Origin of the sequence: Pseudomonas syringae pv. cilantro (genome assembly GCF_001293775.1) — a bacterium.
Taxonomy (GTDB): Bacteria; Pseudomonadota; Gammaproteobacteria; order Pseudomonadales; family Pseudomonadaceae; genus Aquipseudomonas; species Aquipseudomonas syringae_P.
On the sequence record NZ_LGLN01000069.1, the window covers coordinates 1 to 48,413 of the forward strand.

The following is a 48,413-nucleotide window of genomic DNA, read 5'->3' on the forward strand; positions in this document are numbered from 1 at the left end:
CGGTTGTAGGTGATCGCCTTGTACTTTTCGCGCAGCGCTTGCGTGATCTCAAGCGTTTGAGCAGCGGTCAGACCAAATCGCTTGTTCATGTGCTGTTGCAGCTTAATCAAGTTAAACGGCAGCGGAGGTGTGGTTTGTTTTTCCTTGACGGCACAATCACGCACGGTGGCCGCTTGTCCCTTGCAGCGATCACCTACCCGGTCAATAGCGGCCTTATCAATCACTCGGCCTTTTTCATCCTTCAATAGGTCCTCTGAGGGTTTGAGACGCGCCGTGAAGGTGTTGCCGCCCACCGTGAACGTGCCGTCCAGGGTGTAGAAAAATGAGGACGTATGCGCCTGATTCGCGAGCCAGCGTCGGACAATCAGTCCCAGGATAGGCGTTTGCACCCGGCCAACGCTCAACACGCCCTGATAGCCTTTGGCTTGGGCTGCGATGGTATAAGCACGTGACATACTCAGGCCGTACAACAAATCACCGGCAGTACGGGCATAGGTCTTCTGATAGATGCCAAAAAAGTCGCTATTGTCTTTCAGATTGGCTAAGGACTTTTTGACCGCATTAGGGGTGTTGTCACTGATTAATACCCGTTTTACCGTTTTGGTGTACCCCGCAAAAAGAATCAGCTCGTCTACCAGCAGTTGCCCTTCATCGTCGGGGTCGCCGCCATGCACAATTTCATCCGCCTCCTTGATTAGATTAATGACGTTGCGCGTGTGATCTGCTTTGTCGGGGATGACTTCATACTGCAAGGGAAACAGATTCAACGGCAAGTCGTCTTGTTTCCACTGCTTATAGCTGGGATTGTAAGCCTCCGGATCGACAGATTTAAGCAAGTGGCCAATGCACCACGTGACTTTATCTTCTCCGCACTCAAAGTAACCGTTCTTTTTTGAAGGCTTTCCGTCTGTCAAGGCGTTTGCGATGTCCAGGGCAAGAGCGGGTTTTTCAGCGATATACAGTTTCATGATTCAACCTATATATTCATTCGATTTGTCGCCACAAATAGGGCGGAATTTTATCAAAGGAGCGACCGGTTGCTATTTCGACGCCGCGATGGTCAGCAGCCGCCAACACGGACAGCGCCTCATCAGCGGTCACTTTTTTAAGCAGCCGCTCGACCATAAAGTCGAGGGTTTCTTGTTTGCTACAACGTCGAAACTTCAACAAGTACGCTTGTTTGTTCAATGGACTAGCCCCGGACCTTACCGAATGTGTCCAGTATCATATCAGAGTAGGCCGGATCGGAACCTTCACAGCGTCCTAAAAATGCTTTCCGAGCATCAAACGTTGGTTGCGGTCTGAACTTGCCGCGTTTCTTGACTTCGATGCTGAAAAACTTCTTCTCGGCGGATTGGCAATCCGCACCACCACTATTGCCTGTCAACTTGCCGTACATGCACAGCGTGACGGTGCAAGCGTCCGTCTCACCGGCATGTGCGTAAGCGATTACGCCAAGCCAAAGGAGCAGACCCGCAAAAGCGATTCTCTGTGTCCTATTGAAGGTATTCATTTTTCAGCCCCTCATGAGGTGGTAGGGTTAAAACCTGATACAGGCTGCCCCGCAATATTTCGTTGATTTCCGTTAGGGTTACTCGCTCAGACATAAGCTCGGTATTGGACGTATCCAGCAGGCGTGCAATCTGCTGAATAGCCTCACAAAACTCACGGTCCGTCATCGTAAAGCGCTCAAACAAGGGCTGTGGCAACATGCGTTGAACTTCATACATGCGTTCATACAGCACGAGTGCATTGAGCATTAGATTTCTCCGTGTCGGTGTGCTGTAGCCTTCTCCGGAATGAAGGGTTTTAAAGTTCATTTTTGCACCTCGCCGTTTTTATGAAGCGTGATAGAGACGTTTTCACAGCCAACACAGAGCGTTGTTGCCCGGTACGTGAGACTGGAACTGGTGGTTTCGTGCTTCCACGTTCGGCTGACTGGCTGCACAGGCGTTGCCTTATGGTTGACCCTGATCGGTGCTGTAGCCCCGTGCTGTAGCAGCCATTGCTGGGTGCGTGCAGCATCCGCCAGGTTGTGGGTGTCCAGCTCGATCAGGTCCGCGTGAGCCAGTGCGTAATAGAACGCCGTGTCGTATGAGCGCTGATCGCCCTGGAAGTCGGCTAACGTCAAGCTCCAGGGGCCATTAGCCTGTGCAGACTTGATCACTTCATGGGTTACCACCAGGCGCGGCAGGCCGGTATTAACCACTTCTGGCTTCTGATCAAAATCAACGGCGACGGGTTGAGGGGGTGAAGAACATCCTCCCGCCATCCAACCGGCCACGGATAAAAAGCAAAACGCTATTTTTTTCATGGGGTGTTCCTCAAAAGTTAACATGCGCTTCTAGTTCATGCCGGGATAAGGTCAATGCCAAGTCATCCTTTGTCGGAAATTCGCCTTGACCTAATGTCGCTTTAACAGCTTGCAGCGTGGGGGAAAGTGCAATCAGTTTGTCCATAAAAAAATCATCGTTGAAGTAGTAAGCCTTTTTACAATAAATCGGGTGTTCTCCTTTGAGCAAAATGACTTCATCGTCCACAGGCAGCAATTTAAGCTCCTGCGCTAACATGAGGGGGCGCTTCTCGTCTTTTTCTGACTCACCGCGCTGTGTTTTTCCACCTATGGTTTTGCTGGTAGACTTCCATTTGGGTGACGTAAAACCCAACTCATTGGATATCTTTTCCGCGTGTTCCTGTTCACTCAACGAGAAATTGATCTTGCATGAATGGTTGGCAATCAGCGTTTTCGTACCGTTCAGACCATAAATATCGTTCAGTTGTGACAAGTCCTGAAAGATTGTTAACAGTTGCAGTTTGTAGCCTGCAATGTAGCCCGCCGCGTCCTTAACGTAGCTGATTCGCCCAATGGAAGGGAATTCATCCATCAGAAACAAAGCGTTCAATTTGAGGGATGGATCAAAATCAGGATTTTCACTCAGGTTTACTTTGAGTGCGCAGTTGAAGAATAGATTGAGGATAACGGGAGCGATTTTCACATCCTCCGGCAAGACGCCTAAATACACCGTCATTTTTTCGCGGCGCAACTGCCTAAAGTCAAAGTCGTTTTTGTCTGTCGCCTTTCTGACATTAGGCAAGGTGAAAAGGCGCAACTCTTTCTCAAACGTTCCCGTCACACTGCCTTTCACATCATCGCCCAGCAGGGAAAAGCTTTTTAGCTTGTCGTGCGCGCCCTGGACGACATGCACGATGGATTCAGGACAGGTCGTAGGCGAGGGTGCGTCCACAAGTGCTTCCGACAGAGCCTCAATAATGTCATCCACGGTCACTTGATAGTAAACATCCAGTGCCGTCCCTATAGAGAACAGAGGCTTGATGTTAAAAGTCCGCAATTGACCCGGCTGGTAGGTCAATAAATACCAAAGCGCCGAGACATAAGCCACAAACAGACTTTGAGCAGCGGTGTTGAAGTGCTTTTCAGCGCCCGTTGTACTGTCGGTGTTGTAGAAGATTTCGGCGATGCCGAGTAAATCCGACAGCCCCTTGCTGTGGCTCAGGTCTACGTACACCAATGGGTTCATGCCGTGCGACTTCTCATCAAACGGGTTAAACAGAAAAATCTTGTTTCCCAACACCTTTTGCCGATAGCGGCTGGTGAGTTGTAGCACCCTGTTTTAAATCCAGGATGATTGCAGAACCCAACCACAGCATCAGGTTAGCGATCACCACGGCGGCCCCCTTGCCAGAGCGACTCCCTGCACCGAGGGATACAAAGTCAGGCTGGACATAACGCAGCAGCTTACCTTTGTACTTACCGATCACAATGCCCTTTCCGTTGTCATCCCCCCAGGTGACTGACTTTGACTGACGGATATCGCGCTCAGTGGCGAAGCGCGCATCACCGTGCAGCGTTTGCTTGGGAGTTCCGTTGAGCTTTATCAGCGCAAGCACAGGCAATGTCAAAGAGGCCACAAAGCCGATGCCCAAGGCTGCGAATGCACTGACCCTTATTTCGGTGTTAGACGTGCTTGAAAATATGGCTTCCCACAGTTTTCCATATTGCCACAGCGAAACGATTTTCAGCGGCGGCACACCGTTTAGCCAATAGACCACAACGCTCGCAATCAAGGTGCTAAGGCCCAGGCACACCAGCAAAAGGAAAAGGGTCTGCGTTTTATTAAAGCGTTTCATGGCGATCTACCCTCAAGCCAGGACTGAACTTGACCAATGCGTCGAGGCGTAAAGCAACTGCCGCCGCCATGGCTAGCGCCTCAGACATATCGGGTACCCAGGGGGTGATGTCGTTCAATTCATAAGGTTGACCCGCCATGAAGGTAAGTGAAAAACTTCCCTCTGCGCCGTCCAAATCAAAGGCCAGATACTCGTCTCCCTTGAACCGGTACGGATGAAGGCAAGCGGTGATCTGTCCCTTGATCGCCAACCGCGCTTGATTTGAAATGTCTTCGATCCACATTTCAACATGCTCTAGATATGAGTTGTTGCCATTCATATCCAAGCGGCTCACCTCCATGCTATCTGCACAACAGGATTGCTCGATGTGTATGGCTTCCCCAATGTGGTCGCCAAAAGCGAGTTCCAGCCACGAATCATTGGCGCTTTCCAGCGTTACGATATCGTAGTCCCTTTTTAAGGCATTGATGATCCATCGCGTCCAGGGTTGACACACCTCGCTCAAAGGCTGCACTGCTTTGAGATGGGCCAGCGCTTCATACGCTTCATCCATCAACGGTCGATAACCTGGCAAGGCATCGAAGCGATAGCCTAAAGGAGCGCCTTCGAACTCAGCGAAACAGGTCAGACTTAACCCTAGCCCGCTTAACGGTCCAGAATACGGTTCATTCGTCTCAAAGACCCCCTCTACCATCCAATCACCCAACGCATCATCATGTTCGGGCGCTGCCACTGGGACGATCTGACACGCCAAGCGCTGCTTTAATGCGTAGACCTCGCTGTGTAAGAAGTCTCGAATTTCGTTTTCGGTTCTTCTGAAAAATTCCTTTTCTGCTGCCTGCATCGCCTCTTCCACCGAGAAAAAGACTCTCCTCCCTTCCTCGCGGCAAATACTAAAAACCCACCTCTCAGCCGATGGAAATCGTTCATCTGCCGCACTGTCGGATTCTTCTAGGGGCCGAACAAAAATCCACGGCTTAGTCGGGTGAACAAGAATCGCCGGGTTAGTCGGGTGCCTGATAGCATCCATCATGTCTATTCTCCTCGTTCAGCTGCTGTTATGCAGCCAGGTAGCGTTCTTGATCGAACGCCTTGAAATAAATCTCACCCATTCTCCGTACGTCACCCGACACGTCCACATGACAGATAATGTCAGTGCTGTTCAGAATTTTTCGTCTCAGCACTGCATAGGGTAGCATTTGACATTCTGTATTTTGGTAGCAGCGTTCAATCAAGCCATCAATGGCTTCCTCCACTGAACCTGAGTGAATGGACGTCATACTGCCCCCATGACCGGAACTGACCACCTTGTAAAAGTCCCATGTTTCACCGCCACGCACTTCGGCCAGAAAAATACGGTCTGGATTCATGCGAAAACACGACTTCAACAGGCTCGCCGAGGTCACAATGGCCCCCGGTTTGTTGCTGGCCTCTGAGGGGTAGAACAGGTGCACGTAATTTTTATGTGTCCAGAATTTAATCTCCGGTGTGTCTTCGATCGTGATGATGCGAACGTAGCCTGGAACAAAGGCCATCAACGTTTTCATGTACGTGGTTTTTCCGGATCCTGTCGCACCCGCAAACACGATGGTTTTACCCATTTTCACAGCCAGCTCCATGAATTCATCAATGCGCTTGTGTTTGTACAGATTGCGCAAACGTTGCTCATCCACGCTTTCCTTTTTCTCCAGTGCAATCTGGCTGTAGAACCCGCCATCAATGTATTTCTGATGCGGTATCTGCTGATCAGTGGGCACCCTAATCGTAATCGAGTATGTGCCCCTTTCGCAGGCTGGGTAACACACTGCCTGGACCCGTTCGCCAGACTCCAGCGTGGCTGAAAGCACAGGCTTGGTATCGCTGATATCGTCATCATTGTATTTAGCTAACGTCTTGCCAAACCGCTCACACGCCGCCAGGGTAATTTTGGGGTTTTCTACAAAGCTCCATTCGCCATGTATTTTTAGAAAAGCACCGCCAGGGCGATTCACTGCAATTTCCGTCAGGCCAGTTATACCCAGATAATCACCAAACATACCCTTTTTGTAAAAATCCAGAGAGCGATTAGTCACTGCGCTATCGCTATTAACCGTTACTGCCGTGTTCATTTTTTAAGCCTCACCGTGTAAACGCCAGAAAAATCGATATCTCGGCCGACCATGATGCCAATGATATCGCCTTGATTCTTGTAGATCGTCGGGGGAATGTTGATCGAGTTTTCTAACGCAGTGTTCGACATCTCGGCAATGGCTTCCCGCGAATTGGCGGTGTAATCGGTATTTTGATCTTTTTTCAGGCCGTTATTCGAAACGACATCACCTGATGTTTGCACCAATGCCAGCATCAACGCGCCTTTGAAGCGATCCCAAAAGTGTTCATCAACCCAGCCGCTAATACCGGATTCACCCAGTTGGCCGGTTGCCTGCGTATCAATCAGCGAAACCTTTTTAAAGTCTCGGGTCCGCAGCTCCGAAAAGAGGACCGCCATGTGTGCCTGCCCCTGATTCAGCGTTCCGGTTTTGTACCAACCAAAAGCCTTGGTGCCCTTTTCAATCAGCTTGACCTTGCCGTTCGCGCTGTAAACGTCCTCGGAAATGATGCATGAAATACGACCGGCCACGTCAGAGACAAACCGATATAGCAAGGAGCAAGGGATGTACGTATTTTCCTCGATGTACAGGTTAGGGTCCATGGCGATGGACTCGACCTTCATGCTTTTCACGGCGTCGGCACCTGAGTCTGCATGAGCGCCCTTGTCAGTGCTTGGCACTTCACTTGTCTGCGTAGGCACGCTACTCGACGCGCTGTCCGTAGGCAAGCTTGTGGAGCTGCTACCGTCGTGCGCAGCAATAGACAGGTACTTCTGAAAGTGCAACGGTGCTGCCGGTGTTTGGGCCGTACCACCCTTGCCAGCCGTCATCCCCTCTGCCGTCTTGCCGTCAGCCGTAGTCGCGACCACTTCTTTCTCAAAAAACTGCGTGTTCTGGCCCAGGTCTGCACGACGCTTTGCAGAGGTCACGCTGCTTTCGGGGGCCTTGGCAACAGGCTCATCCGCCGTTTCGTCCTTATACAGTCCGTAGAGCTTGAACCCGAAATAGCCCAGCAAGATCAGCACGACGCAGCCACCCAGCAGCTTATAAATCATGGGCAAACGGTGGGTGCGCTTGTGTGTGTTGATTTCCGGCTCCGGCGATCCCTGGACAACACTGACTGTTTCGTTCGCTTGTTCGGCTTCACCGTCCGTAACGCTGTTATTGGCCATTGTTCACCTCGACGCGCTCGACCTCGGTAGAGCTGGTACTTTTGTAGGGCGTCATCACCTTGCCAAACGACTGATTGACCACGCCTATCACCTGTTCACCATGACGCAACACAAAGTCTTTTTTCAGGTCATGAATGACCATGACTTTGTAATTACCTTTTTGGTAAACGGAAAAATTAACCACCTGCTCTTTGCCGTTCAGGTACAAAAAGGCACTCGGAAATATCTTGCCTGGTGCAAACCCGATATAAGTCATCACTCCATCGTCATAGGCAAAATCAGGCGTGATGTTCTGGCTGTCCTTCCCGGCGCGCATAAAATAATCCCAATTTCGCGGCGCTTGGCCGTTTTCGAGCTTTTGCGCAATCACTTTCTTTTCTTGCGCAGCCTGAAACGCTTTTTCACGTGCCCGCTCTTCTTGGTCGGCTTTCAAGCGTGCATCGTCAGGGTAGGTGTAGTTCACCACCAAAGACGGTTCACGCTTGCTGCCTTCTTCCAACAGCATCAATTCAAGGCTGTAGTTTTTTTTGTTGGTGGATACGAACAGATTGGTACGCCAATCAGAAGAAACGGGCGAAAACACTTTTTTGACTTTGGTCACTTCACCGTTTTCACCTTCAACGTCCTGTTCCTGTATCACAGGCCGCGGACTGATCGAAATTTTGTTCCCGTCAGCCGTGATCGACCATCCTGGGTCAAATCCCGTTTTTGGAACCCCGACAACCACTTCATCATCGCCAAAAATAACCGTACTCACAAACCCCAACCGGGTATACACCACCGTAATATTGGCTGGGTTATAGGCTACCTTCTGCATACGAAAATCGTATGCACTGGATTGCGGAATCGAGGCGGCGTGACTTAAAGCAGGGAAAATCAATAACGCCAATAAACAGACATGTTTCATTGCCCACCTCGCATTTCCTTCTCGACCCGATACTCGACCACTGTAAACCCTAGCGGATTGGTGGTTCTGACTTCCTCAGTCATGACTTTAGGCGGCACCATGCGAAACGTCACCCGTGCGGTGTAGTATTCCGTGGTGATCATTCCGCTTCTCAGGTTTTTAATGTGCTTGGCAAAACGGATGGTGGCGACCTTGTCCGGGAAATTGGCCTCCACCACCGGATTGGAAATAATGTCGATGGTCACCACATTGGCTGCATCCTGATAAACCTTGTCAGGGGCGTTCGGACCGGCAAAATACTCAATGTAGTCCGCTGTCACGGCTTCAGAGCTGTACAGCGGCACCATGTCGTAATCGGTTTGCGAGGAATAATAATTGTATCGCTCACGCAATGTGACGTAGAGCGAAGCAAAATATTTGTCCTGAGCGGCTTCCTGGCTGATGTTGTTCACGACCACGCTGTTATACGTCTCCGACCGCCCAGTGGATTTATCGATCACCACCGGCACCACCACAGTTTTATTCAACAGCAATGCCACGTACAGAGCGCCGACGCTCAAGACTGCCACTAGAATGGCCGTCCATGCCACTTGCCAAGCGGTTTTCTTGGACTGCTCATTTTCGAGCGAAAGCTGGCTTTCAAATGTCTTGGCGGTTTCCAATAAGTCCTGTTTAACGCTCATAATCAATCACCTGGCTTTTGTTGATGGGCACAAGGTCACCGGTCACGTCAGCGGGAAGCTGTTGTTTTTGTGTGCAACCGACAGCACATGAAAAACACACAATCATTAAAAATACTCTCATGGGTTGTTGTTCCTCGCTTTCATGTTTTCAACTGCCTGCTTGGACATTTTCTGCAATGCTTTATAACCCTCACCTCCATATTTGTAGGCTCCAGCTGCAAAATCATCGGCCCTGCCCAATTGCTTACCCGCCCACTCGGACCCTCCTTTTGTTTTGGCATCGCCGCCTTGCGCGATTCCCTTGCCTACTCCTTTGCCGAACTTCATGCCCTCACCTAGCGTCTTAGAAGCACCCCACCCGGCAGCTCCCAACCCCATAGCAGCCATACCCTGCACCGCCCCTTCCATGCCGACCCCGGCAATTTGCATTGCGAATTTAGCGGACAACAACACCATCCCACCGGTTAACAACCCAGCAACACAAGCTAAAGCGCCCATAGTTATTAAATTTGACTCAGTTGCTTGAGCAGTAACCTGAGTTAAGATTTTTACCATGAAATTAACACCTATATTAATCACCAGCGAAGCAAACATAACCGTCAAAATGCTTGAAAATATTAATTGCAGCCAGTTATTAAACATAGTCCTCAAAAAACCAAACATAAGACAAAATATAAACAATGGTGCTGTCATACCCAAAAGTAGCATTGTTACATCAGCAGCAAAAAAAACGAACCCGGCGACCAACATCAACGTAATGGAGCCGATCCAAACAAGCAAAGCACCAACCCCCCCATCAATTTTTACATACTTTGAGGTATCTAGGTTCTTAATCGCAGACGCTAATGCTTGAGTTTGCGACCAAATACTATCCAATTTAGCCCATACGCCGCCTGCCTGATTTCCTGATAATCCGTCTTTCAAACCTTGCATGGCATCTAGTGTGGCCGTGAGATAGCCATTGGTATTTTCGATAAAAGCCAAAATAATTCCAATCTTAGCTAGATTCCACACCACATCTTGTAGAGGGGTTTGTATTTTCCCCGCAAGCGTCTGATATCCCATCCACAACACGTAAAATGTAATCGCGCCGGAAATAAAAACAGCAACGGCTTGTACGTATACATTTGAGGTGGCTTGACCAGCCACCTTGATAGCATCCATTATTTCTGAATTAAACCTTACAAAAAATCCGTCGCCCGACATGGCATGTACCTTTATTTTAAAATGCCGCGCCGCTAGATCGCGGCACTACGCCATAATGGATTATTTTTTCTGTAGAAGGCCTTTTAAGGCCTTAGAAGCCTCTGATGAGGCATGCGCCCTTCTTGAGCTTTCGCAATTCTCACTTGCTGAGCCAGACTTTTCGCAATCGGCATATACTTCGGCTAATTCTTTGGGATGATCCAAAAACCATTTTGGTGTTTTCACCTCTTCGGAACATCCAGAAAGAAACACGACGCCCAGTACACAATACACCACCATTACCTTTTTCATGCTTTACCCTTTTTCAATTGAATGTAGGAATAAGCGCATTTGATTGTTGCTTTTCATACGCGGCCTTTCTTTTTTCCTCCCATACAATATTAGCCGCTTTAGCCTGTTCTGTCGCCATGCTCCACTCTAATTGAAGGGCATTAAGTTCAACGGCCTTGAGGTTCACGGCGTTGGCCAAGTCCTGCGACTCTTTAGAATCCTTGGCATTCTGCGCCCGGTCGGCAAGCTTTTGTATGGAGCTTACCTTTCTTGAAAATGAATCACTCACGCTCTCGGCTCGCTCGATCAGGTTCAATTTACTGGCAATCGCCCCTTGGCAAGAGTCAATCATTTGCACGCTCAGCCCCTTGCAGGAGTCCATCAGCCCGTACTTGTTTGCCAGCGCCGCATATTCACCTTGCAGCAGGCCGCCAACAGAGATTAAGGCGTCTTTAGCATCCTTAACGTCGTTATAAACGGTTACACCCTCGTTTTTCAGTGCTTTGGCCTCTTCCAGAAACTCACCAATGTGACGAACGCCAGTGGCAGTCGCCAACTGATCCTTGTACGCGGTCAGTTCGCTTTTATACTGTTTGACCGTCTCTCCCCACTGTTTCAACAACTGCGCCCATTCGACCGCCCGCTTGGCCGCCGCTGGGTTGTCGGCAACGGGGATGCCTATCACGGCAAAAGCAGAGCTTGTGAACAATACAGCGCACAACGCGATAATGTTTTTCATGATCCAATCACTCAAATCGCGAGTTTCAGGTAAGCATCAAGCCACTCATCAGGCTTCATACCGTCTTTAAACAGGCTGTCGAATATCTCAAGGTTGGGCGCACTGGAACTCAACACTTTTGTGTAGACGCCCAGACCTGAGAGGTCCAACGTCACCAGCGCATAAAAATCCGTGTTATCGCCTTCTTTGAGGCTGCTTTTTCTCACGACCATCTGGCGCGAACCGGGGTCTAGCTTTTTGATAATCCAGTACGCTTCTGGCGTCACCCCCAGCTCATCCACATAATCGGCGTATACGGCATTAGGGTTAGCCAGGTAAAAAGCAGTGCTGCACACCTCGATGACCGCTCGCGCAATGTCGCTTTTAATCACCTCGTCCGGCGATTGCGTAGCGGGTACTACAAACCCGTTGAGCTTACGAATGGTCTTGAGCTTGTTGTAGACAAAGTCTTTGAAGGCTACGTCACCGAGCCATTTCCAGAACTCATCGAGAAAAATCACCATTCGCCGCCCATCGAGTAACTGTGTTACCCGATACAGCAGGTAAAAGGAAATCGGCGTACAGGTGTCGTTGTCGTCCAAAAACTCCGTACCGTCGATACCAAAGGTCGAGCTGATGTCCGGGTTAAACGTGTCCACGGCATTGTCGAACACCCAGCCAAACGGACCACCCTGCGCCCAAAGACTCAGACGAGCCACCAGGCCGTTGTTCCTGACCGCCTCTGTGGCTGCTTCGCTCATATGCTCCAGCATCCGGGTGATCCCGTACTGGCGGTTCTCGATGGGCTCCATGTCAAACACCGCGTTCACGCTTTCGCTGATCGTCTTTTCGTCGAGGCTGGTGATGGTTTCACTGTTACGTGTCACCAGCAGCTTGATCAGCGATTTGACCATGGCCAGATTGCGCTTGTTCTTAGGCAGGTAAAACGGGTTCCAGCCTGTAGGTTCGCCTGTCTTAACGGCGTAGTACTCTCCCCCCAATGCCCGAATATTGATTTCTGCACCACGGTCCTTGTCGAAAAATACGGTCGTGAGCTTTTTGGTCTTGGCACTGGGCGAAAAACTCTCGGGTTTTGCGTACTTTTGCAGCATGTTCAAGACAAAGCTCAGTGTCATGGTTTTACCCACACCGGCGGTGCCCAGCACCAGCAAGTTTGCCAGTGTTTTCTCGTCGAAATCGTCCGCGAAGAAATCAACGTTATGCGCGTTCAGGTAATACGCCTGTTTGCTCGGGGTCTTGAGGATGGCAATCGCCTCTCCCCAGGGGGTTTTATTGCGTTTACCGGTGTAGAAATTGTGGAACGAGGCCAGCTCCGCAAAATTGGCACTGCTGATCGGCGCAAGGCGCGGACGCAGGTGGTAGATACCCGGAAGCTGTGCACAGAACGCCGGGATCAGTGAGGCGCTGGAAAGCGTCATGATCAGGCCAATGTCGGTAAACCCGGTGATCAGCTTGTTGGTATCGCGCACCAGTTTCTCAACCGAATCGGCGTACACAAACAACGTAAAGTGATACTTGCCGAAGGACACAACGCCAGAAGTGACATCATCTTTGGCATGGACGAGTTCTGCCTGCTGTGACAGCGCGTCGTCGTCCACACTTTTCAGCTTCTTGGCCACCGCTGATATGTGTTTCAGAGCCTCAGCCTTCGACATCAGCGTGAACGATTGCGTCATCACGTATTCAACATCGGCATACAGCAGTACGTTTAAAATGCCATTCACGATACCACGACTCGAGAAGTCTTTAATCTCCAGCGAGCGAAAAAATCGTGTGTGCTGGTGACTACTCATTTGCCCCGTCTCAGGGCCAAAAAACACGTCCTTGCTGCCCAGCACCTCGTACAGCGGCGTTTTCGTCGTGCGTATTTTCTGCCGTACGCCACTGATCAGGAAGTTGTAAAACGACACCTGACTGGAGTAAACCACGCCATTTTCCTCAAAGCAGCCCAGCGGGTAGGCCGTGTAACGGCTCAATGCCGAACCCAGACGCCCCCTGAATTCCTCCATTTCTGCAATCGAGTTATCCAACACCTGTCTTTTCTGTGCCAAATCCAGACGCTTGTTGTCTGCCCGGTCAAGTTTTCCGAAGGGCTTATAGGCCATCGTCAGATAGAGCGTGTTGGCCTTGAACGTGTCCTTTTCGATCCCTTCGTAGTACAAGCGGCTCACCGTGTCGGCAAACGCATTGCCCGAATCGCTTGTAAAGCCGTCATAGAAGCTCTCACGGGCATTATGCACATAGAATGTCACCGGGTAGCCCGCAAACGACTTGATCAGCGTGTTGACGGTTTCCGTTGTTCTGGCCAGTGAGTCATCCGACTCGAACTCGAATGCAGTGCCCAGCACCTGCCACGTGGCGACCAAGTCGCCGTCTTTGGTTTTTACGATATGGTCCGACACAGGTGACGAATAGGGAATGATGTTCTCAAACGGGGTTCTTTCGTTCAGTTTCATTTGGGTCATAAACTCCTGTACGTCCACGGCATCGTATTGGTTTGCCAAGATGGCCGGGGTTTTGAAAAATTCTCCGGAGAGGCTGTCCATGGTCGGAAGTTTCAAACGACCTGCCGTATGCTTGTTAAATCGCGACCTTAATTTCAGGTACAACAGGTTGTAGTAAAACTCATCCTTTTTCGTCGGCACACCAAGCGCATAGACGGCAATGGGTATCATCAACCAAAAAATCTTGGTCGTGTACATCCCAAGCAAAAACAAAAAGGCAACAACCACGAAAAACAGGCCGACAGGAACCCCGCAATACAGCGCAGGTCGCCTCAGTGCTTTGTAAAAATGACTCATTTCGTCACCTTGGCTTCTCTGCCATTAACCGACCATCATCCGTGCCACTTCCGAAGCTGATGCAATGATGATGGCGCCAATAATGATGGGCGCACACTCGCGCAAGGTGTTGCCTGCAAACAGGACCTTGTAGCCCACCCAGAGCACGGCAATGGTGACGGTCACAAGCGACAATCCCAGCAGCCCCGCTGATACTTTATCGAGTAACGTACTCGCCTTGGTAAAGCCATCGGCCATGGCAGGTACAGAGGCGACCAGCCCCCCAGCAGGCAAGCACCGCTTAATCAAGCGTTTGATATTTTTCATTTCCATCAGTCAACACCTCGCAAAATTTTGGTAGGTTTATCATCAACAATCAATGTGCTTTTCAACACACCCTCCGGATACACAATCCTCACCCGCGCCGACTTCGTGCTGTTCTTGGCGCGGTCAGAATCGTGTCTTTGACCCAATGCAAATTTTTCTTTATCTGCTTTTGTGCTGGGCACCACGTATCTATTTTCGGCGTCATACCCAATCCGCTGAACATAGCTGGAATCCGAGAATGCCTTTTCTTCTCTGGCACCTGCCTCAAAATTACCCGAGTAGTAACAACTCAAAGCGCGTGGCAAGGTCTTTCCACGGACATAGCAATCGGTCATGACCTTTTCGAATACGGACAGATTCGTACAGGGATCGAGCAACCTTTCAGGCGTTACGCCATATTTTAAAAAATTGGACCGATTAATCTGCATCAACCCCACCGAATAGTTTCTCCCTTCACGCTCAAGCTGATTAATCTTGAGCAATGCGTCCTCTTTGGTATTCGGCATCAACCCGTTACTGCCCACGACGCCGATGGCATAGGGGTTCATGCTGCTTTCCACCTTTGCCACGTCCCTCACCGTATCCGGGTGCACCGTAGCCGCACAGGACAATAGCAAAGGGATAAGCTCGATCATGGTTGTTGCTCTGCCCCTATGTGCTGTGAATCTGAGGCCGAAGCTCTCCCCATCCTGAACACAAGCAAACCTACGCCAATAAACCCTGCCATCAAAAAAATAAGCCAGTGCACTGCCTTGTCCTGAAAAAACGTCAAAAACTCAGAAAACGTTGCTGTGGCTGGATCAGCCGATAGTAGGAAAGCCAGCGCCATGCCCGCTATCGAAAAGGCAAGTCCCCTATAAAAGCAAACGATTACCCAGGCTAAATAGATCATTCCCCACTCTCCTTGCATTACGGCGACGGCGATGTCGCGATCATTGTTCAGTTTCACTTCCAAAATGGAGTCATAGGCACACGCTGGGTCATGAGCTTGTCGCTACCATGCTCAGCATTGAAAGCCTCATACTTCTCGATGTTCTCCTTGCAGAACGCCTCTAGCGCATCGGCTTCCAGGCATGGCGAGTAAGCGAGCCACGGCTCTTCCGAATCATCCAAAAATTGCTCAGTGCCATCCGCATAAATCACGATGGGCACCCCTCCCAAAAGCATTTCCACATCAGTAGTGAAGGGCGCGGTTTCGGAGCCGAACGGGTCAAAAACAATTTCGGCCCCGGCTTGCATGGCCTTGAACAGTAAGTTACGTCGATTTTTAGGCCGTTCATACTCAATCAACGCTACTCGGCCATCGGCGTATACTTCAAAATCCTGACTGCACCTGTCGCACGTCTCTGACCTGCACGGCACATCCATCTGCCGCACTACGGTGATTTGGGTAGTAACCGTGTGCTGGCAGGCCGGGCAAGCTACGTCAAGTGCGCCGCCTTGTGGCCAAGGGTTCGAAGCACCCTTATCACTGCCAACGTGGAACTCGGTTCGTAAGCACTGCGGGAGGGGCGGCAGCTGATCGGTTTTATCAGTCATTGGCTCGGTCCTTTGTTAAAGGGGTATCCGGATTTAGCTGTGGGCAACCACAGAAGCAAAAATCGGGTGCCGTTCCAAAATGGGCGCAATCTGCATCAAGACTTTCTTGGCCTCGGAAAATGCTTTCTCCCAACGTTCCAGATCGTGCACCGTCACAGCAGTAGATCCGCTACATAGCTTGCGGCTAATGCTGTCTCGCCGTGCCTGCGCTCCCTCGCAATCGAAAAGCGCGGCCTTTACGTCAGGCGCTTGTAGGGCAACCGTCGCACTGTCGTACTGACGGTCTTCGATGCTTGGCAACCTTAAAACCGCCCGTACCTCATTGCTCGCGTCCATACGTTTCCGACCTCTTCGTGGTGCAGGTGATTTTTCAGTTTTCACGATTTCATTTGTCATCGTTCATTTTCCAGAAAGCGGATTTAGTTGTGGGCAAACACAGCCAAATCTGGATAGCCTATCTCTCTTAATGGGTTTCGGTGTCAGAGCAACCACCCCTGCATGAGCCCTCTTTGAGCTGGATAGTTGTCGTGAAATTAGCCATGACGGCATCGCCGAATGCCTTCGCTTGCGCCGGGGAGAGCCGGGTAAGGTCGGACGTGTCGCGCTTTACGATTTGCCTGACCTGTGAACGATCCAAGAGCACGGCGATTCCGGCATCTTTTTCCACGTCAGCACTCTTCATGGGAAGCCTCTCACTCGCCGCCAATCATCGGCGCATAGTCGATGCCGTAATTTTTCAGCAGTACTTCCTGGATCACCTTGCGCTTCGGGATATTGCGCTCAAAGGCTTCCTTGGCCACGTGGTAATGCACATCGGCATCGAGCATGACGCGCACCTCTGCCGAGCGCCACTTGGCCTTTCCGTCTTCGGTTTTGAACTCATTCAACATGCCATTTCCTCATCCCAGTGAATTTAGTTAGCGGGCTGTGCCTCGCTGGTATCCATTAGGACACAGGGGAAATAGGTTGTATGTCCCCAAAATTGGGGAAACGTGTTTTTAATAAAATCAATAGGTTAAGCCGATTCGCATAAATAATCCTCAAATCTGCCACTCGATCAATTTCAAATTTCTCCTTCATGCGCTTCAAATTTGTATTAACTGTGCTGGTTGCTACATTCAATTCAGTAGCGATTTTCCGCGCCTCACACCCCAGTGAATACATCATCAACACACCGGCCTCCCCCTTCGATAGCTCCGGAAAAACTTCAAGCAAGCCAGTTATATATTTTTCTTCATAGACAGCCATTCCGTAAGCCCTCACGTACCACAATATTTTTTACGCACACACCCTACAAGAGCCTCCGGCAGCGGGGAGACAGCCCAAATTGAGCCACGCAGTGGCGTCAATTTGGGCCAATTTCCCTATCCTGCATCCGCTCCGCATCCGCATCCGCATCCATCTCTTATGTTGAGTGCTTTTGTCGAGTGGATTAGTCGCCCTAGAGGCCGAAGAGCCGAAAGGCTATACGTTTTTCAGATAACCACTCAGCCAGCGCCTTGCCAGAATGTGCAAGCACCACCAGCACCATGCACGTTACAAACGTGTAGACGGTCGGGGCACCCACCTTCGTGGTATGCACATAGGTCAGGCCATCATGCCAATACAAAATGGCAGAGGTGACGACGCCGAAAAATGTGATCAACCCTTTGAAGCTGTGCAGCACACCCAATGGCACAGCGACCGCCATAAAAAGCACAAAGGCAGCGGCATATCGGACCGCTTTGAACAATACCTTTACCACCGACCAACACAACGTCCCGAACGACCGGTTTTTTCGAGGGTTGCCTTTGCCACGTCGAACTGGCGTGCAGACCTTCCGCTGTTTGGCATCAGGAAAACTCACCACGCTATCGGGGACGGGGTCGTCTTCCTGGCCCGGGAATTTCACGACATTACTCATGACGCACCGCCTTGGTTTTCACCACATGCACTAGATCTGTTTTCTCATCAATCCAGCAGGTCCAGCCTGTAACTACGCTAAGGTCAGACAGCGCTTTCTTTAAAGTCTGCCGAAATTTGAAAAGCTCACCTGTTTCACTACCACAAATCTCTTTAAGTGTTTCGACCTTATAGGCAAAGGGTGCATCTTGAGTGCTGTAAGTACCATGCAGCCATAAAGCAAGCTGTTTACCTCTAAGCGCTCTGCGCTCCTCGACCAAAAGCCCAGTCCAAGTTCCATCTACAAAGAATACGCCAATATCAGGATCGAAAACGATTATGTATTCGTGCGTATCCTCATCACGATAGGTTTTCGCAATCAGCGGCCCTTGAAAATATCGACGCCCATCACTCAACTCGATTGAGGTGGTTGCTAGGCGATGCAGTACCCCATCCAACCACTTATAATCACTACTCCCTTGACTACGACCAATGGCACTTAGAAAATTTCCGCCTTTAAACTTAATCAACGAGCCAAGAGCCAAACCTTTATGTCGGTGGAGACACTCTAAAAATACGTCGAGGTCAGTTTGGTCTCGCTGCTCGCCAGTAACCATCAAGGTAAGACCTCTCACGGTGGCCTTGACTACTTTCTTTTCATACTTTCGTACTTCTTGTTGGCCATTGGATTTTTTTTTGCTCAATACTCCAAACAGCGAGCCGCGCAAAATGGCGTTTGCCATGGCGCGCTGGCCTTCGGCTACTGGCGGTAAGACTGATGCCACTGGCGACAAACTCTTTGCGCTCAATGCAGTAGGCTCATGCACGATGCCATCTAACGTGCGTTCACCTCCTTCGCTTACTCGAGGCTGCCCGCCATGCATATGGATGGCCTTTATCCTTTTCTCCAGGGTATTAGCCACGGGGCACCCCCTTTGAAACAAACGATGCAACCGCTATACTCTCCGGTGCTAACATAGACATTTCCTCATAGCGCTGTGTTGGTATTTCAGCCCTGAACTTTTGTCGGTGAGGGGCTGAAATTATTGATTCTTTCGAACAAATCTACTGACCGTCATCGACGTAACCGTTATCTTTTTCTTATCAGCTAGCCAGTTAGCAATCTGCTCAAACGAATATCCGGCTTCTCGCAATCTCAAAACCTCCTCACGAAAGGCGTCTAATTGGTTGTGCTTGCGGCCTCTAGGCTTTCCAAGCAAATCTTCATCCACAGTCATTTCCTTTCTCAGCAGTTCATAATGTACATCAAACATTTCAACATTTCAACATTTCAACACTACTGCCTTATTAAGGGTACGGNGATAGCAGGTAGAAGAGCGCGGGATACACATGGCTGTACGCCTCTAGAAATAAGGCTTTCAGCTTTAGTGGCACTTTGACCTAGAAGCTTTTTAGAAAACAGATATAGAAAACAGATATAGAAAAAAGACGCGCGTGCGACCCCTCGCCTCTGTGGATAACTTTTTTGGCCCTCGAAGCAAAATCACAAGCAACGGCCAGAGCATTCGTGCTGCGCACTCACCCGCCTCAACCCCGCAAGCGGGGACCCCTTTCGGCGGAGAAAATCCAAAGCGGATGCTTTCGCACTCAGGGCAGAGCCAAAGCAAGAGCGCTAGAAGCTAGTGAGCGCGCCAAGAAGGCGAAAACTCAAAAAATCCTCACACAGGGGTGGCCTGACCACTGATCGCGCCTTAGGCGGGATCGTGGAGGCTTGCTTATTTTCGAGATCGCACTGAGAATAGTACGTTATACGCATAACGCATAAAGAGGTTGTAGCCATGCACAAGCGAATGACAATTACGCTGGATGAAGATGTTTACGATGGGCTGTACAGAACGGTCGGTAAACGCAAGATGAGCCAATTCATTGAGGACTTACTGAGACCCCACGTTGTGGGTAAGTCCCTCGATCTTGGCTATCAAGCTATGGCGGCAGACACGGCACGCGAAAACGCTGCAATCAACTGGTGCAATGCCCTGTCCGAGGATATGCGCGATGCTTCGCGGTGAAGTCTGGTGGGTTGAATTCGACCCTTCTGTTGGCAGTGAGATTAAAAAAACACGGCCAGCAGTGATCGTGAGCAACGATTCAGCGAACCGCCATTTGGCACGGGTCGTTGTTGTACCGTTAACCAGCAGTACCGAGAGAACGTATCCCGGTGAAGCGCTCGTAACGCTTGAAGGGCAAAGCAGTAAAGCGATGGCCGACCAGATAATGGCAGCGGACAAGAAGCGTCTAAAAAACCGGTTAGGTAAACTGTCCAAGATTGATATGTTAGCCATTGAAAATGCTATCAGTGTTCATTTGGCGATGCCGCTTTGATCGAACACTAGGTTAGCGGGCAACGAGCTTTAGGAGATATCGCATGATGACTCATGATGAGTTGATAAATGACCTATATGAAATTGTTGATGTTTGTTCGCGTATTCGTGGCGAGTTTAGAACATTGATGACCAGCGCGATAAATGAATTTTTGATGGAGCTTTTGGCAGAAAAAACCATTGACCAAACCCTTCACACCGAGCTGGTCAAAACATTAGAGTCAAGCTGTTTTACATTCGATTGTAATTGGGCTGTCAGCTTGTCACCGGGCGGCGAGGTTAGAGGACCCTTGGCGGCAGGGGCGCGTCATTTTTTGGATATGGCCGTAGAAGTCGCTATTTTTGAGTCAATGCTCGATGAGTTGGATGAGGATATGAACTCAGTGACGATTTCGAATGTTGAAGCCGAAATAGACGCGTTCGTTGGCAAAATAGGCCTAGACTTTGCAGATGGGCGTTTAAAGGGAATTCACTATGATTTTCTTTTATATTGGATTGAAACCATCTCATTGATATTTTGAATTCAGGGCGCAATTGGGGGCGGGGTTTAATGGAACAGCGCACCGACTTAGGGTGGATAGCCAGTGGCCATATATTTTCATGCCCTGAACCCAGGCGGCGGTCAGAAAGGGATAGATAACTGATAGAGGCACTACCTATGGAACAGATGATTGATTACGCGCCGTTGGCAGCACTGGTGATGTTGGGGCTAGGCTACATGGCGGCATTTTTTTACCTGCCAAAGGGTAGCCGGGAAGTCTTGAGATACACCGGAGCAACATTGGTGATTGCTCTGAGCATCTTGGCCGTCTATCACATGCGTAAGTAGGGAGGCTTTCTGGCTTTACGCTCGGCGTCAATTGTTTCGACCATTGCAAGGCCTGCATGCTGGTCGAAAACCCTCTCGGTCTTTTTTCCGTGATGCCTTGAGTGTAAGCCGCCCCAGCGACGAACGATCAGCCAGTCACCAAACAGGTCTTGGGTGAGTTCGACCTCATACCAGCGTGTTTCATTCTCCCATCGCCAGGGCTGCATTACAATTTTTGGTTCATGTTCAGGCCAGCGTTCCGGTTATGTTCGATGGATGCTTTGATATCGATGCACGCATTCTCTGTAACAACCCACACAGGCAATTCCATTAGTGCTTGCAGACCAGTTGAGGCTTCTTTAACCCAAGCCAAAATTTCCTCAACCGTTTGAAGATGACCATTTTCAATGGCCATTTGTAGATCGCAAGCCTCGTACATGCGGCCTGCCATTTCGCTCTTATCGTCCGCTTCTGGCGTTTTCAGTTTCATGGCTACGTTCTCGTGATTAATTGAGTTCATAGGTGATGGTCGCTTATGACCGGCTCGCATTCAAGGTACTCCCATGCCTTTTCATCGGAATCCTCAGCGCCGCCGAAACTCGTTTCGGCTGGTGATGTGGATTGAACAACCGAAGCGCAGCGCAGGGCGTTAGGCATGAGGCTTTTCACCAGAATAGGCCGTTGGCTACACGCCGTGTTCACGGCTAAGCCCCTGTCCAGCTTGCTTTTCAGCTCTCCGTGCGTTAAAGATAGTGTGATGGAAATACGCAAATTTTAAGATCGGATGCAGGATAGGGAGAGTGGCCCAAATTGACGCCTCTGCGTGACTCAATTTGGGCTGTCTCCCCGCTGCCGGAGGCTCTTGAATGAGTGCAAAAACTGAAAAAAAGGTGTGCTTTAGAATCAGTTCGGAAGCGCATGAGCGGGCAGTCGCTAAAATATCAAAGAGCGGTACAACGATCAGTGCGTTGGCGAAGCTGTTTGTGCTAAGAATTGCAGAAGAAGACAGCGTCGAAGAATTCAATTTAAGTGAAAATAGCGAACGGCTTAGATTTTCGTTATCAACGGAAGAAAAGGAAGCGATTGCCTATCATGCACAGTTGAATGACTGGTCCATGTCCAGGGAATGCCGGTTCAGGATTGTTTCATCGCTGTCGGCTTCGTCGAAATTATTGCCTGATGAAATCAAGAAAATAAGAGGACTCAGGGCGGCTATTGATGCGGTCGGTCGTAACATTCGCCATATGATGTTCCAATCGAAAAAGCTAGACATGAACGACACGGCGTTTCTTAAAGAAATTGAAACATTGAACAGCTATATGGCCATGGCGATTAAGAAAATAGATGAGTTGCAGGAGGTCTCTGTAGATCGCTGGAGCTTTAACCGTAAGGGCATGAAGGGCTAGTTATGGGCGTGCATGTCGAAAAAGAATGGCGAGTCAAAAGGGCGCGTGCCGATAAGGCGTCAAAGAGCGCGTTTGCATTCAAAGTCAACCAACACAAAAAGAATAATGGCAAGTCAACCGGAGCTATTCGGCAATTACCCAGTAAGGAAATGATGGTAAAAATCACTGGCTCAGCTTCCACCGCTAGCGGTATTAAAAACGCCATAGACTACATGTCTCATGATGGGGAACTCAGTCTCTATGACGATGAAGGTAATGAATGGAATGGATCGGAAGGGCTTTCCGAATTGAAGGACAACATGATTCACTCAGGAACCATTGCTCCTACTGCAAAGGCAAATGAAGACGCGGACAAGCTTATAAAGCAAACACATAATATTGTGTTCTCGCCGCCACCCTCAGAAAAGGTGTCGCGTGAGGAACTGTTTGATACAGTGAGGGAAACACTTAAAGAAAAATACCCTGACAATGCGTTTGTCATGGCGTACCACGACAATACGGAAAAACCACATGTCCATGTGGTTTTGAAAATATCGGACAAAAACGGTCAACGGATGGACATCAAGAAACAAGACCTGCGGCAATTGCGCACCACCATGAGCCTAAAGTTGCAAGGGCTTGGCTACAATGTGAAAGCAACCCATAAGCGTGATTTTGCGTTGAAAGACCACCTTAAACATGGTCCTGAGCGGACACGTAACCTGTACGAAGTGGTTGAGTTTGGATCAGCCAGTTATCAGTTCGACAAAAAAAACAAACGTTCGAACTACATCACCTACAAGACCCTAAATGGAAAAAAAGAGGTGACCGTATGGGGTAAGACGCTGCTTGAGGAAATCGAACGGGAGAAAGTCGAGGTGGGTCATGTCATCAAGCTTAAAAAGGAAGGCGCTGTAGCCGTTGAGGTACCATCGTATGATAAAAATGGCGAAGTCCAGGGCTACAAGACAGTCAAGCGCAACGAATGGAAAATTGAAAATACCAGTATTGAAGGGCCGGATAGAACAGTCACAATGGCAGAAAAGTTAGAAAAAGCAGACAAAAAAATTAACCTTCATACCCCTGAGCGTCAGAAAAAGCAGATGAAAGAGAAACTCCAATTCACTGAGGTGAAGGAACAGGTGTTGCGGCCCAAGATTAAACTCGGGCCTAGGTTGAAATTCTGAGCGGTGTTCAGTAAGTGTCAACCTTGACCAAAACGAAGTGGTCATACGGGACGGTCACACCGGCGCTGAATTTCCATGTATCTTTGGGTGCCAGATTACTGGCAGTGGCAATGGCGTTCCCTACCAGAGCGTTATTGGCGTCGTACAAATTGAAATGTACGAAAACGTTCCCTAGTGCTTGATCCTTGGTGTTGGTCGCTGTACCTGTAATGTATGAAATCGACGGCGTTTGGCCTGGAACTGCTTGCAGGTGGCCTACTGTTACGGGTGATGGCTCACTGGCGATAGCCGCCGCTGAAAACACCATGCAGGCCGCAAGGGCGTAAATTGCTTTCATAGGTTCATCCTTTGTTTTATTGAGGTCCAGCGATTTTTTACCTCATAATTACTTGATACGCAACGAGTTTCACAAGACCCAGCCTGACAGGCTGGGTTCATCTTTGGTGCCGTAAATGAATCTACGAAAACAGTTAGCTTTCAGGTTTCAGCCTGACCCGGCTAGCTGTAACATAGCGGATGCGACTCAGATGGTCCTGTCCTTTCCAGTGTCTATCTCCGAACACCAACAATTTATACCGACCGTCTGGCATCGTCTTGATGACATGGCACGGCATTACGTAGGTCTTCGTCCACCGGCAAACGTGCTGGCAGATCAATTGATGCGTGGCATTCGCTGCGGTCGGTACGTCCATCGTGCTTACTCCGTCGAAAACAAATCGAGTTGTTTGGCTTTCTGGTATCCCTTGCTGCGGCGGTCAAAGGCGGGGACTTTAGACAAAACACATGCCTGAGTCACACCTACCTGTAAAGAGGTCGTCTCCGGAGGAGAAATCAGCCTCATCTAGAGGCTGCGCGGTATCCACCAGCCAAAGGTCTTCGTCAATCAGGCGAATGTCTTTGTCGAACTGGACGGCCTTTGCGAAGTCAGCGGGGGCATTCTTTTTCTGCCACTGGCGATCATGCTTGTTCATGTTGGGGCACATCCAGCAGGCAGAACGAGGTGGCTCGGGCCAGCCCATGCGCTTAACAAGTGCTATGCAGTCGCCGCGCGTCATGCGCCGCTCAATCAGCGGGTAGTGGTTCTGCCACTTACCCACTGGCTGGGTGACACGACGCATCTCATCAATCGTGAAACCGATCCACACATCGGCCTTGAGGACGCCTTGTTCAGATGCCCAGCGCCGCATTACTCGCTGTTTCCACTCATTACTGCAATAGGTGGGGAGCTTGCCTATAGACCCGCTTTCTGTGGTGAAGGCGGGAATCAGAAGGTCTTCATTGCGCATCAGGTCAACCGTTGCGTAGCGGCTCTTGGCAACCCTATGCAACTGAATCCCTGCCGCTTGCAAGGCTGGCAACACCCAACGATCCATGTAATCCCAGGTGGTGCTCATCTCGCGTTCGGTATCGACGATGATCGAAAGGTCTGGGCTCAGCTCTCCTTGGCAAATGAGCGCAGCAATCGCACTGCTTTGGGTTCCACCACCACTACTCCAAATCTGGGTTCGCTTAGTCATTTTCGTGTTGTCCTTTCGCTTATCCATGGTCTGTCCTCTAAAGGCTGCTAAGCCACTTCATCAGCGCTTCTGCCACGCATGGCGGGGCCATGTGACCGGCGAACTCTCGCAGCAAGTACAGATACTTCGGGTCTGAAAGCTGGCATAGGGGTAGGTTACGGACTGTGTTATAGTCTCGCTCGGACATAATATTTCCCTCTAAGGATGCGTTGTGTTCCACGCTGGGGATGGTTCCCGCCATGCCCCGGCATCTATTACGGTGTCACATAAAATCTACGTCATTACCTGTATTAAGAAGCGCGCTTTTTCGCTGTCGGATAGTGATTCAAAGGCGAGCAAAGATGCTCGTATGATTGTAATGCGCGTCTTCCCTGTTTCTGTTGTTAATTTGTTCAAGCCATTCAGGGTGTTTTCATCAAACCGGAATCCTACCATCGTGGATTTTTGTTTTTGATTGGGCCGCGCATCGCCCTTCACAATGAATTCAGCAACGGACTTCGATTCAGTCGTTGCTGTTGAATTGTTGTGTTTTTTGATTTTACTCAAATCCATATTGAACCACCGAAGTCCGCCAGTTAATGATTAATCATTTATGATTTATCTTTGATTAATCATATAAGCTATTCAATGATTAATCAAGCTTGGTTTGTATCTCGGTGAACAGCAGCTCGAGCTGGCCCTTCGCCTTGGAGGCGTTTTTTGCCCGTACCTCATGAACGCCCAACCCTTGGTTTATGGCCTTCTCGTAAGGCCTCAAATCAGAAACACATGAGCGTAATGGGGGTAGCATCTCAGGATTGGTTTTAAGGTACTCAGCGAGGTCTTTAGCATCAGTGTTGAATGATGATGTTGGGCATCGGTTGAAGAGGGTGAAGCCTTGCACACTGGAATTTTTTTTCTGTGCTTCTCGGACGATGGAAGACAAGCCATCAAGCGTAGCGATTTCAAGCAGTGAGGATGGTTTGACGGGTGTGAGAAATATGTCAGCTACGGTAAGTGCACTACGCAGCTCCATGCTGTCATGGCCCGCAGTGTCTACAAAAACCACATCAGTGACAGTCTCTAGCTTCCGAATGTCTTTGCTTATGTCGCCATAGCACGTCATGACCGGGATATCGGGAACGTCTTTTTCTGCGCGAAATCTCGTCCATACCTCCAGGTCCTGATTTTTATCAGCCCTCACTATGGCAACAGAGGCTGTTTTTTTTTGGAGCATTACCGCGAGATTGGCAATGAGAGTGGTCTTGCCTACACCCCCTTTGTGGGAGCCGAAAAGGATAATCATGGTGCTGGGTACCTAGATAATCAATGAATAATCAAATGAGATTCATCTGTGAATAATCTATGATTAGTCACGCATGAATAATCATAGATCATACTTTGATTAATCGCAACAGATTATTCTTTGATTAATCATTGATGATTGGCTGCTGTCCTAAGCGAGGTAGCCAATGCCATATGGCTCAAATGGGTAGTTCTTTCATTGGTGGCTCTTTAGGGTTGCGTTTAGGTAAATTGGGCCATGGCTGATAAGCCCGGCCTACTTGGGTATACCTAAATGAGACATAAGCGGCGCGCGCTCACTCGCAATTAATTCCGGTTTGCTGGCTCGGATAGACGCAATCAATCCATCAGGAAATTGCGCTTAACTGACTTCCCTGTTCCATTGCTCCCGGACCCCTCTCCGCCTTCGCTACGAACAGGGGCTAGCCCCTGAAGCCCCGAGGTGCTGCAAGGAAATTGCCTCCGGGACCTGACAACCTCAGTGCTGCTCGATGTGGGTCCGTTGCGGTAAAGCTGGGTAATCATGGCGCGAAGTGATCTTGCGGAGGACCTGATAACGTCGAACGCGATCTATAAATGCGGCTGCTCTCCCATTTCACGCATTGATTTCGCGCTCATGACTGCGCGGCTAGCTAATAGATGGTTGCCAGCCGATGACGAAAAAGGTTCCCGCCGCCATGCCCAATCCGACTAGAGCAGCCCACAGGGGGACAACACCCCGAACAGTCAGAAAGCCAAGCACTAGGCAATAAACCATCATCACCAAAACTGAAATTTGGTCGATCAATCCTACTTTCCTATTTCCTACGGCCAATACGCATGACGACGTACACAGCGCCGAGGACCACAATGGTGATAGCGAGCCACAACATGAGCGCTAACATATCGCCGCGTACATAATCCATAAATTGGCTGAACGAAGTCAGATCGTGTTGGGCCGAATAAACGACAATGGCAGCAACGGCTATGATAATGAACACATACTGCATAGGCTTTCCTCCCTTTTCGCGGTTGCGAAAATCGGCCGGCCTCTACAGCTCCGGCCTTGGTCTATACGCCTTCCGAAAGACCGATTAAACGTCTAGGCTCTGCTGTTCCTCGGCTTTGATGAGGAAGTCACTCAGAGAAGCGCCATTTTCTATGGCCTGTGCGATCGGACGAGGCTTTCTGCCAACGCCTGCCCAGTACTTAGTCACCCCATCTTCGACGAACACATACTTCGGCTCGCGCTTCTGGGTCGAGGTGCGGCTTTTTTTCCGGGCTTTAGGCTCAAAGTCACCACCTGCCAACTGGCCGAGGTCAAAACCTTCACTTTCAATCAGTGCCAGCAGCTCTTGACGCTTGACCTCACGGGCTTCGCGCTCAAGCTTTTCAGCGGCGTATTCTTCTTTACGCTCGTCAAGGGCTACCCCTAGTTTTTCATGTGCTTCCAGCAATAATTCATAATCATTTTCACGGACAAAAGCACGGATGCTGCGCACGTTGGACAACACACGCATGACGTCTTCGTAGGCATTAGCAGCCATAAATAAACCTCTCATAGCACTCAGTAAAAATGGGCGTTACTTCTTTTTAGCAAACTCAAAGCTGACAGCGCCAGTGGTTTTATCCTGCAAAACTAGCATGGCAGAAAACGATTTTCCTGTTTTTTTACTGACAAAGCCCTTGATTTCAACTGTCTTGCCCTTCTTGATCAGCGTTTCGACCTGACTGGCGGTGATCTTCTTGTCAGCGATGGTGGCCCATACCTTGAAGGTACAACCGGTGCAGGCGTACGTCTTGGCGCTGGCGACGATTTCTTTACCGCAGTTGGGGCAAGGAGACTCTAGACGCGGTAAGCCACCCTCACGAGGCTTGTGCTCGCCTTTAATTTCTCCGACATCGACCTGGCTAACCTGCTCGGTCAAAAAGGTCATCAGTTTTGAAATAAAGTCGTCAACGCTTAACGAACCTTGTTCGATCAGCGTTTGCTGTTCGGACCAGAGTGCCGTCATGTCGGGCTGCGTGGCAATATCGGGCAGTGCATTGAAGAAGGCAATCCCCGTTTCAGTGGGGATTATTTTGGATTTATCCAAGGTGATGAAATTACGTGTTTTGAGCGTTTCAATGATTGCTGAACGGGTCGCTGACGTGCCAATACCGCCGTGTTCAGCCTCGTTGTCCCGATCCTTGTCTTTGAGCAACTTCTTGATCACCGGATCGCTGACAAAATCAGCAATGCGTACCAAGGCAGCAAGCAAGGTTGCTTCGGTGAACAAAGCAGGCGGGGTTGTCTTCTTCTCGGTCACACTGGTTTCACGGCATGAACCCGAATCCCCTGCTTTCAACTCGCTGACGGATTCGAAGGCGGTGCCCACCTCATCATCAGACGATTCATCGTTCTCTTCCTTGTTCTCGCTGCTCGATCCCTTGAGCAATGTTTCAAAGCCCGGATCAACCGTTGTCATGGCTTTGTAGGAAAATACCTCGCCTGCCACGTCAACGGAGCCGGAGGCCTCAAGGTACTTTTTGTTGCGCATGAACTGCACCAGGTACTGACGCGCAATGGCCTGATAGACCTTGGCTTCAAGGTCAGACAACGCCGAAATATCAGGCACATTGATGGTCGGAATGATGGCCGTGTGCGCTGAAATCTTGCTGTCATCGAACGCTTTGCTTTTGATACCCGGCTCTGTGGCCACGTGCATGAACTCGGGCTTTTCTTTGAGCGCAGCAAGGATATTTGTAGCGGCTCGCAATCGAAAACGACCGTGCTCGCAATCAGCGCCTTTTTAGCGCTCAGATTATTTGCGTGTATCCGGTGCAGTTGGCTCAGATTAACTGCATCCCAGCTCACGATATTTGCGACCAGCTCAAATTGCAGGTTGCTCGGCTCACGCTTTTTGCAACTGATTGTGCGTGCAGAAACTCGTGGTGATACGCCTTTTCTGGACATTTAAATATGTACAGATTTGCTGGACTCGGTAACCCCAGCCCTACCATGCCTGCGCCTAGAGCGCGGTTTTTGTCCAAAAAACCCTCGTTTGTTGGACGTGCTAACCGGCGCGGGTTCAGTTGCAGCTAATGTGAGCCGGAAACGATGGNCGGTTGTAGGTGATCGCCTTGTACTTTTCGCGCAGCGCTTGCGTGATCTCAAGCGTTTGAGCAGCGGTCAGACCAAATCGCTTGTTCATGTGCTGTTGCAGCTTAATCAAGTTAAACGGCAGCGGAGGTGTGGTTTGTTTTTCCTTGACGGCACAATCACGCACGGTGGCCGCTTGTCCCTTGCAGCGATCACCTACCCGGTCAATAGCGGCCTTATCAATCACTCGGCCTTTTTCATCCTTCAATAGGTCCTCTGAGGGTTTGAGACGCGCCGTGAAGGTGTTGCCGCCCACCGTGAACGTGCCGTCCAGGGTGTAGAAAAATGAGGACGTATGCGCCTGATTCGCGAGCCAGCGTCGGACAATCAGTCCCAGGATAGGCGTTTGCACCCGGCCAACGCTCAACACGCCCTGATAGCCTTTGGCTTGGGCTGCGATGGTATAAGCACGTGACATACTCAGGCCGTACAACAAATCACCGGCAGTACGGGCATAGGTCTTCTGATAGATGCCAAAAAAGTCGCTATTGTCTTTCAGATTGGCTAAGGACTTTTTGACCGCATTAGGGGTGTTGTCACTGATTAATACCCGTTTTACCGTTTTGGTGTACCCCGCAAAAAGAATCAGCTCGTCTACCAGCAGTTGCCCTTCATCGTCGGGGTCGCCGCCATGCACAATTTCATCCGCCTCCTTGATTAGATTAATGACGTTGCGCGTGTGATCTGCTTTGTCGGGGATGACTTCATACTGCAAGGGAAACAGATTCAACGGCAAGTCGTCTTGTTTCCACTGCTTATAGCTGGGATTGTAAGCCTCCGGATCGACAGATTTAAGCAAGTGGCCAATGCACCACGTGACTTTATCTTCTCCGCACTCAAAGTAACCGTTCTTTTTTGAAGGCTTTCCGTCTGTCAAGGCGTTTGCGATGTCCAGGGCAAGAGCGGGTTTTTCAGCGATATACAGTTTCATGATTCAACCTATATATTCATTCGATTTGTCGCCACAAATAGGGCGGAATTTTATCAAAGGAGCGACCGGTTGCTATTTCGACGCCGCGATGGTCAGCAGCCGCCAACACGGACAGCGCCTCATCAGCGGTCACTTTTTTAAGCAGCCGCTCGACCATAAAGTCGAGGGTTTCTTGTTTGCTACAACGTCGAAACTTCAACAAGTACGCTTGTTTGTTCAATGGACTAGCCCCGGACCTTACCGAATGTGTCCAGTATCATATCAGAGTAGGCCGGATCGGAACCTTCACAGCGTCCTAAAAATGCTTTCCGAGCATCAAACGTTGGTTGCGGTCTGAACTTGCCGCGTTTCTTGACTTCGATGCTGAAAAACTTCTTCTCGGCGGATTGGCAATCCGCACCACCACTATTGCCTGTCAACTTGCCGTACATGCACAGCGTGACGGTGCAAGCGTCCGTCTCACCGGCATGTGCGTAAGCGATTACGCCAAGCCAAAGGAGCAGACCCGCAAAAGCGATTCTCTGTGTCCTATTGAAGGTATTCATTTTTCAGCCCCTCATGAGGTGGTAGGGTTAAAACCTGATACAGGCTGCCCCGCAATATTTCGTTGATTTCCGTTAGGGTTACTCGCTCAGACATAAGCTCGGTATTGGACGTATCCAGCAGGCGTGCAATCTGCTGAATAGCCTCACAAAACTCACGGTCCGTCATCGTAAAGCGCTCAAACAAGGGCTGTGGCAACATGCGTTGAACTTCATACATGCGTTCATACAGCACGAGTGCATTGAGCATTAGATTTCTCCGTGTCGGTGTGCTGTAGCCTTCTCCGGAATGAAGGGTTTTAAAGTTCATTTTTGCACCTCGCCGTTTTTATGAAGCGTGATAGAGACGTTTTCACAGCCAACACAGAGCGTTGTTGCCCGGTACGTGAGACTGGAACTGGTGGTTTCGTGCTTCCACGTTCGGCTGACTGGCTGCACAGGCGTTGCCTTATGGTTGACCCTGATCGGTGCTGTAGCCCCGTGCTGTAGCAGCCATTGCTGGGTGCGTGCAGCATCCGCCAGGTTGTGGGTGTCCAGCTCGATCAGGTCCGCGTGAGCCAGTGCGTAATAGAACGCCGTGTCGTATGAGCGCTGATCGCCCTGGAAGTCGGCTAACGTCAAGCTCCAGGGGCCATTAGCCTGTGCAGACTTGATCACTTCATGGGTTACCACCAGGCGCGGCAGGCCGGTATTAACCACTTCTGGCTTCTGATCAAAATCAACGGCGACGGGTTGAGGGGGTGAAGAACATCCTCCCGCCATCCAACCGGCCACGGATAAAAAGCAAAACGCTATTTTTTTCATGGGGTGTTCCTCAAAAGTTAACATGCGCTTCTAGTTCATGCCGGGATAAGGTCAATGCCAAGTCATCCTTTGTCGGAAATTCGCCTTGACCTAATGTCGCTTTAACAGCTTGCAGCGTGGGGGAAAGTGCAATCAGTTTGTCCATAAAAAAATCATCGTTGAAGTAGTAAGCCTTTTTACAATAAATCGGGTGTTCTCCTTTGAGCAAAATGACTTCATCGTCCACAGGCAGCAATTTAAGCTCCTGCGCTAACATGAGGGGGCGCTTCTCGTCTTTTTCTGACTCACCGCGCTGTGTTTTTCCACCTATGGTTTTGCTGGTAGACTTCCATTTGGGTGACGTAAAACCCAACTCATTGGATATCTTTTCCGCGTGTTCCTGTTCACTCAACGAGAAATTGATCTTGCATGAATGGTTGGCAATCAGCGTTTTCGTACCGTTCAGACCATAAATATCGTTCAGTTGTGACAAGTCCTGAAAGATTGTTAACAGTTGCAGTTTGTAGCCTGCAATGTAGCCCGCCGCGTCCTTAACGTAGCTGATTCGCCCAATGGAAGGGAATTCATCCATCAGAAACAAAGCGTTCAATTTGAGGGATGGATCAAAATCAGGATTTTCACTCAGGTTTACTTTGAGTGCGCAGTTGAAGAATAGATTGAGGATAACGGGAGCGATTTTCACATCCTCCGGCAAGACGCCTAAATACACCGTCATTTTTTCGCGGCGCAACTGCCTAAAGTCAAAGTCGTTTTTGTCTGTCGCCTTTCTGACATTAGGCAAGGTGAAAAGGCGCAACTCTTTCTCAAACGTTCCCGTCACACTGCCTTTCACATCATCGCCCAGCAGGGAAAAGCTTTTTAGCTTGTCGTGCGCGCCCTGGACGACATGCACGATGGATTCAGGACAGGTCGTAGGCGAGGGTGCGTCCACAAGTGCTTCCGACAGAGCCTCAATAATGTCATCCACGGTCACTTGATAGTAAACATCCAGTGCCGTCCCTATAGAGAACAGAGGCTTGATGTTAAAAGTCCGCAATTGACCCGGCTGGTAGGTCAATAAATACCAAAGCGCCGAGACATAAGCCACAAACAGACTTTGAGCAGCGGTGTTGAAGTGCTTTTCAGCGCCCGTTGTACTGTCGGTGTTGTAGAAGATTTCGGCGATGCCGAGTAAATCCGACAGCCCCTTGCTGTGGCTCAGGTCTACGTACACCAATGGGTTCATGCCGTGCGACTTCTCATCAAACGGGTTAAACAGAAAAATCTTGTTTCCCAACACCTTTTGCCGATAGCGGCTGGTGAGTTGTAGCACCCTGTTTTAAATCCAGGATGATTGCAGAACCCAACCACAGCATCAGGTTAGCGATCACCACGGCGGCCCCCTTGCCAGAGCGACTCCCTGCACCGAGGGATACAAAGTCAGGCTGGACATAACGCAGCAGCTTACCTTTGTACTTACCGATCACAATGCCCTTTCCGTTGTCATCCCCCCAGGTGACTGACTTTGACTGACGGATATCGCGCTCAGTGGCGAAGCGCGCATCACCGTGCAGCGTTTGCTTGGGAGTTCCGTTGAGCTTTATCAGCGCAAGCACAGGCAATGTCAAAGAGGCCACAAAGCCGATGCCCAAGGCTGCGAATGCACTGACCCTTATTTCGGTGTTAGACGTGCTTGAAAATATGGCTTCCCACAGTTTTCCATATTGCCACAGCGAAACGATTTTCAGCGGCGGCACACCGTTTAGCCAATAGACCACAACGCTCGCAATCAAGGTGCTAAGGCCCAGGCACACCAGCAAAAGGAAAAGGGTCTGCGTTTTATTAAAGCGTTTCATGGCGATCTACCCTCAAGCCAGGACTGAACTTGACCAATGCGTCGAGGCGTAAAGCAACTGCCGCCGCCATGGCTAGCGCCTCAGACATATCGGGTACCCAGGGGGTGATGTCGTTCAATTCATAAGGTTGACCCGCCATGAAGGTAAGTGAAAAACTTCCCTCTGCGCCGTCCAAATCAAAGGCCAGATACTCGTCTCCCTTGAACCGGTACGGATGAAGGCAAGCGGTGATCTGTCCCTTGATCGCCAACCGCGCTTGATTTGAAATGTCTTCGATCCACATTTCAACATGCTCTAGATATGAGTTGTTGCCATTCATATCCAAGCGGCTCACCTCCATGCTATCTGCACAACAGGATTGCTCGATGTGTATGGCTTCCCCAATGTGGTCGCCAAAAGCGAGTTCCAGCCACGAATCATTGGCGCTTTCCAGCGTTACGATATCGTAGTCCCTTTTTAAGGCATTGATGATCCATCGCGTCCAGGGTTGACACACCTCGCTCAAAGGCTGCACTGCTTTGAGATGGGCCAGCGCTTCATACGCTTCATCCATCAACGGTCGATAACCTGGCAAGGCATCGAAGCGATAGCCTAAAGGAGCGCCTTCGAACTCAGCGAAACAGGTCAGACTTAACCCTAGCCCGCTTAACGGTCCAGAATACGGTTCATTCGTCTCAAAGACCCCCTCTACCATCCAATCACCCAACGCATCATCATGTTCGGGCGCTGCCACTGGGACGATCTGACACGCCAAGCGCTGCTTTAATGCGTAGACCTCGCTGTGTAAGAAGTCTCGAATTTCGTTTTCGGTTCTTCTGAAAAATTCCTTTTCTGCTGCCTGCATCGCCTCTTCCACCGAGAAAAAGACTCTCCTCCCTTCCTCGCGGCAAATACTAAAAACCCACCTCTCAGCCGATGGAAATCGTTCATCTGCCGCACTGTCGGATTCTTCTAGGGGCCGAACAAAAATCCACGGCTTAGTCGGGTGAACAAGAATCGCCGGGTTAGTCGGGTGCCTGATAGCATCCATCATGTCTATTCTCCTCGTTCAGCTGCTGTTATGCAGCCAGGTAGCGTTCTTGATCGAACGCCTTGAAATAAATCTCACCCATTCTCCGTACGTCACCCGACACGTCCACATGACAGATAATGTCAGTGCTGTTCAGAATTTTTCGTCTCAGCACTGCATAGGGTAGCATTTGACATTCTGTATTTTGGTAGCAGCGTTCAATCAAGCCATCAATGGCTTCCTCCACTGAACCTGAGTGAATGGACGTCATACTGCCCCCATGACCGGAACTGACCACCTTGTAAAAGTCCCATGTTTCACCGCCACGCACTTCGGCCAGAAAAATACGGTCTGGATTCATGCGAAAACACGACTTCAACAGGCTCGCCGAGGTCACAATGGCCCCCGGTTTGTTGCTGGCCTCTGAGGGGTAGAACAGGTGCACGTAATTTTTATGTGTCCAGAATTTAATCTCCGGTGTGTCTTCGATCGTGATGATGCGAACGTAGCCTGGAACAAAGGCCATCAACGTTTTCATGTACGTGGTTTTTCCGGATCCTGTCGCACCCGCAAACACGATGGTTTTACCCATTTTCACAGCCAGCTCCATGAATTCATCAATGCGCTTGTGTTTGTACAGATTGCGCAAACGTTGCTCATCCACGCTTTCCTTTTTCTCCAGTGCAATCTGGCTGTAGAACCCGCCATCAATGTATTTCTGATGCGGTATCTGCTGATCAGTGGGCACCCTAATCGTAATCGAGTATGTGCCCCTTTCGCAGGCTGGGTAACACACTGCCTGGACCCGTTCGCCAGACTCCAGCGTGGCTGAAAGCACAGGCTTGGTATCGCTGATATCGTCATCATTGTATTTAGCTAACGTCTTGCCAAACCGCTCACACGCCGCCAGGGTAATTTTGGGGTTTTCTACAAAGCTCCATTCGCCATGTATTTTTAGAAAAGCACCGCCAGGGCGATTCACTGCAATTTCCGTCAGGCCAGTTATACCCAGATAATCACCAAACATACCCTTTTTGTAAAAATCCAGAGAGCGATTAGTCACTGCGCTATCGCTATTAACCGTTACTGCCGTGTTCATTTTTTAAGCCTCACCGTGTAAACGCCAGAAAAATCGATATCTCGGCCGACCATGATGCCAATGATATCGCCTTGATTCTTGTAGATCGTCGGGGGAATGTTGATCGAGTTTTCTAACGCAGTGTTCGACATCTCGGCAATGGCTTCCCGCGAATTGGCGGTGTAATCGGTATTTTGATCTTTTTTCAGGCCGTTATTCGAAACGACATCACCTGATGTTTGCACCAATGCCAGCATCAACGCGCCTTTGAAGCGATCCCAAAAGTGTTCATCAACCCAGCCGCTAATACCGGATTCACCCAGTTGGCCGGTTGCCTGCGTATCAATCAGCGAAACCTTTTTAAAGTCTCGGGTCCGCAGCTCCGAAAAGAGGACCGCCATGTGTGCCTGCCCCTGATTCAGCGTTCCGGTTTTGTACCAACCAAAAGCCTTGGTGCCCTTTTCAATCAGCTTGACCTTGCCGTTCGCGCTGTAAACGTCCTCGGAAATGATGCATGAAATACGACCGGCCACGTCAGAGACAAACCGATATAGCAAGGAGCAAGGGATGTACGTATTTTCCTCGATGTACAGGTTAGGGTCCATGGCGATGGACTCGACCTTCATGCTTTTCACGGCGTCGGCACCTGAGTCTGCATGAGCGCCCTTGTCAGTGCTTGGCACTTCACTTGTCTGCGTAGGCACGCTACTCGACGCGCTGTCCGTAGGCAAGCTTGTGGAGCTGCTACCGTCGTGCGCAGCAATAGACAGGTACTTCTGAAAGTGCAACGGTGCTGCCGGTGTTTGGGCCGTACCACCCTTGCCAGCCGTCATCCCCTCTGCCGTCTTGCCGTCAGCCGTAGTCGCGACCACTTCTTTCTCAAAAAACTGCGTGTTCTGGCCCAGGTCTGCACGACGCTTTGCAGAGGTCACGCTGCTTTCGGGGGCCTTGGCAACAGGCTCATCCGCCGTTTCGTCCTTATACAGTCCGTAGAGCTTGAACCCGAAATAGCCCAGCAAGATCAGCACGACGCAGCCACCCAGCAGCTTATAAATCATGGGCAAACGGTGGGTGCGCTTGTGTGTGTTGATTTCCGGCTCCGGCGATCCCTGGACAACACTGACTGTTTCGTTCGCTTGTTCGGCTTCACCGTCCGTAACGCTGTTATTGGCCATTGTTCACCTCGACGCGCTCGACCTCGGTAGAGCTGGTACTTTTGTAGGGCGTCATCACCTTGCCAAACGACTGATTGACCACGCCTATCACCTGTTCACCATGACGCAACACAAAGTCTTTTTTCAGGTCATGAATGACCATGACTTTGTAATTACCTTTTTGGTAAACGGAAAAATTAACCACCTGCTCTTTGCCGTTCAGGTACAAAAAGGCACTCGGAAATATCTTGCCTGGTGCAAACCCGATATAAGTCATCACTCCATCGTCATAGGCAAAATCAGGCGTGATGTTCTGGCTGTCCTTCCCGGCGCGCATAAAATAATCCCAATTTCGCGGCGCTTGGCCGTTTTCGAGCTTTTGCGCAATCACTTTCTTTTCTTGCGCAGCCTGAAACGCTTTTTCACGTGCCCGCTCTTCTTGGTCGGCTTTCAAGCGTGCATCGTCAGGGTAGGTGTAGTTCACCACCAAAGACGGTTCACGCTTGCTGCCTTCTTCCAACAGCATCAATTCAAGGCTGTAGTTTTTTTTGTTGGTGGATACGAACAGATTGGTACGCCAATCAGAAGAAACGGGCGAAAACACTTTTTTGACTTTGGTCACTTCACCGTTTTCACCTTCAACGTCCTGTTCCTGTATCACAGGCCGCGGACTGATCGAAATTTTGTTCCCGTCAGCCGTGATCGACCATCCTGGGTCAAATCCCGTTTTTGGAACCCCGACAACCACTTCATCATCGCCAAAAATAACCGTACTCACAAACCCCAACCGGGTATACACCACCGTAATATTGGCTGGGTTATAGGCTACCTTCTGCATACGAAAATCGTATGCACTGGATTGCGGAATCGAGGCGGCGTGACTTAAAGCAGGGAAAATCAATAACGCCAATAAACAGACATGTTTCATTGCCCACCTCGCATTTCCTTCTCGACCCGATACTCGACCACTGTAAACCCTAGCGGATTGGTGGTTCTGACTTCCTCAGTCATGACTTTAGGCGGCACCATGCGAAACGTCACCCGTGCGGTGTAGTATTCCGTGGTGATCATTCCGCTTCTCAGGTTTTTAATGTGCTTGGCAAAACGGATGGTGGCGACCTTGTCCGGGAAATTGGCCTCCACCACCGGATTGGAAATAATGTCGATGGTCACCACATTGGCTGCATCCTGATAAACCTTGTCAGGGGCGTTCGGACCGGCAAAATACTCAATGTAGTCCGCTGTCACGGCTTCAGAGCTGTACAGCGGCACCATGTCGTAATCGGTTTGCGAGGAATAATAATTGTATCGCTCACGCAATGTGACGTAGAGCGAAGCAAAATATTTGTCCTGAGCGGCTTCCTGGCTGATGTTGTTCACGACCACGCTGTTATACGTCTCCGACCGCCCAGTGGATTTATCGATCACCACCGGCACCACCACAGTTTTATTCAACAGCAATGCCACGTACAGAGCGCCGACGCTCAAGACTGCCACTAGAATGGCCGTCCATGCCACTTGCCAAGCGGTTTTCTTGGACTGCTCATTTTCGAGCGAAAGCTGGCTTTCAAATGTCTTGGCGGTTTCCAATAAGTCCTGTTTAACGCTCATAATCAATCACCTGGCTTTTGTTGATGGGCACAAGGTCACCGGTCACGTCAGCGGGAAGCTGTTGTTTTTGTGTGCAACCGACAGCACATGAAAAACACACAATCATTAAAAATACTCTCATGGGTTGTTGTTCCTCGCTTTCATGTTTTCAACTGCCTGCTTGGACATTTTCTGCAATGCTTTATAACCCTCACCTCCATATTTGTAGGCTCCAGCTGCAAAATCATCGGCCCTGCCCAATTGCTTACCCGCCCACTCGGACCCTCCTTTTGTTTTGGCATCGCCGCCTTGCGCGATTCCCTTGCCTACTCCTTTGCCGAACTTCATGCCCTCACCTAGCGTCTTAGAAGCACCCCACCCGGCAGCTCCCAACCCCATAGCAGCCATACCCTGCACCGCCCCTTCCATGCCGACCCCGGCAATTTGCATTGCGAATTTAGCGGACAACAACACCATCCCACCGGTTAACAACCCAGCAACACAAGCTAAAGCGCCCATAGTTATTAAATTTGACTCAGTTGCTTGAGCAGTAACCTGAGTTAAGATTTTTACCATGAAATTAACACCTATATTAATCACCAGCGAAGCAAACATAACCGTCAAAATGCTTGAAAATATTAATTGCAGCCAGTTATTAAACATAGTCCTCAAAAAACCAAACATAAGACAAAATATAAACAATGGTGCTGTCATACCCAAAAGTAGCATTGTTACATCAGCAGCAAAAAAAACGAACCCGGCGACCAACATCAACGTAATGGAGCCGATCCAAACAAGCAAAGCACCAACCCCCCCATCAATTTTTACATACTTTGAGGTATCTAGGTTCTTAATCGCAGACGCTAATGCTTGAGTTTGCGACCAAATACTATCCAATTTAGCCCATACGCCGCCTGCCTGATTTCCTGATAATCCGTCTTTCAAACCTTGCATGGCATCTAGTGTGGCCGTGAGATAGCCATTGGTATTTTCGATAAAAGCCAAAATAATTCCAATCTTAGCTAGATTCCACACCACATCTTGTAGAGGGGTTTGTATTTTCCCCGCAAGCGTCTGATATCCCATCCACAACACGTAAAATGTAATCGCGCCGGAAATAAAAACAGCAACGGCTTGTACGTATACATTTGAGGTGGCTTGACCAGCCACCTTGATAGCATCCATTATTTCTGAATTAAACCTTACAAAAAATCCGTCGCCCGACATGGCATGTACCTTTATTTTAAAATGCCGCGCCGCTAGATCGCGGCACTACGCCATAATGGATTATTTTTTCTGTAGAAGGCCTTTTAAGGCCTTAGAAGCCTCTGATGAGGCATGCGCCCTTCTTGAGCTTTCGCAATTCTCACTTGCTGAGCCAGACTTTTCGCAATCGGCATATACTTCGGCTAATTCTTTGGGATGATCCAAAAACCATTTTGGTGTTTTCACCTCTTCGGAACATCCAGAAAGAAACACGACGCCCAGTACACAATACACCACCATTACCTTTTTCATGCTTTACCCTTTTTCAATTGAATGTAGGAATAAGCGCATTTGATTGTTGCTTTTCATACGCGGCCTTTCTTTTTTCCTCCCATACAATATTAGCCGCTTTAGCCTGTTCTGTCGCCATGCTCCACTCTAATTGAAGGGCATTAAGTTCAACGGCCTTGAGGTTCACGGCGTTGGCCAAGTCCTGCGACTCTTTAGAATCCTTGGCATTCTGCGCCCGGTCGGCAAGCTTTTGTATGGAGCTTACCTTTCTTGAAAATGAATCACTCACGCTCTCGGCTCGCTCGATCAGGTTCAATTTACTGGCAATCGCCCCTTGGCAAGAGTCAATCATTTGCACGCTCAGCCCCTTGCAGGAGTCCATCAGCCCGTACTTGTTTGCCAGCGCCGCATATTCACCTTGCAGCAGGCCGCCAACAGAGATTAAGGCGTCTTTAGCATCCTTAACGTCGTTATAAACGGTTACACCCTCGTTTTTCAGTGCTTTGGCCTCTTCCAGAAACTCACCAATGTGACGAACGCCAGTGGCAGTCGCCAACTGATCCTTGTACGCGGTCAGTTCGCTTTTATACTGTTTGACCGTCTCTCCCCACTGTTTCAACAACTGCGCCCATTCGACCGCCCGCTTGGCCGCCGCTGGGTTGTCGGCAACGGGGATGCCTATCACGGCAAAAGCAGAGCTTGTGAACAATACAGCGCACAACGCGATAATGTTTTTCATGATCCAATCACTCAAATCGCGAGTTTCAGGTAAGCATCAAGCCACTCATCAGGCTTCATACCGTCTTTAAACAGGCTGTCGAATATCTCAAGGTTGGGCGCACTGGAACTCAACACTTTTGTGTAGACGCCCAGACCTGAGAGGTCCAACGTCACCAGCGCATAAAAATCCGTGTTATCGCCTTCTTTGAGGCTGCTTTTTCTCACGACCATCTGGCGCGAACCGGGGTCTAGCTTTTTGATAATCCAGTACGCTTCTGGCGTCACCCCCAGCTCATCCACATAATCGGCGTATACGGCATTAGGGTTAGCCAGGTAAAAAGCAGTGCTGCACACCTCGATGACCGCTCGCGCAATGTCGCTTTTAATCACCTCGTCCGGCGATTGCGTAGCGGGTACTACAAACCCGTTGAGCTTACGAATGGTCTTGAGCTTGTTGTAGACAAAGTCTTTGAAGGCTACGTCACCGAGCCATTTCCAGAACTCATCGAGAAAAATCACCATTCGCCGCCCATCGAGTAACTGTGTTACCCGATACAGCAGGTAAAAGGAAATCGGCGTACAGGTGTCGTTGTCGTCCAAAAACTCCGTACCGTCGATACCAAAGGTCGAGCTGATGTCCGGGTTAAACGTGTCCACGGCATTGTCGAACACCCAGCCAAACGGACCACCCTGCGCCCAAAGACTCAGACGAGCCACCAGGCCGTTGTTCCTGACCGCCTCTGTGGCTGCTTCGCTCATATGCTCCAGCATCCGGGTGATCCCGTACTGGCGGTTCTCGATGGGCTCCATGTCAAACACCGCGTTCACGCTTTCGCTGATCGTCTTTTCGTCGAGGCTGGTGATGGTTTCACTGTTACGTGTCACCAGCAGCTTGATCAGCGATTTGACCATGGCCAGATTGCGCTTGTTCTTAGGCAGGTAAAACGGGTTCCAGCCTGTAGGTTCGCCTGTCTTAACGGCGTAGTACTCTCCCCCCAATGCCCGAATATTGATTTCTGCACCACGGTCCTTGTCGAAAAATACGGTCGTGAGCTTTTTGGTCTTGGCACTGGGCGAAAAACTCTCGGGTTTTGCGTACTTTTGCAGCATGTTCAAGACAAAGCTCAGTGTCATGGTTTTACCCACACCGGCGGTGCCCAGCACCAGCAAGTTTGCCAGTGTTTTCTCGTCGAAATCGTCCGCGAAGAAATCAACGTTATGCGCGTTCAGGTAATACGCCTGTTTGCTCGGGGTCTTGAGGATGGCAATCGCCTCTCCCCAGGGGGTTTTATTGCGTTTACCGGTGTAGAAATTGTGGAACGAGGCCAGCTCCGCAAAATTGGCACTGCTGATCGGCGCAAGGCGCGGACGCAGGTGGTAGATACCCGGAAGCTGTGCACAGAACGCCGGGATCAGTGAGGCGCTGGAAAGCGTCATGATCAGGCCAATGTCGGTAAACCCGGTGATCAGCTTGTTGGTATCGCGCACCAGTTTCTCAACCGAATCGGCGTACACAAACAACGTAAAGTGATACTTGCCGAAGGACACAACGCCAGAAGTGACATCATCTTTGGCATGGACGAGTTCTGCCTGCTGTGACAGCGCGTCGTCGTCCACACTTTTCAGCTTCTTGGCCACCGCTGATATGTGTTTCAGAGCCTCAGCCTTCGACATCAGCGTGAACGATTGCGTCATCACGTATTCAACATCGGCATACAGCAGTACGTTTAAAATGCCATTCACGATACCACGACTCGAGAAGTCTTTAATCTCCAGCGAGCGAAAAAATCGTGTGTGCTGGTGACTACTCATTTGCCCCGTCTCAGGGCCAAAAAACACGTCCTTGCTGCCCAGCACCTCGTACAGCGGCGTTTTCGTCGTGCGTATTTTCTGCCGTACGCCACTGATCAGGAAGTTGTAAAACGACACCTGACTGGAGTAAACCACGCCATTTTCCTCAAAGCAGCCCAGCGGGTAGGCCGTGTAACGGCTCAATGCCGAACCCAGACGCCCCCTGAATTCCTCCATTTCTGCAATCGAGTTATCCAACACCTGTCTTTTCTGTGCCAAATCCAGACGCTTGTTGTCTGCCCGGTCAAGTTTTCCGAAGGGCTTATAGGCCATCGTCAGATAGAGCGTGTTGGCCTTGAACGTGTCCTTTTCGATCCCTTCGTAGTACAAGCGGCTCACCGTGTCGGCAAACGCATTGCCCGAATCGCTTGTAAAGCCGTCATAGAAGCTCTCACGGGCATTATGCACATAGAATGTCACCGGGTAGCCCGCAAACGACTTGATCAGCGTGTTGACGGTTTCCGTTGTTCTGGCCAGTGAGTCATCCGACTCGAACTCGAATGCAGTGCCCAGCACCTGCCACGTGGCGACCAAGTCGCCGTCTTTGGTTTTTACGATATGGTCCGACACAGGTGACGAATAGGGAATGATGTTCTCAAACGGGGTTCTTTCGTTCAGTTTCATTTGGGTCATAAACTCCTGTACGTCCACGGCATCGTATTGGTTTGCCAAGATGGCCGGGGTTTTGAAAAATTCTCCGGAGAGGCTGTCCATGGTCGGAAGTTTCAAACGACCTGCCGTATGCTTGTTAAATCGCGACCTTAATTTCAGGTACAACAGGTTGTAGTAAAACTCATCCTTTTTCGTCGGCACACCAAGCGCATAGACGGCAATGGGTATCATCAACCAAAAAATCTTGGTCGTGTACATCCCAAGCAAAAACAAAAAGGCAACAACCACGAAAAACAGGCCGACAGGAACCCCGCAATACAGCGCAGGTCGCCTCAGTGCTTTGTAAAAATGACTCATTTCGTCACCTTGGCTTCTCTGCCATTAACCGACCATCATCCGTGCCACTTCCGAAGCTGATGCAATGATGATGGCGCCAATAATGATGGGCGCACACTCGCGCAAGGTGTTGCCTGCAAACAGGACCTTGTAGCCCACCCAGAGCACGGCAATGGTGACGGTCACAAGCGACAATCCCAGCAGCCCCGCTGATACTTTATCGAGTAACGTACTCGCCTTGGTAAAGCCATCGGCCATGGCAGGTACAGAGGCGACCAGCCCCCCAGCAGGCAAGCACCGCTTAATCAAGCGTTTGATATTTTTCATTTCCATCAGTCAACACCTCGCAAAATTTTGGTAGGTTTATCATCAACAATCAATGTGCTTTTCAACACACCCTCCGGATACACAATCCTCACCCGCGCCGACTTCGTGCTGTTCTTGGCGCGGTCAGAATCGTGTCTTTGACCCAATGCAAATTTTTCTTTATCTGCTTTTGTGCTGGGCACCACGTATCTATTTTCGGCGTCATACCCAATCCGCTGAACATAGCTGGAATCCGAGAATGCCTTTTCTTCTCTGGCACCTGCCTCAAAATTACCCGAGTAGTAACAACTCAAAGCGCGTGGCAAGGTCTTTCCACGGACATAGCAATCGGTCATGACCTTTTCGAATACGGACAGATTCGTACAGGGATCGAGCAACCTTTCAGGCGTTACGCCATATTTTAAAAAATTGGACCGATTAATCTGCATCAACCCCACCGAATAGTTTCTCCCTTCACGCTCAAGCTGATTAATCTTGAGCAATGCGTCCTCTTTGGTATTCGGCATCAACCCGTTACTGCCCACGACGCCGATGGCATAGGGGTTCATGCTGCTTTCCACCTTTGCCACGTCCCTCACCGTATCCGGGTGCACCGTAGCCGCACAGGACAATAGCAAAGGGATAAGCTCGATCATGGTTGTTGCTCTGCCCCTATGTGCTGTGAATCTGAGGCCGAAGCTCTCCCCATCCTGAACACAAGCAAACCTACGCCAATAAACCCTGCCATCAAAAAAATAAGCCAGTGCACTGCCTTGTCCTGAAAAAACGTCAAAAACTCAGAAAACGTTGCTGTGGCTGGATCAGCCGATAGTAGGAAAGCCAGCGCCATGCCCGCTATCGAAAAGGCAAGTCCCCTATAAAAGCAAACGATTACCCAGGCTAAATAGATCATTCCCCACTCTCCTTGCATTACGGCGACGGCGATGTCGCGATCATTGTTCAGTTTCACTTCCAAAATGGAGTCATAGGCACACGCTGGGTCATGAGCTTGTCGCTACCATGCTCAGCATTGAAAGCCTCATACTTCTCGATGTTCTCCTTGCAGAACGCCTCTAGCGCATCGGCTTCCAGGCATGGCGAGTAAGCGAGCCACGGCTCTTCCGAATCATCCAAAAATTGCTCAGTGCCATCCGCATAAATCACGATGGGCACCCCTCCCAAAAGCATTTCCACATCAGTAGTGAAGGGCGCGGTTTCGGAGCCGAACGGGTCAAAAACAATTTCGGCCCCGGCTTGCATGGCCTTGAACAGTAAGTTACGTCGATTTTTAGGCCGTTCATACTCAATCAACGCTACTCGGCCATCGGCGTATACTTCAAAATCCTGACTGCACCTGTCGCACGTCTCTGACCTGCACGGCACATCCATCTGCCGCACTACGGTGATTTGGGTAGTAACCGTGTGCTGGCAGGCCGGGCAAGCTACGTCAAGTGCGCCGCCTTGTGGCCAAGGGTTCGAAGCACCCTTATCACTGCCAACGTGGAACTCGGTTCGTAAGCACTGCGGGAGGGGCGGCAGCTGATCGGTTTTATCAGTCATTGGCTCGGTCCTTTGTTAAAGGGGTATCCGGATTTAGCTGTGGGCAACCACAGAAGCAAAAATCGGGTGCCGTTCCAAAATGGGCGCAATCTGCATCAAGACTTTCTTGGCCTCGGAAAATGCTTTCTCCCAACGTTCCAGATCGTGCACCGTCACAGCAGTAGATCCGCTACATAGCTTGCGGCTAATGCTGTCTCGCCGTGCCTGCGCTCCCTCGCAATCGAAAAGCGCGGCCTTTACGTCAGGCGCTTGTAGGGCAACCGTCGCACTGTCGTACTGACGGTCTTCGATGCTTGGCAACCTTAAAACCGCCCGTACCTCATTGCTCGCGTCCATACGTTTCCGACCTCTTCGTGGTGCAGGTGATTTTTCAGTTTTCACGATTTCATTTGTCATCGTTCATTTTCCAGAAAGCGGATTTAGTTGTGGGCAAACACAGCCAAATCTGGATAGCCTATCTCTCTTAATGGGTTTCGGTGTCAGAGCAACCACCCCTGCATGAGCCCTCTTTGAGCTGGATAGTTGTCGTGAAATTAGCCATGACGGCATCGCCGAATGCCTTCGCTTGCGCCGGGGAGAGCCGGGTAAGGTCGGACGTGTCGCGCTTTACGATTTGCCTGACCTGTGAACGATCCAAGAGCACGGCGATTCCGGCATCTTTTTCCACGTCAGCACTCTTCATGGGAAGCCTCTCACTCGCCGCCAATCATCGGCGCATAGTCGATGCCGTAATTTTTCAGCAGTACTTCCTGGATCACCTTGCGCTTCGGGATATTGCGCTCAAAGGCTTCCTTGGCCACGTGGTAATGCACATCGGCATCGAGCATGACGCGCACCTCTGCCGAGCGCCACTTGGCCTTTCCGTCTTCGGTTTTGAACTCATTCAACATGCCATTTCCTCATCCCAGTGAATTTAGTTAGCGGGCTGTGCCTCGCTGGTATCCATTAGGACACAGGGGAAATAGGTTGTATGTCCCCAAAATTGGGGAAACGTGTTTTTAATAAAATCAATAGGTTAAGCCGATTCGCATAAATAATCCTCAAATCTGCCACTCGATCAATTTCAAATTTCTCCTTCATGCGCTTCAAATTTGTATTAACTGTGCTGGTTGCTACATTCAATTCAGTAGCGATTTTCCGCGCCTCACACCCCAGTGAATACATCATCAACACACCGGCCTCCCCCTTCGATAGCTCCGGAAAAACTTCAAGCAAGCCAGTTATATATTTTTCTTCATAGACAGCCATTCCGTAAGCCCTCACGTACCACAATATTTTTTACGCACACACCCTACAAGAGCCTCCGGCAGCGGGGAGACAGCCCAAATTGAGCCACGCAGTGGCGTCAATTTGGGCCAATTTCCCTATCCTGCATCCGCTCCGCATCCGCATCCGCATCCATCTCTTATGTTGAGTGCTTTTGTCGAGTGGATTAGTCGCCCTAGAGGCCGAAGAGCCGAAAGGCTATACGTTTTTCAGATAACCACTCAGCCAGCGCCTTGCCAGAATGTGCAAGCACCACCAGCACCATGCACGTTACAAACGTGTAGACGGTCGGGGCACCCACCTTCGTGGTATGCACATAGGTCAGGCCATCATGCCAATACAAAATGGCAGAGGTGACGACGCCGAAAAATGTGATCAACCCTTTGAAGCTGTGCAGCACACCCAATGGCACAGCGACCGCCATAAAAAGCACAAAGGCAGCGGCATATCGGACCGCTTTGAACAATACCTTTACCACCGACCAACACAACGTCCCGAACGACCGGTTTTTTCGAGGGTTGCCTTTGCCACGTCGAACTGGCGTGCAGACCTTCCGCTGTTTGGCATCAGGAAAACTCACCACGCTATCGGGGACGGGGTCGTCTTCCTGGCCCGGGAATTTCACGACATTACTCATGACGCACCGCCTTGGTTTTCACCACATGCACTAGATCTGTTTTCTCATCAATCCAGCAGGTCCAGCCTGTAACTACGCTAAGGTCAGACAGCGCTTTCTTTAAAGTCTGCCGAAATTTGAAAAGCTCACCTGTTTCACTACCACAAATCTCTTTAAGTGTTTCGACCTTATAGGCAAAGGGTGCATCTTGAGTGCTGTAAGTACCATGCAGCCATAAAGCAAGCTGTTTACCTCTAAGCGCTCTGCGCTCCTCGACCAAAAGCCCAGTCCAAGTTCCATCTACAAAGAATACGCCAATATCAGGATCGAAAACGATTATGTATTCGTGCGTATCCTCATCACGATAGGTTTTCGCAATCAGCGGCCCTTGAAAATATCGACGCCCATCACTCAACTCGATTGAGGTGGTTGCTAGGCGATGCAGTACCCCATCCAACCACTTATAATCACTACTCCCTTGACTACGACCAATGGCACTTAGAAAATTTCCGCCTTTAAACTTAATCAACGAGCCAAGAGCCAAACCTTTATGTCGGTGGAGACACTCTAAAAATACGTCGAGGTCAGTTTGGTCTCGCTGCTCGCCAGTAACCATCAAGGTAAGACCTCTCACGGTGGCCTTGACTACTTTCTTTTCATACTTTCGTACTTCTTGTTGGCCATTGGATTTTTTTTTGCTCAATACTCCAAACAGCGAGCCGCGCAAAATGGCGTTTGCCATGGCGCGCTGGCCTTCGGCTACTGGCGGTAAGACTGATGCCACTGGCGACAAACTCTTTGCGCTCAATGCAGTAGGCTCATGCACGATGCCATCTAACGTGCGTTCACCTCCTTCGCTTACTCGAGGCTGCCCGCCATGCATATGGATGGCCTTTATCCTTTTCTCCAGGGTATTAGCCACGGGGCACCCCCTTTGAAACAAACGATGCAACCGCTATACTCTCCGGTGCTAACATAGACATTTCCTCATAGCGCTGTGTTGGTATTTCAGCCCTGAACTTTTGTCGGTGAGGGGCTGAAATTATTGATTCTTTCGAACAAATCTACTGACCGTCATCGACGTAACCGTTATCTTTTTCTTATCAGCTAGCCAGTTAGCAATCTGCTCAAACGAATATCCGGCTTCTCGCAATCTCAAAACCTCCTCACGAAAGGCGTCTAATTGGTTGTGCTTGCGGCCTCTAGGCTTTCCAAGCAAATCTTCATCCACAGTCATTTCCTTTCTCAGCAGTTCATAATGTACATCAAACATTTCAACATTTCAACATTTCAACACTACTGCCTTATTAAGGGTACGG

General features: G+C 50.0%; 67 protein-coding genes. 6 read left to right on the forward strand and 61 right to left on the reverse strand.

Annotated features, from left to right (window positions below; all coding sequences use genetic code 11):
* From ABJ99_RS18635 to ABJ99_RS18750, 27 genes are all read right to left on the reverse strand, one after another.
* Window positions 1-968 (reverse strand): DNA topoisomerase (locus ABJ99_RS18635; RefSeq protein ID WP_230081054.1); only part of this gene is annotated, 968 nt, incomplete at its 3' end.
* 16 nt (window positions 969-984) lie between these two features.
* Complete coding sequence (locus tag ABJ99_RS27440; protein ID WP_069707231.1) at window positions 985-1,188, reverse strand: Hha/YmoA family nucleoid-associated regulatory protein; 204 nt, start codon at window positions 1,186-1,188, stop codon at window positions 985-987.
* A gap of 4 nt (window positions 1,189-1,192) precedes the next feature.
* Window positions 1,193-1,513, reverse strand: a complete 321-nt coding sequence (locus ABJ99_RS18640; protein WP_020313367.1) for a TrbM/KikA/MpfK family conjugal transfer protein — start codon at window positions 1,511-1,513, stop codon at window positions 1,193-1,195.
* A complete protein-coding gene (locus ABJ99_RS18645; protein WP_223216146.1) occupies window positions 1,497-1,820 on the reverse strand; it encodes a hypothetical protein in 324 nt (107 codons plus the stop codon). The genes ABJ99_RS18640 and ABJ99_RS18645 overlap by 17 nt, the downstream gene beginning before the upstream one ends.
* The gene (locus ABJ99_RS18650) at window positions 1,817-2,314 is read right to left on the reverse strand and encodes a cag pathogenicity island Cag12 family protein (RefSeq protein WP_223216147.1); all 498 of its coding nucleotides are present in this window, start codon (window positions 2,312-2,314) and stop codon (window positions 1,817-1,819) included. Before ABJ99_RS18650 ends, ABJ99_RS18645 begins: the two co-directional genes overlap by 4 nt.
* 10 nt (window positions 2,315-2,324) lie before the next feature.
* Window positions 2,325-3,626 carry a type IV secretory system conjugative DNA transfer family protein gene (locus ABJ99_RS18655; protein ID WP_268243740.1) on the reverse strand — a complete coding sequence of 434 codons (1,302 nt, stop codon included), beginning with the start codon at window positions 3,624-3,626 and terminating at the stop codon, window positions 2,325-2,327.
* Window positions 3,565-4,149, reverse strand: coding sequence for a type IV secretory system conjugative DNA transfer family protein (locus tag ABJ99_RS29520; protein ID WP_268243741.1), 585 nt, complete (start codon window positions 4,147-4,149; stop codon window positions 3,565-3,567). The genes ABJ99_RS18655 and ABJ99_RS29520 overlap by 62 nt, the downstream gene beginning before the upstream one ends.
* Window positions 4,136-5,182: a hypothetical protein gene (locus tag ABJ99_RS18660; RefSeq protein WP_230081055.1), complete on the reverse strand. Its 1,047-nt coding sequence runs from the start codon at window positions 5,180-5,182 to the stop codon at window positions 4,136-4,138. The genes ABJ99_RS29520 and ABJ99_RS18660 overlap by 14 nt, the downstream gene beginning before the upstream one ends.
* Window positions 5,183-5,207: 25 nt before the next feature.
* Window positions 5,208-6,257, reverse strand: coding sequence for a P-type DNA transfer ATPase VirB11 (gene virB11 / locus ABJ99_RS18665; protein WP_054087094.1), 1,050 nt, complete (start codon window positions 6,255-6,257; stop codon window positions 5,208-5,210).
* Complete coding sequence (gene virB10, locus ABJ99_RS18670) at window positions 6,254-7,411, reverse strand: VirB10/TraB/TrbI family type IV secretion system protein (protein WP_054087095.1); 1,158 nt, start codon at window positions 7,409-7,411, stop codon at window positions 6,254-6,256. The genes virB11 (ABJ99_RS18665) and virB10 (ABJ99_RS18670) overlap by 4 nt, the downstream gene beginning before the upstream one ends.
* Complete coding sequence (locus ABJ99_RS18675; protein ID WP_230081056.1) at window positions 7,401-8,318, reverse strand: TrbG/VirB9 family P-type conjugative transfer protein; 918 nt, start codon at window positions 8,316-8,318, stop codon at window positions 7,401-7,403. The genes virB10 (ABJ99_RS18670) and ABJ99_RS18675 overlap by 11 nt, the downstream gene beginning before the upstream one ends.
* Window positions 8,315-9,001: a VirB8 family type IV secretion system protein gene (locus ABJ99_RS18680; RefSeq protein WP_054087096.1), complete on the reverse strand. Its 687-nt coding sequence runs from the start codon at window positions 8,999-9,001 to the stop codon at window positions 8,315-8,317. Before ABJ99_RS18680 ends, ABJ99_RS18675 begins: the two co-directional genes overlap by 4 nt.
* A 117-nt stretch (window positions 9,002-9,118) precedes the next feature.
* Complete coding sequence (locus ABJ99_RS18685) at window positions 9,119-10,207, reverse strand: TrbL/VirB6 family protein (protein ID WP_054087097.1); 1,089 nt, start codon at window positions 10,205-10,207, stop codon at window positions 9,119-9,121.
* Between the two features lie 60 nt (window positions 10,208-10,267).
* Window positions 10,268-10,498 (reverse strand): EexN family lipoprotein, encoded by a 231-nt coding sequence (locus tag ABJ99_RS27445; RefSeq protein ID WP_080378214.1) that lies wholly within the window; start codon window positions 10,496-10,498, stop codon window positions 10,268-10,270.
* 13 nt (window positions 10,499-10,511) lie between these two features.
* The gene (locus ABJ99_RS18690) at window positions 10,512-11,216 is read right to left on the reverse strand and encodes a type IV secretion system protein (protein ID WP_230081057.1); all 705 of its coding nucleotides are present in this window, start codon (window positions 11,214-11,216) and stop codon (window positions 10,512-10,514) included.
* 11 nt (window positions 11,217-11,227) lie between these two features.
* Entirely contained in the window at window positions 11,228-14,017 is a 2,790-nt protein-coding gene (locus ABJ99_RS18695) for a VirB4 family type IV secretion/conjugal transfer ATPase (RefSeq protein ID WP_054087099.1), read from the reverse strand.
* A 24-nt stretch (window positions 14,018-14,041) separates the two neighbouring features.
* Complete coding sequence (locus tag ABJ99_RS18700) at window positions 14,042-14,329, reverse strand: TrbC/VirB2 family protein (RefSeq protein WP_054087100.1); 288 nt, start codon at window positions 14,327-14,329, stop codon at window positions 14,042-14,044.
* Window positions 14,329-14,958 (reverse strand): lytic transglycosylase domain-containing protein, encoded by a 630-nt coding sequence (locus tag ABJ99_RS18705; RefSeq protein WP_054087101.1) that lies wholly within the window; start codon window positions 14,956-14,958, stop codon window positions 14,329-14,331. Before ABJ99_RS18705 ends, ABJ99_RS18700 begins: the two co-directional genes overlap by 1 nt.
* Window positions 14,955-15,272 carry a hypothetical protein gene (locus ABJ99_RS18710; RefSeq protein WP_230081063.1) on the reverse strand — a complete coding sequence of 106 codons (318 nt, stop codon included), beginning with the start codon at window positions 15,270-15,272 and terminating at the stop codon, window positions 14,955-14,957. The genes ABJ99_RS18705 and ABJ99_RS18710 overlap by 4 nt, the downstream gene beginning before the upstream one ends.
* Complete coding sequence (locus ABJ99_RS29290) at window positions 15,269-15,862, reverse strand: hypothetical protein (RefSeq protein WP_230081058.1); 594 nt, start codon at window positions 15,860-15,862, stop codon at window positions 15,269-15,271. Before ABJ99_RS29290 ends, ABJ99_RS18710 begins: the two co-directional genes overlap by 4 nt.
* A 33-nt stretch (window positions 15,863-15,895) precedes the next feature.
* Complete coding sequence (locus ABJ99_RS18720; RefSeq protein ID WP_223216178.1) at window positions 15,896-16,258, reverse strand: hypothetical protein; 363 nt, start codon at window positions 16,256-16,258, stop codon at window positions 15,896-15,898.
* 67 nt (window positions 16,259-16,325) lie between these two features.
* Window positions 16,326-16,544, reverse strand: a complete 219-nt coding sequence (locus ABJ99_RS18725; protein ID WP_230081059.1) for a hypothetical protein — start codon at window positions 16,542-16,544, stop codon at window positions 16,326-16,328.
* Window positions 16,545-16,554: 10 nt separating this feature from the next.
* Window positions 16,555-16,752 carry a hypothetical protein gene (locus tag ABJ99_RS18730; protein WP_054087104.1) on the reverse strand — a complete coding sequence of 66 codons (198 nt, stop codon included), beginning with the start codon at window positions 16,750-16,752 and terminating at the stop codon, window positions 16,555-16,557.
* 55 nt (window positions 16,753-16,807) lie between these two features.
* Entirely contained in the window at window positions 16,808-17,110 is a 303-nt protein-coding gene (locus tag ABJ99_RS18735) for a helix-turn-helix transcriptional regulator (protein ID WP_054087105.1), read from the reverse strand.
* Window positions 17,111-17,303: 193 nt separating this feature from the next.
* Window positions 17,304-17,765, reverse strand: a complete 462-nt coding sequence (locus ABJ99_RS18740; RefSeq protein WP_054087106.1) for a hypothetical protein — start codon at window positions 17,763-17,765, stop codon at window positions 17,304-17,306.
* Complete coding sequence (gene trfA, locus ABJ99_RS18745; RefSeq protein ID WP_230081060.1) at window positions 17,758-18,666, reverse strand: plasmid replication initiator TrfA; 909 nt, start codon at window positions 18,664-18,666, stop codon at window positions 17,758-17,760. The genes ABJ99_RS18740 and trfA (ABJ99_RS18745) overlap by 8 nt, the downstream gene beginning before the upstream one ends.
* A gap of 120 nt (window positions 18,667-18,786) precedes the next feature.
* A complete protein-coding gene (locus tag ABJ99_RS18750; protein WP_154864456.1) occupies window positions 18,787-18,975 on the reverse strand; it encodes a hypothetical protein in 189 nt (62 codons plus the stop codon).
* Between the two features lie 567 nt (window positions 18,976-19,542).
* Between ABJ99_RS18750 and ABJ99_RS18755 the strand changes: the two genes are divergently transcribed.
* The 4 genes from ABJ99_RS18755 to ABJ99_RS28370 all read left to right on the forward strand — a co-directional run bounded on the left by ABJ99_RS18755 (window position 19,543) and on the right by ABJ99_RS28370 (window position 20,914).
* Window positions 19,543-19,773: an addiction module antitoxin gene (locus ABJ99_RS18755; protein WP_054087109.1), complete on the forward strand. Its 231-nt coding sequence runs from the start codon at window positions 19,543-19,545 to the stop codon at window positions 19,771-19,773.
* Window positions 19,760-20,086 (forward strand): type II toxin-antitoxin system PemK/MazF family toxin, encoded by a 327-nt coding sequence (locus tag ABJ99_RS18760; RefSeq protein WP_054087110.1) that lies wholly within the window; start codon window positions 19,760-19,762, stop codon window positions 20,084-20,086. The genes ABJ99_RS18755 and ABJ99_RS18760 overlap by 14 nt, the downstream gene beginning before the upstream one ends.
* A gap of 43 nt (window positions 20,087-20,129) precedes the next feature.
* Window positions 20,130-20,606, forward strand: coding sequence for a hypothetical protein (locus ABJ99_RS18765; RefSeq protein ID WP_054087111.1), 477 nt, complete (start codon window positions 20,130-20,132; stop codon window positions 20,604-20,606).
* Window positions 20,607-20,743: 137 nt separating this feature from the next.
* Window positions 20,744-20,914 carry a hypothetical protein gene (locus ABJ99_RS28370; RefSeq protein ID WP_154864458.1) on the forward strand — a complete coding sequence of 57 codons (171 nt, stop codon included), beginning with the start codon at window positions 20,744-20,746 and terminating at the stop codon, window positions 20,912-20,914.
* Between the two features lie 205 nt (window positions 20,915-21,119).
* Here the strand turns inward: ABJ99_RS28370 and ABJ99_RS18775 are convergent, their stop codons facing one another.
* Window positions 21,120-21,383, reverse strand: coding sequence for a hypothetical protein (locus tag ABJ99_RS18775; protein WP_020313373.1), 264 nt, complete (start codon window positions 21,381-21,383; stop codon window positions 21,120-21,122).
* Between the two features lie 376 nt (window positions 21,384-21,759).
* Here ABJ99_RS18775 and ddp1 point away from each other — a divergent pair, with 376 nt between their 5' ends.
* Together ddp1 and mobP1 are read left to right on the forward strand one after the other, a co-directional pair.
* On the forward strand, window positions 21,760-22,299 hold the full coding sequence (ddp1, locus tag ABJ99_RS18780) for a DNA distortion polypeptide 1 (protein ID WP_005759578.1): 540 nt from the start codon (window positions 21,760-21,762) through the stop codon (window positions 22,297-22,299).
* A gap of 2 nt (window positions 22,300-22,301) precedes the next feature.
* The gene (mobP1, locus tag ABJ99_RS18785) at window positions 22,302-23,465 is read left to right on the forward strand and encodes a MobP1 family relaxase (RefSeq protein WP_054087113.1); all 1,164 of its coding nucleotides are present in this window, start codon (window positions 22,302-22,304) and stop codon (window positions 23,463-23,465) included.
* A 7-nt stretch (window positions 23,466-23,472) separates the two neighbouring features.
* On the opposite strand, the gene ABJ99_RS18790 is transcribed toward mobP1, so the two are convergent.
* The 33 genes from ABJ99_RS18790 to ABJ99_RS18945 form a co-directional block, all read right to left on the reverse strand.
* Complete coding sequence (locus ABJ99_RS18790; RefSeq protein ID WP_005759580.1) at window positions 23,473-23,802, reverse strand: FxLYD domain-containing protein; 330 nt, start codon at window positions 23,800-23,802, stop codon at window positions 23,473-23,475.
* Between the two features lie 433 nt (window positions 23,803-24,235).
* Window positions 24,236-25,009, reverse strand: a complete 774-nt coding sequence (locus ABJ99_RS18795) for a hypothetical protein (RefSeq protein ID WP_054087114.1) — start codon at window positions 25,007-25,009, stop codon at window positions 24,236-24,238.
* A 246-nt stretch (window positions 25,010-25,255) separates the two neighbouring features.
* Window positions 25,256-25,534: a hypothetical protein gene (locus ABJ99_RS18805; RefSeq protein ID WP_005759582.1), complete on the reverse strand. Its 279-nt coding sequence runs from the start codon at window positions 25,532-25,534 to the stop codon at window positions 25,256-25,258.
* A gap of 79 nt (window positions 25,535-25,613) precedes the next feature.
* Window positions 25,614-26,267 (reverse strand): division plane positioning ATPase MipZ, encoded by a 654-nt coding sequence (locus ABJ99_RS18810; protein ID WP_054087116.1) that lies wholly within the window; start codon window positions 26,265-26,267, stop codon window positions 25,614-25,616.
* Between the two features lie 1,072 nt (window positions 26,268-27,339).
* Window positions 27,340-27,792: an H-NS family histone-like protein gene (locus tag ABJ99_RS18820; protein ID WP_044319875.1), complete on the reverse strand. Its 453-nt coding sequence runs from the start codon at window positions 27,790-27,792 to the stop codon at window positions 27,340-27,342.
* Window positions 27,793-27,828: 36 nt separating this feature from the next.
* Window positions 27,829-29,004: a type IA DNA topoisomerase gene (locus ABJ99_RS18825; RefSeq protein WP_230081061.1), complete on the reverse strand. Its 1,176-nt coding sequence runs from the start codon at window positions 29,002-29,004 to the stop codon at window positions 27,829-27,831.
* 312 nt (window positions 29,005-29,316) lie between these two features.
* Entirely contained in the window at window positions 29,317-30,318 is a 1,002-nt protein-coding gene (locus ABJ99_RS18830; protein ID WP_230081062.1) for a DNA topoisomerase, read from the reverse strand.
* Window positions 30,319-30,334: 16 nt separating this feature from the next.
* Window positions 30,335-30,538, reverse strand: coding sequence for an Hha/YmoA family nucleoid-associated regulatory protein (locus ABJ99_RS27455; protein WP_069707231.1), 204 nt, complete (start codon window positions 30,536-30,538; stop codon window positions 30,335-30,337).
* Between the two features lie 4 nt (window positions 30,539-30,542).
* A complete protein-coding gene (locus ABJ99_RS18835; protein ID WP_020313367.1) occupies window positions 30,543-30,863 on the reverse strand; it encodes a TrbM/KikA/MpfK family conjugal transfer protein in 321 nt (106 codons plus the stop codon).
* Window positions 30,847-31,170, reverse strand: a complete 324-nt coding sequence (locus ABJ99_RS18840) for a hypothetical protein (RefSeq protein ID WP_223216146.1) — start codon at window positions 31,168-31,170, stop codon at window positions 30,847-30,849. Before ABJ99_RS18840 ends, ABJ99_RS18835 begins: the two co-directional genes overlap by 17 nt.
* On the reverse strand, window positions 31,167-31,664 hold the full coding sequence (locus ABJ99_RS18845) for a cag pathogenicity island Cag12 family protein (RefSeq protein WP_223216147.1): 498 nt from the start codon (window positions 31,662-31,664) through the stop codon (window positions 31,167-31,169). Before ABJ99_RS18845 ends, ABJ99_RS18840 begins: the two co-directional genes overlap by 4 nt.
* Before the next feature lie 10 nt (window positions 31,665-31,674).
* Window positions 31,675-32,976 carry a type IV secretory system conjugative DNA transfer family protein gene (locus ABJ99_RS18850; RefSeq protein WP_268243740.1) on the reverse strand — a complete coding sequence of 434 codons (1,302 nt, stop codon included), beginning with the start codon at window positions 32,974-32,976 and terminating at the stop codon, window positions 31,675-31,677.
* Window positions 32,915-33,499, reverse strand: coding sequence for a type IV secretory system conjugative DNA transfer family protein (locus ABJ99_RS29525; protein WP_268243741.1), 585 nt, complete (start codon window positions 33,497-33,499; stop codon window positions 32,915-32,917). The genes ABJ99_RS18850 and ABJ99_RS29525 overlap by 62 nt, the downstream gene beginning before the upstream one ends.
* Window positions 33,486-34,532, reverse strand: coding sequence for a hypothetical protein (locus tag ABJ99_RS18855; RefSeq protein WP_230081055.1), 1,047 nt, complete (start codon window positions 34,530-34,532; stop codon window positions 33,486-33,488). Before ABJ99_RS18855 ends, ABJ99_RS29525 begins: the two co-directional genes overlap by 14 nt.
* A gap of 25 nt (window positions 34,533-34,557) precedes the next feature.
* Window positions 34,558-35,607, reverse strand: coding sequence for a P-type DNA transfer ATPase VirB11 (gene virB11, locus ABJ99_RS18860; RefSeq protein WP_054087094.1), 1,050 nt, complete (start codon window positions 35,605-35,607; stop codon window positions 34,558-34,560).
* On the reverse strand, window positions 35,604-36,761 hold the full coding sequence (gene virB10 / locus ABJ99_RS18865; protein WP_054087095.1) for a VirB10/TraB/TrbI family type IV secretion system protein: 1,158 nt from the start codon (window positions 36,759-36,761) through the stop codon (window positions 35,604-35,606). The genes virB11 (ABJ99_RS18860) and virB10 (ABJ99_RS18865) overlap by 4 nt, the downstream gene beginning before the upstream one ends.
* Window positions 36,751-37,668: a TrbG/VirB9 family P-type conjugative transfer protein gene (locus tag ABJ99_RS18870; protein ID WP_230081056.1), complete on the reverse strand. Its 918-nt coding sequence runs from the start codon at window positions 37,666-37,668 to the stop codon at window positions 36,751-36,753. Before ABJ99_RS18870 ends, virB10 (ABJ99_RS18865) begins: the two co-directional genes overlap by 11 nt.
* Window positions 37,665-38,351 carry a VirB8 family type IV secretion system protein gene (locus ABJ99_RS18875; protein WP_054087096.1) on the reverse strand — a complete coding sequence of 229 codons (687 nt, stop codon included), beginning with the start codon at window positions 38,349-38,351 and terminating at the stop codon, window positions 37,665-37,667. Before ABJ99_RS18875 ends, ABJ99_RS18870 begins: the two co-directional genes overlap by 4 nt.
* A 117-nt stretch (window positions 38,352-38,468) precedes the next feature.
* Window positions 38,469-39,557, reverse strand: coding sequence for a TrbL/VirB6 family protein (locus ABJ99_RS18880; RefSeq protein WP_054087097.1), 1,089 nt, complete (start codon window positions 39,555-39,557; stop codon window positions 38,469-38,471).
* 60 nt (window positions 39,558-39,617) lie between these two features.
* The gene (locus ABJ99_RS27460) at window positions 39,618-39,848 is read right to left on the reverse strand and encodes an EexN family lipoprotein (protein WP_080378214.1); all 231 of its coding nucleotides are present in this window, start codon (window positions 39,846-39,848) and stop codon (window positions 39,618-39,620) included.
* Between the two features lie 13 nt (window positions 39,849-39,861).
* The gene (locus ABJ99_RS18885) at window positions 39,862-40,566 is read right to left on the reverse strand and encodes a type IV secretion system protein (RefSeq protein ID WP_230081057.1); all 705 of its coding nucleotides are present in this window, start codon (window positions 40,564-40,566) and stop codon (window positions 39,862-39,864) included.
* Window positions 40,567-40,577: 11 nt separating this feature from the next.
* Window positions 40,578-43,367, reverse strand: a complete 2,790-nt coding sequence (locus ABJ99_RS18890) for a VirB4 family type IV secretion/conjugal transfer ATPase (protein ID WP_054087099.1) — start codon at window positions 43,365-43,367, stop codon at window positions 40,578-40,580.
* 24 nt (window positions 43,368-43,391) lie between these two features.
* A complete protein-coding gene (locus ABJ99_RS18895) occupies window positions 43,392-43,679 on the reverse strand; it encodes a TrbC/VirB2 family protein (protein ID WP_054087100.1) in 288 nt (95 codons plus the stop codon).
* Window positions 43,679-44,308: a lytic transglycosylase domain-containing protein gene (locus tag ABJ99_RS18900; protein ID WP_054087101.1), complete on the reverse strand. Its 630-nt coding sequence runs from the start codon at window positions 44,306-44,308 to the stop codon at window positions 43,679-43,681. Before ABJ99_RS18900 ends, ABJ99_RS18895 begins: the two co-directional genes overlap by 1 nt.
* Entirely contained in the window at window positions 44,305-44,622 is a 318-nt protein-coding gene (locus tag ABJ99_RS18905) for a hypothetical protein (RefSeq protein ID WP_230081063.1), read from the reverse strand. Before ABJ99_RS18905 ends, ABJ99_RS18900 begins: the two co-directional genes overlap by 4 nt.
* Window positions 44,619-45,212, reverse strand: a complete 594-nt coding sequence (locus tag ABJ99_RS29295) for a hypothetical protein (protein WP_230081058.1) — start codon at window positions 45,210-45,212, stop codon at window positions 44,619-44,621. Before ABJ99_RS29295 ends, ABJ99_RS18905 begins: the two co-directional genes overlap by 4 nt.
* 33 nt (window positions 45,213-45,245) lie before the next feature.
* Window positions 45,246-45,608, reverse strand: coding sequence for a hypothetical protein (locus tag ABJ99_RS18915; RefSeq protein ID WP_223216178.1), 363 nt, complete (start codon window positions 45,606-45,608; stop codon window positions 45,246-45,248).
* Between the two features lie 67 nt (window positions 45,609-45,675).
* Window positions 45,676-45,894: a hypothetical protein gene (locus ABJ99_RS18920; RefSeq protein WP_230081059.1), complete on the reverse strand. Its 219-nt coding sequence runs from the start codon at window positions 45,892-45,894 to the stop codon at window positions 45,676-45,678.
* A gap of 10 nt (window positions 45,895-45,904) precedes the next feature.
* Window positions 45,905-46,102 carry a hypothetical protein gene (locus tag ABJ99_RS18925; protein ID WP_054087104.1) on the reverse strand — a complete coding sequence of 66 codons (198 nt, stop codon included), beginning with the start codon at window positions 46,100-46,102 and terminating at the stop codon, window positions 45,905-45,907.
* A 55-nt stretch (window positions 46,103-46,157) separates the two neighbouring features.
* A complete protein-coding gene (locus ABJ99_RS18930) occupies window positions 46,158-46,460 on the reverse strand; it encodes a helix-turn-helix transcriptional regulator (protein ID WP_054087105.1) in 303 nt (100 codons plus the stop codon).
* 193 nt (window positions 46,461-46,653) lie between these two features.
* Complete coding sequence (locus ABJ99_RS18935; RefSeq protein ID WP_054087106.1) at window positions 46,654-47,115, reverse strand: hypothetical protein; 462 nt, start codon at window positions 47,113-47,115, stop codon at window positions 46,654-46,656.
* Complete coding sequence (trfA, locus tag ABJ99_RS18940; protein ID WP_230081060.1) at window positions 47,108-48,016, reverse strand: plasmid replication initiator TrfA; 909 nt, start codon at window positions 48,014-48,016, stop codon at window positions 47,108-47,110. Before trfA (ABJ99_RS18940) ends, ABJ99_RS18935 begins: the two co-directional genes overlap by 8 nt.
* A 120-nt stretch (window positions 48,017-48,136) precedes the next feature.
* The gene (locus ABJ99_RS18945) at window positions 48,137-48,325 is read right to left on the reverse strand and encodes a hypothetical protein (protein ID WP_154864456.1); all 189 of its coding nucleotides are present in this window, start codon (window positions 48,323-48,325) and stop codon (window positions 48,137-48,139) included.
* Window positions 48,326-48,413 lie beyond the last annotated feature (88 nt).

Coding starts and splice junctions, on each gene's coding strand:
- ABJ99_RS18760 (WP_054087110.1), top strand. CDS start 19,760: ATGCTTCGCGGTGAAGTCTGGTGGGTTGAATTCGACCCTTCTGTTGGC.
- ABJ99_RS18915 (WP_223216178.1), bottom strand. CDS start 45,608: ATGACAAATGAAATCGTGAAAACTGAAAAATCACCTGCACCACGAAGA.
- ABJ99_RS27445 (WP_080378214.1), bottom strand. CDS start 10,498: ATGAAAAAGGTAATGGTGGTGTATTGTGTACTGGGCGTCGTGTTTCTT.
- ABJ99_RS18795 (WP_054087114.1), bottom strand. CDS start 25,009: ATGGATAAGCGAAAGGACAACACGAAAATGACTAAGCGAACCCAGATT.
- ABJ99_RS18700 (WP_054087100.1), bottom strand. CDS start 14,329: ATGGAAATGAAAAATATCAAACGCTTGATTAAGCGGTGCTTGCCTGCT.
- ABJ99_RS18900 (WP_054087101.1), bottom strand. CDS start 44,308: ATGATCGAGCTTATCCCTTTGCTATTGTCCTGTGCGGCTACGGTGCAC.
- ABJ99_RS18935 (WP_054087106.1), bottom strand. CDS start 47,115: ATGAGTAATGTCGTGAAATTCCCGGGCCAGGAAGACGACCCCGTCCCC.
- ABJ99_RS18930 (WP_054087105.1), bottom strand. CDS start 46,460: ATGGCTGTCTATGAAGAAAAATATATAACTGGCTTGCTTGAAGTTTTT.
- ABJ99_RS18810 (WP_054087116.1), bottom strand. CDS start 26,267: ATGATTATCCTTTTCGGCTCCCACAAAGGGGGTGTAGGCAAGACCACT.
- ABJ99_RS29290 (WP_230081058.1), bottom strand. CDS start 15,862: ATGACTGATAAAACCGATCAGCTGCCGCCCCTCCCGCAGTGCTTACGA.
- ABJ99_RS18645 (WP_223216146.1), bottom strand. CDS start 1,820: ATGAACTTTAAAACCCTTCATTCCGGAGAAGGCTACAGCACACCGACA.
- ABJ99_RS18775 (WP_020313373.1), bottom strand. CDS start 21,383: ATGAAACTGAAAACGCCAGAAGCGGACGATAAGAGCGAAATGGCAGGC.
- ABJ99_RS18845 (WP_223216147.1), bottom strand. CDS start 31,664: ATGAAAAAAATAGCGTTTTGCTTTTTATCCGTGGCCGGTTGGATGGCG.
- ABJ99_RS18740 (WP_054087106.1), bottom strand. CDS start 17,765: ATGAGTAATGTCGTGAAATTCCCGGGCCAGGAAGACGACCCCGTCCCC.
- ABJ99_RS18920 (WP_230081059.1), bottom strand. CDS start 45,894: ATGAAGAGTGCTGACGTGGAAAAAGATGCCGGAATCGCCGTGCTCTTG.
- ABJ99_RS28370 (WP_154864458.1), top strand. CDS start 20,744: ATGGAACAGATGATTGATTACGCGCCGTTGGCAGCACTGGTGATGTTG.
- ABJ99_RS18890 (WP_054087099.1), bottom strand. CDS start 43,367: ATGAGTCATTTTTACAAAGCACTGAGGCGACCTGCGCTGTATTGCGGG.
- ABJ99_RS18855 (WP_230081055.1), bottom strand. CDS start 34,532: ATGATGGATGCTATCAGGCACCCGACTAACCCGGCGATTCTTGTTCAC.
- ABJ99_RS18765 (WP_054087111.1), top strand. CDS start 20,130: ATGATGACTCATGATGAGTTGATAAATGACCTATATGAAATTGTTGAT.
- ABJ99_RS18755 (WP_054087109.1), top strand. CDS start 19,543: ATGCACAAGCGAATGACAATTACGCTGGATGAAGATGTTTACGATGGG.
- ABJ99_RS18925 (WP_054087104.1), bottom strand. CDS start 46,102: ATGTTGAATGAGTTCAAAACCGAAGACGGAAAGGCCAAGTGGCGCTCG.
- virB11 (WP_054087094.1), bottom strand. CDS start 6,257: ATGAACACGGCAGTAACGGTTAATAGCGATAGCGCAGTGACTAATCGC.
- ABJ99_RS18705 (WP_054087101.1), bottom strand. CDS start 14,958: ATGATCGAGCTTATCCCTTTGCTATTGTCCTGTGCGGCTACGGTGCAC.
- ABJ99_RS18870 (WP_230081056.1), bottom strand. CDS start 37,668: ATGAAACATGTCTGTTTATTGGCGTTATTGATTTTCCCTGCTTTAAGT.
- ABJ99_RS18690 (WP_230081057.1), bottom strand. CDS start 11,216: ATGAAAAACATTATCGCGTTGTGCGCTGTATTGTTCACAAGCTCTGCT.
- ABJ99_RS18675 (WP_230081056.1), bottom strand. CDS start 8,318: ATGAAACATGTCTGTTTATTGGCGTTATTGATTTTCCCTGCTTTAAGT.
- virB10 (WP_054087095.1), bottom strand. CDS start 36,761: ATGGCCAATAACAGCGTTACGGACGGTGAAGCCGAACAAGCGAACGAA.
- ABJ99_RS18685 (WP_054087097.1), bottom strand. CDS start 10,207: ATGTCGGGCGACGGATTTTTTGTAAGGTTTAATTCAGAAATAATGGAT.
- mobP1 (WP_054087113.1), top strand. CDS start 22,302: ATGGGCGTGCATGTCGAAAAAGAATGGCGAGTCAAAAGGGCGCGTGCC.
- ABJ99_RS29525 (WP_268243741.1), bottom strand. CDS start 33,499: ATGAAACGCTTTAATAAAACGCAGACCCTTTTCCTTTTGCTGGTGTGC.
- ABJ99_RS18725 (WP_230081059.1), bottom strand. CDS start 16,544: ATGAAGAGTGCTGACGTGGAAAAAGATGCCGGAATCGCCGTGCTCTTG.
- ABJ99_RS27460 (WP_080378214.1), bottom strand. CDS start 39,848: ATGAAAAAGGTAATGGTGGTGTATTGTGTACTGGGCGTCGTGTTTCTT.
- ABJ99_RS18730 (WP_054087104.1), bottom strand. CDS start 16,752: ATGTTGAATGAGTTCAAAACCGAAGACGGAAAGGCCAAGTGGCGCTCG.
- ABJ99_RS18895 (WP_054087100.1), bottom strand. CDS start 43,679: ATGGAAATGAAAAATATCAAACGCTTGATTAAGCGGTGCTTGCCTGCT.
- ABJ99_RS18695 (WP_054087099.1), bottom strand. CDS start 14,017: ATGAGTCATTTTTACAAAGCACTGAGGCGACCTGCGCTGTATTGCGGG.
- ABJ99_RS18875 (WP_054087096.1), bottom strand. CDS start 38,351: ATGAGCGTTAAACAGGACTTATTGGAAACCGCCAAGACATTTGAAAGC.
- ABJ99_RS18790 (WP_005759580.1), bottom strand. CDS start 23,802: ATGAAAGCAATTTACGCCCTTGCGGCCTGCATGGTGTTTTCAGCGGCG.
- ABJ99_RS18805 (WP_005759582.1), bottom strand. CDS start 25,534: ATGGATTTGAGTAAAATCAAAAAACACAACAATTCAACAGCAACGACT.
- ABJ99_RS18660 (WP_230081055.1), bottom strand. CDS start 5,182: ATGATGGATGCTATCAGGCACCCGACTAACCCGGCGATTCTTGTTCAC.
- ABJ99_RS18880 (WP_054087097.1), bottom strand. CDS start 39,557: ATGTCGGGCGACGGATTTTTTGTAAGGTTTAATTCAGAAATAATGGAT.
- ABJ99_RS29520 (WP_268243741.1), bottom strand. CDS start 4,149: ATGAAACGCTTTAATAAAACGCAGACCCTTTTCCTTTTGCTGGTGTGC.
- virB11 (WP_054087094.1), bottom strand. CDS start 35,607: ATGAACACGGCAGTAACGGTTAATAGCGATAGCGCAGTGACTAATCGC.
- ABJ99_RS18720 (WP_223216178.1), bottom strand. CDS start 16,258: ATGACAAATGAAATCGTGAAAACTGAAAAATCACCTGCACCACGAAGA.
- ABJ99_RS18680 (WP_054087096.1), bottom strand. CDS start 9,001: ATGAGCGTTAAACAGGACTTATTGGAAACCGCCAAGACATTTGAAAGC.
- ABJ99_RS18820 (WP_044319875.1), bottom strand. CDS start 27,792: ATGGCTGCTAATGCCTACGAAGACGTCATGCGTGTGTTGTCCAACGTG.
- ABJ99_RS18735 (WP_054087105.1), bottom strand. CDS start 17,110: ATGGCTGTCTATGAAGAAAAATATATAACTGGCTTGCTTGAAGTTTTT.
- ddp1 (WP_005759578.1), top strand. CDS start 21,760: ATGAGTGCAAAAACTGAAAAAAAGGTGTGCTTTAGAATCAGTTCGGAA.
- virB10 (WP_054087095.1), bottom strand. CDS start 7,411: ATGGCCAATAACAGCGTTACGGACGGTGAAGCCGAACAAGCGAACGAA.
- ABJ99_RS18885 (WP_230081057.1), bottom strand. CDS start 40,566: ATGAAAAACATTATCGCGTTGTGCGCTGTATTGTTCACAAGCTCTGCT.
- ABJ99_RS18640 (WP_020313367.1), bottom strand. CDS start 1,513: ATGAATACCTTCAATAGGACACAGAGAATCGCTTTTGCGGGTCTGCTC.
- ABJ99_RS18835 (WP_020313367.1), bottom strand. CDS start 30,863: ATGAATACCTTCAATAGGACACAGAGAATCGCTTTTGCGGGTCTGCTC.
- ABJ99_RS18650 (WP_223216147.1), bottom strand. CDS start 2,314: ATGAAAAAAATAGCGTTTTGCTTTTTATCCGTGGCCGGTTGGATGGCG.
- ABJ99_RS29295 (WP_230081058.1), bottom strand. CDS start 45,212: ATGACTGATAAAACCGATCAGCTGCCGCCCCTCCCGCAGTGCTTACGA.
- ABJ99_RS18840 (WP_223216146.1), bottom strand. CDS start 31,170: ATGAACTTTAAAACCCTTCATTCCGGAGAAGGCTACAGCACACCGACA.